Source organism: Primorskyibacter sedentarius (assembly GCF_004342065.1).
GTDB lineage: Bacteria > Pseudomonadota > Alphaproteobacteria > Rhodobacterales > Rhodobacteraceae > Primorskyibacter > Primorskyibacter sedentarius.
The window spans coordinates 1-56910 of the sequence record NZ_SLZU01000017.1; the positions used below are offsets into that span (position 1 = coordinate 1).

A 56910-nucleotide genomic window follows, 5' to 3' on the forward strand; every position below is an offset into this window, starting at 1 on the left:
ACACATGACGCGGTCTCGAAGGTGGTCACCGCGACCCGGATCGCCCGCGCCGCCGACCCCGATCTGCTCATTGACGGAGAGCTGCAATTCGACGCCGCCTTCGTGCCGGACGTGGCCGCCGCCAAGGCCCAGGGGTCGGTGCTGGGCGGCAATGCGAACGTCTTTGTCTTCCCCAATCTCGAAAGCGGCAATATCGCCTACAAGATCGCCCAACGCATCGGCGGCGCCATCGCCATCGGCCCCATCCTGCAAGGCCTGGCCAAACCGGCAAATGACCTGTCCAGAGGATGCTCGGCCGAAGACATCCTGCACATGATCGCCGTCACCGCGGCACAGGCCGACGCCCTCAGCCCCAAGGAAACGGAACCCGCCACATGACACACGTCATCAACCTGTCAAACCCCGCTCCAACTACAACCCAAAGACACCTCAAAAGCGACCCCGCCCGCGTCACAAACGGCAACCCAAAACAACAAATCAGTATCCATTACACAGGCCCAAAGGGGTGCCGCAAACCAACCGTTTGACGTTGCGGAAATACCGCTCTAGAAGACAACCATCTGTTGGGGTGCCCTTCGGGGCTGAGATGTGCCTGCACAAACCCATTGAACCTGAACCGGTTAGGACCGGCGGAGGAAACAGACCAGCGCGCCTGACATATTGGGCTGAGCTGTTTCTCATCCGACCTGACCCCGAATTGGATGAGACGCGTGGCATCAACAGCTTTGACAATTGCCGGTTCCGACAGCGGTGGCGGTGCTGGTATTCAGGCCGATCTGAAGACATTTTCCGCGCTCGGCGTCTATGGCTGCAGCGTGATCACCGCGATTACGGCGCAGAACACCACCACGGTCAGTGCGGTGCATCCCGTCCCGCTTCCGGTGATTTCTGCCCAGATCGCAGCGGTGCTGGAGGATATCGAAGTTCATGCCATCAAGATCGGAATGCTTGGCGATCCCGATCTGATTGCCTGCGTTGCCGATGCGATCCGTGATTTTCAGGGGCCGGTCGTTCTTGATCCGGTGATGGTCGCGAAATCCGGCGTGGCGCTCTTGCCGGACCATTCGATGGCGGCGCTGAAGACGCATCTTTTCCCGCGCGCCACGCTGTTGACCCCGAACCTTAACGAAGCCGCCCGCCTGCTGGGAACCGACCCGGTGGAAGAGGATCGCGAGATGTGCGCGCAGGGCCGTGAATTGCTGGCGTTGGGTCCGGCGGCGGTGTTGATGAAAGGGGGGCACGGGGCTGGCGCGGCCTGCACGGATTGGCTGGTAGAGCCTGATCGCAACCTGCCCTTCAGTGCCGAACGCATCGCCACGGCCAATACACATGGCACCGGGTGCACGCTGTCATCGGCCATCGCCGCCGGTCTGGCATCGGGCCTGTCCATGGTGGAGGCGGTCCGTCGGGCGCATGGCTGGTTGCACAAGGCCATCCGCGCTGCTGACGATCTGAACATCGGCCAAGGCCACGGGCCGGTGCATCACTTCCACGAGGTTTGGACATGAGCAAGCATGTCACCATCCGGGGCAGTGGTGTGGCTGGATTGAGCGTCGCGGCAGAGCTGACAGCGCGTGGCCATCCCGTCAGCGTCGTTGATCCCGCTATGGGGCCGGGAAAGCAGGCATGTTCGTGGTGGGCGGGCGGGATGCTTGCGCCCGATTGCGAGGGCTTTCTGGCAGAAGAGCCGGTCGTGCGGCTGGGCCGGGACGCCGCCGACTGGTGGCAGGACAAGGGGGCGCAAGTGATCCGGCGCGGGACGATCGTCGTTGCCCTGCAACGCGATGCGCGCGAGCTGGATACATTTGCGCGCCGTACGCAGAACCACCGCTGGCTGGACCGCGAAGCGCTTGCAGCGGCGGAACCGCAGCTTGGCGGACGCTTTTCGCGGGCGCTTCTGATGACCGACGAGGCGCATCTTGATCCGCGCAGGACGCTGCTGGCGCTGAAGGCGCGGCTCGGTGATGCCGGCGTCGCCTTTCTGCCCGAGGCAGATGACCGCGGACAGGTCATCGACTGTCGCGGGCTGGCCGCGCGTGACACCCTGCCGGAACTGCGCGGCGTCAAGGGAGAGATGGTCATCCTGCGTGCAAGGGATGTGACGCTGACCCGGCCCGTGCGGCTGCTGCATCCCCGCTTTCCGCTTTACATCGTGCCGCGCGGGGACGGCGTGTTCATGCTGGGCGCGACCCAGATCGAAAGCACCGACCGCAGCCATGCGACAGTGCGTTCAGTCATGGAGCTTTTGAACGCCGCCTATGCGCTTGACCCCGGATTTGGCGAGGCGGAGCTGCTGGAAATCGGCGTCGATGCGCGCCCGGCCTTTCCCGACAACCTGCCGCGCGTCTGCCGCGTGGGTGACAGGGTGCACGTGAACGGGCTCTTCCGGCACGGCTTTCTTCTGGCCCCGGCCATGGCGCGCATGGCGGCAGACGTTCTTGAAACAAACAGCAAACCGGAGCTTTGGCATGAAGATCACGCTTAACGGAGAGCCGCGCGATGTGACGGGGCGCAACCTTGCTGATCTGCTTGAAGAGCTGGGGCAGGGAGAGGCGCGTGTCGCCACCGCAGTGAACGAGCAATTCGTCCCGGCGGGCCGACGCGCGACGACAGTGCTGAGCCCCGGCGACCGGGTCGAAATCGTCGCGCCGCGACAGGGAGGTTGAGATGCCGACATTCTATGGAACCGAAATTGCCTCGCGCATGATGCTGGGCACGGCGCAATACCCCTCGCCCAAAGTGCTGGCCGATGCGTTTCGTCGCTCTGGCGCGGGGGTGGCCACAGTTTCGCTTCGACGCGAGGCAAGCGGGGGCGGCAATGCCGGGCAGCAGTTCTGGTCGCTCATCCAGGATCTGGACGTCGCGATCCTTCCCAACACGGCCGGGTGCCATTCCGTCCGCGAGGCCGTGACCACTGCCCAAATGGCGCGCGAACTGTTCGACACGCGCTGGATCAAGCTGGAAGTGATCGGTCATGCGGACACGTTGCAGCCCGATCCCTTCGGGTTGGTCGAAGCGGCACGCATCCTGACTGACGAGGGCTTTCAGGTCTTTCCCTATTGCACCGAGGATCTGGTGCTGTGCGACAGGTTGCTGGAGGCGGGGTGCGAAGTCCTGATGCCTTGGGGCGCGCCCATCGGCACCGGTCTTGGGCTGAACAACATATACGGTTTGCGCAGCCTGCGCGCGCATTTTCCGGACGTGCCGCTTGTGGTGGATGCGGGGCTTGGCCTGCCCAGTCAGGCGGCCCATGCGATGGAACTGGGCTATGACGCGGTGCTGTTGAACACGGCCGTGGCGAAGGCCGGTGACCCTGCAGCCATGGCCGAGGCTTTTGCCGGGGCGGTGGCCGCCGGGGCGGCTGGACATGCCGCGGACCCGATGCCGCCCCGTGACATGGCCGCGCCCTCTACGCCGGTTCTGGGAAAGGCGTTTCTGGAATGAGCCTGCATCCGTTCTATCCGATCTTCGACGATGTCAGCTGGTTGCGGCGCATGCTTCCCTTGGGCGTCAAACTGGTGCAGCTGCGCATCAAGGACCAGCCGCACGAGGCCCTGTCTGCGCAGATTTCCGAAGCCAGCGATCTGTGCAAGGCCCATGGCGCGGTGCTTGTGGTCAACGATCACTGGCAATTGGCGATCGAACTGGGGTGCGACTGGCTGCATCTGGGTCAGGAAGATCTGGACCGCGCCGATCTTGACGCCATCCGCGCGGCGGGGCTCAGGCTCGGGGTGTCGACCCATGACCGGGCAGAGCTGGACCGGGCGCTTGCCTTGCAGCCTGACTATATCGCGCTTGGGCCGGTCTACCCGACCATCCTGAAGAAAATGAAATGGCACCAACAAGGCGTCGAAAAGCTGACCGAATGGAAGGCGCTGATCGGGGATATCCCGCTGATTGCCATTGGCGGCATGTCCGTGGAACGAGCGCCGGGGGCTTTTGCAGCGGGGGCGGATGTAGTTTCGGCCGTGACCGACATCACTCTGAACGCCGACCCGGAGGCGCGCCTGCGGCAATGGTTGGAGGCGGTCAGATGAGCGACCGTTACGCGCGCCAGATCGCCGTTCCCGAACTGGGTGGATCAGGGCAGGCGCGTTTGCGCGCGGCGCAGGTGCTGGTGATCGGGGCAGGGGGGCTCGCCGCGCCGGTCCTGCAATATCTGGTGGGGGCCGGGGTCGGGTATATCCGGCTGGTGGATGCGGACCACGTGGCGCTGTCCAACCTTCACCGGCAGACGCTGTTTCGCCAGTCCGATATCGGCATGCCCAAAGTGACCGCCGCGCAGGCGCATATGGCGGCGCTGAACCCTGATTGCGTGGTCGAGCCGGTCGAGGACCGTTTCGATCCGGGCAATGCGGCGTCGCTGACCGACGGTATGGATCTGGTGCTTGACTGCGCCGACAGTTTCGCCGCCAGCTACGTGGCCAGCGCGCATTGCATGGGATCCGGCCAGCCGCTGATCTCGGCCTCGGTCGTCGGGACCGAAGGCTATTGCGGCGGTTTCTGCGGCGGGGCGCCCTCGCTTCAGGCGGTGTTTCCCGACCTGCCCGCGCAACTGGGCAGCTGCGATGCGGATGGCGTACTGGGACCGGCAGTGGGCGTGATCGGTGCATTGCAGGCGCAGATGGCGATGGCGGTTCTGGCAGGGCTCGATCCCAGCCCGCTTGGCCGGATCACCACCTATGACGCGCTGCGGTTCCGCTTTGGCGGGTTCCAGTTCAAAGGCGCGCCAGAGCCTGACAACACGCCGCGTTTCATCAGCCCCGCTGACATCACGAACCGGGACCACGTTATCGACCTGCGGGCCGAGGGTGAACCCGGCCCCGCCCTTGCCGCCACCTGCCGCGGGAGCGTTGCCGGGATGGCCGATGCGCCCCTGCCTGCGCCGGAACAACGCGCCGTACTGGCCTGCCGGTCGGGCCTTCGCGCCTGGCACGCCGCCGAAACCCTGTCCCGTCGCTGGGACGGAGAGATATTTCTTGTCGCGCTTGGCGACCTCCCCTCGTTCAAATCGGAGACTTCAAGATGAAGAAACTGCTTCTTGCTGCATTGATGCTGACGGCCTCGCCCGTCCTTGCCGCGGACAAGATGACCGTTCTGCTGGACTGGTTCGTGAACCCCGATCACGGGCCGCTGATCGTCGCCCAGGAAAAGGGGTATTTCGCCGATCAGGGGCTGGAGGTCGACATCGTCGCCCCTGCCGATCCGTCCGACCCGCCCAAACTGGTGGCGGCGGGGCAGGCGGACCTTGCGATCTCTTACCAGCCACAGCTGCATTTGCAGGTGGCCGAGGGCCTGCCGCTGATCCGTGTCGGCACGCTGGTCGCCACGCCGCTCAACTGCCTGCTGGTGCTGGCGGACGGCCCGGTCAAGACAATTGCCGATCTCAAGGGCGGCAAGGTCGGCTATTCCGTGGCAGGCGTGGAAGAGGCCTTGCTGGGCGCGATCCTCGAACGGCATGGGTTGGTCTTTGAAGATGTCGAAATGGTCAACGTGAACTGGTCCCTGTCGCCGTCGCTGATGTCCGGTCAGGTGGATGCCGTGCTGGGCGCCTATCGCAATTTCGAGCTGAACCAGATGAGCATCGAAGGCTACGAAGGCAAATGCTTTTATGTCGAGGAAGAGGGCGTGCCCACCTATGACGAGCTTGTCTATGTGGCCAACACCGAAACGATGGACAAGGACAAGATCCGCCGCTTTCTGCGCGCCACTGAACGGGCCACGCAATATATCGTGAACCACCCACAAGAAAGCTGGGAGGTCTTTTCTGCCACCTCTGCCGAATTGCAGGACCAGCTGAATGAAATGGCCTGGGCCGACACGCTGCCCCGCTTTGCCCTGCGCCCCGAGGCGCTGGACGAGGGGCGTTACGCCCGGTTCGAACAGTTCCTGTCCGACTCCGGTCTGGTCGAAGGTATCCGCCCGGTATCCGAACTGGCCGTGGATCTGGGGGCGCAATGAGCTACGGTAACACATTCCCGCTTTGGCGGGCGGCGGCGGGTGACCATTGGCCCGCCTATACCCGCCATGCCTTCGTGCAGGGGCTGGCTGATGGCAGCCTGCCGCGTGACGCTTTCATGCATTACCTCGTACAGGATTACATCTTCCTGATCCACTTCAGCCGGGCCTGGGCGCTGGCGGTGTCAAAGGCCGACACGCTTGACGAGATGCGCCATTGTGCGGCCACGGTCCATGCCTTGCTGAATCAGGAGATGGGGCTTCACGTCAAGCTCTGTGGCGAAGCGGGCATCGCCGAGGCCGATCTCATCGCCGCAGAAGAGCGCCCCGAGAACCTCGCCTATACACGTTATGTTCTGGATATCGGCCACAGGGGTGATTTCCTGGATCTACTGGCGGCGCTCGCACCATGCGTGCTGGGCTATGGCGAGATCGGCGCAAGGCTTGCCGCCTCTGACCACGCGCAGACCTATGCCGAATGGATCGGCACCTATGGCAGCAGGGACTATCAGGATCTGTGCCACGAGGTGGCAGCGCTGATCGACGCCTCTGTCGCACGTCGCATCGGGCCTGAACCGCAAACCAGCCCCCGCTGGGGGCTAGTCTGCGAAAGGTTCACCATGGCCACGCGGCTGGAGGTCGGGTTCTGGGACATGGGGATGACCCCGTGACGACCGCCCCGTCGCTGTTCCTGCACGGGCGGGCAGAGATGTCCGGCGCGACGCTGTTCCGTGACGTCGCGCTGGATGTTCCGGGGGGCGGCTGGACTTGCCTATTGGGACCCAGCGGCATCGGCAAGTCGACGATCCTGAAGCTCTTTGCGGATCTTGCCGAAGGCGTGGACTTTGACGGGCGGATCGGGGCCACGGACGGGCCGCTTGCGGGGCGTGTCGCGCTGATGGCGCAGGACGATCTTTTGCTGCCGTGGCTGGATGTGCTGGGCAATGTCACGCTCGGCGCCCGACTGCGCGGCGACACGCCCGATCCTGCCCGCGCGCTGGATGTGCTGGACAAGGTTGGCCTTGCCGGGTTCGAAGCGCGCCGCCCGTCAGAGCTGTCGGGGGGGCAGCGCCAGCGCGCCGCTTTGGCACGGACGTTGATGGAGGACCGGCCGGTTGTGCTGCTGGACGAGCCATTCTCGGCGCTTGATGCGCGCACGCGGGCGCGGATGCAGGAACTGACCGCCGAAACCCTCTCTGGCCGGACCGTGTTGCTGGTGACGCATGACCCGGCAGAGGCCGCGCGGCTGGGACAGAAAATCATCGTGATGACGGAAACCGGCCTGCGCGATCTGCCGCCCCCTGCGGGCCCGGTGCCGCGCCCCGTGGGGGATGCGGACACGCTCAGGGTGCAGGCCAATCTGCTCGAAATTTTACGGAAGGATGAAAGATGCGCCCCACTGACCAGCTGAAGCAACTGGCCCTGTCTGACTGGCAGGCTGCCACCGATCATCCGTTTACGCGGGCATTGGCGGACGGATCGCTGCCAGCAGAGAAGATGGCCGGTTACCTGCAACAGGATTACCTGTTCGTGGACGGGTTCGTGCGGTTGCTGGCCTCTGCCATCGCGCATGCGCCGACGCTGGCCGATTCCGTGCCCGCCGCGCAGTTTCTTGCCGTGATAACCGGCCCCGAGAACACCTATTTCCTGCGCAGCATGGAGGCGTTGGAAGTCCCGTTTCACGCCGCCCCCGCCCCCGAGGCTCGCGCCTTTCAGGAACTGATGGCCGAGGCCCGCCAAAGCGGGCGGTACGAATTGATGCTGGCGGTTCTGGTCGTGGCGGAATGGGTCTATCTGGAATGGGCCTCGCCCTTCGAGGACCGGGCGGACGATTTGCCTTTCTGGCTGGGCGAGTGGATCACCCTGCATGCCGGCGAAGGGTTCAGCGGCGTGGTGTCTTACCTGCGCGACCAGCTCGACACCGTATGGAACGGGCTGGACGCCGCGGCCAGATCGCAGGTTGAGGAGCTGTTCGTCCGGGCGGTCCGGCTGGAAAAAGACTTCTTCGACGCCGCCGCTACGGGCTTTGTCGTGCAGCGATGAGCAACGCAAGAACGATCCTTGCCTCTGCTCTTTTTGGCCTTCTGCTGTGGCAGGGGGTGGTCTGGGCAACCGACTTGCCGCGCTTCATCCTGCCCGGTCCGGGACTTGTGGCGCAGACGCTGTGGGAAAGCCGGGCGCTGATTGCCGAGCATTCCCTGATCACCATTGCCGAGGTCCTGATCGGTCTTGCGCTTGGCGCGGTGCTGGGCGGGCTTTCGGCCATCGGGCTGGCCAGTTCCAGCATCGCACGGCAGCTGGTGCGGCCGCTGCTGGTCTTCAGTCAGGCCATCCCGGTCTTCGCGCTTGCCCCGATCCTGACGCTTTGGTTCGGCTACGGTCTGGGGTCCAAGGTCGCCATGGCGCTGATCATCATCTACTTCCCTGTGACTTCCTCTTTCTTCGACGCGCTGATGCGGCCGAACAAGGATTGGGTCGGACTGGCACGCGTGATGGGGGCCAGCCCCGCGCGGATCATGTGGCACATCCGCATTCCAGCCGCTTTGCCGGGTCTGGCGAGCGGATTGCGGCTGGCGGCGGTCTATGCGCCGATCGGGGCCATCATCGGGGAATGGGTGGGGGCCTCCAAGGGGCTGGGCTACTTGATGCTGCTGGCCAATGGCCGTGCCAAGACCGACCTGATGTTTGCCGCGCTGATCGTGCTGGCCATCTTCACCGTTCTCTTGCACGCAGGGGTGGGAAAGGCCGCCAACCGCCTGCTGGAGCGGCGCTGACCCGCGGTCGGGGCCATGCGCGGCCCCCCTGCATTCAAAAGCTCTGCACCTCGCCCTTTGGCCTTGCGCAAACGTGTTGCGCGTTGTTGCGCGCGCAACCTGTGCCCGGCTGATTTCGCATTTCGGCGCTGTTTCCGCCTCTCCGGACTGGCGCGGGCTGCCCTCTGGCGCTGAAACTCGCGCCATGGAGACGCGAATGAGGAGGAGACGCGATGCTCGATACAACTGTGACAACCCGCACGCAGGAGGTGCTGGACACGCTGAACGCGGCCTTTGCCGACGGGGACGTGGACCGGATCAAGGCGCAGTTTGCGACAGACAGCTACTGGCGCGATCTGGTGGCTTTCAGCTGGAACCTGAAAACGGTGGAAGGCCCGGAGGAGATCGGCCAGATGCTGGAAAGCCAGCTCGGCGCGATCAAACCGTCGGATTTCAGGCTGCAGCAGGGCGAGATCCCGACCGAGGAAGACGGCATCACCACTGCCTGGATCACGTTTGAGACCAAAGCCGGGCGTGGCTGGGGCCTGATGCGGCTGAAAGACGACCGGATCTGGACCTTTCTGACCGCCTTGCAGGAGCTCAAAGGCTTTGAAGAGCCGCGTGGCCGGCGGCGTCCGATGGGCGCGAAACATGGCGCGGGCAAGAACCGCAGCACGTGGAAAGAAGAGCGCGAGGAAGAGGCCGCGACGCTGGGCTATGACACCCAGCCCTACACCGTGATCGTCGGCGGCGGGCAGGGGGGCATCGCGCTTGGCGCGCGGCTGCGCCAGCTTGGCGTGCCGACAATCGTTCTGGACAAGCATGACCGTCCGGGCGACCAGTGGCGCAACCGCTACAAATCGCTCTGCCTGCATGATCCGGTCTGGTACGACCATCTGCCCTATATCAAGTTCCCCGACAACTGGCCTGTCTTCACGCCCAAGGACAAGGTGGGCGACTGGCTGGAGATGTACACGAAGGTGATGGAGCTGAACTACTGGACCCGCTCCGAGGTGACCAAGGCCAGCTTTGACGAAGAGACGAACCAATGGACGGTGGAGGTCAACCGCGACGGCGAGAAAGTTGTCTTGAAACCCACCCAGCTGGTTCTGGCGACCGGCATGTCGGGCAAGATGAACATGCCCACATTTCCGGGGATGGAGACGTTCAAGGGCGAGATCCAGCATTCCTCGCAGCATGATGGGCCGGATGCCTGGACCGGCAAGAAGGTCGTTGTGATCGGGTCGAACAACTCTGCCCATGACATCTGCGCGGCCCTTTGGGAGCATGATGCCGATGTGACGATGGTGCAGCGGTCCTCCACCCATATCGTGCGGTCCGAAACGCTGATGGAGATCGGGCTGGGCGCGCTTTATTCCGAAGAGGCGGTGGCCAACGGCGTGACCACGGAAAAGGCCGACATGATCTTTGCCTCGCTGCCCTACCGGATCATGCATGAATTCCAGAAGCCGGTTTATGACCAGATCCGTGAACGCGACGCCGATTTCTATGCCGGGCTGGAAAAGGCTGGGTTCGAGCTTGACTGGGGCGATGATGGCTCTGGCCTGTTCATGAAATACCTGCGCCGCGCGTCGGGCTATTATATCGACGTGGGCGCAAGCCAGCTGATCATCGATGGCGAGGTCAAGCTCGCCAAGGGGCAGGTGGACCATTTCGAAGAAGACGCCATTGTTCTGTCCGATGGCACGCGGCTGGAGGCGGATCTGGTGGTGATGGCCACCGGCTATGGCTCCATGAACGGCTGGGCTGCGGATCTCATCAGCCAGGAGGTTGCGGACAGGATCGGCAAGGTCTGGGGGCTGGGGTCTGACACGACCAAGGATCCGGGCCCATGGGAAGGCGAACAGCGCAATATGTGGAAGCCGACGCAGCAGCAGAACCTTTGGCTGCATGGCGGAAACCTGCACCAGTCCCGGCATTACTCGCTCTACCTTGCCCTCCAGGTCAAGGCGCGGATGGAAGGGCTGGATACGCCGGTCTATGGCCTGCAGGACGTCCACCATCTCAGCTGACCTGAGCTCGCCCCGGGGACAAAACTCCGGGGCAAGCCCCCCCCAAACGAAAACCAAGGATAGAAGCAATGAAAGCTGCACGTTGGCATGGAGCCAAGGACATTCGCGTTGAAGAGATTGAAGAACCCACACCCGGCGCGGGTGAAGTGAAACTGAAGGTCGCGTGGACGGGCATTTGCGGCAGCGACCTGCACGAATACCTTGCCGGTCCGATCTTTGTGCCTGTCGGAGAGGATCACCCGCTCAGCCGGGACCAGGCCCCGATCACCATGGGGCACGAGTATTGTGGCGAAATCACCGAGCTGGGCGAAGGCGTCGAAGGTTTGCAGGTTGGCGACCGGGTCGCGATAGAGCCGATCTATGCCTGTGACACTTGTGATGCCTGCCGCGAAGGCCTGTATAATCTGTGTGAGAAACTGGGCTTCATGGGGCTTTCAGGCGGCCATGCGGGGTTTGCGGCATACTCGGTCGTGCCCGCCCGGATGGCGCATAAGATCCCCGATGGGTTGTCGCTGGAACAGGGCGCGTTGGTCGAACCCTCTGCCGTGGCGCTGCACGCGGTGCGCATCAGCCAGCTTAAGGCCGGGGACAAGGCTGCGGTATTTGGGGCAGGCCCCATAGGGCTGCTGGTGGTCGAAGCCTTGCGTATCGCCGGGGCGTCTGAAATCCATGTGGTCGAGCCGTCGGAAACGCGCCGTGCGCGGGCGCTGGAACTGGGGGCAACCAGTGTCATCGACCCTACTGTCGAAGACCCGGTGGCGGCGATCCAGTCCGCAACGCAGGGCGGCGTGCATGTCGCCTACGAGGTGACGGGAGTGCCGCAGGTCCTTTCCCAGACAATTGACGCGACGCGGCATGAGGGGCAGGCGCTGATCGTCTCCATCTGGGAAAGCGAGGCAGGGTTTCAGCCCAACACAGTCGTTCTCAAGGAGCGTCAGATCAAGGGCACCATCGCGTATCGGAACGTCTATCCGGCGGTGATGGAGTTGATGCGTCAGGGCTGGTTCAGCGCGGACCGCCTTGTCACCAAGCGCATTTCCCTCGACGAGATCGTGACAGAGGGTTTCGAGGCGCTCGTGGCGGAAAAATCGCAGGTCAAGATTTTGGTAAAGGCGCCCGATTGAGCCGCAGATCGGTGCCAAAGTCCAAGACCGGGGGCTGGGCGCGCTCGACTTGCGTGTCCATATTCGTCCAGTCCCCGGTAAGATGATCCGGCGCGGTCCCGCGTGCGATGGCCGGACGGGGCCGTTGGCCAGTGCCAATGACTTGGCCGCAAATGCGCATTACCTGCTGGAAATCGGGCGTGGGCCGGTTCGAATCCAAGACGCGGGCGGCACCAAAGCGCCGCCCGTCGCTATTCCTTCGCACGATCAGTGAGACCGCTTGCGGGCGTTCTGCTCTGCGATCGCCTGTTTCAGCCGCGACAGCTCCCACCCCTCGGCGAGGGCCTGGCGAAGCACATCCTGCTGGCTTGGCGGCGCCATGCCCGATAGCGGCGAGTCGATGTCCAGATTGGCGGGGAACGGATAGCCCTCTGCCGTCGCCGCAACGACGGTGTCGACCTCGCGGGCAGACAGTGTGCCGCTCTCTTGCAGCAATTGCAGCTCTTCATAGACCGCCAGGGTGATGCGGCTGCGGTCGACAATCTCTATCGACCGCCCGTAGGCAGAGCCGATCTGCATGAGGTTGGCGAAACGGTGAATGTCCGCGGTCCGGTTCTCGCCCGCGGCATGAAAGGTTGCGGGGTTGAAAAACAGCATGTCGCCCTTTTCCAGCGGAAGTTGCACATGGGCCTCTTCAAAGAACGCCCGGAACTGCGGCAGCAGCACCGCGATATAGCCCGGCAGGTAGCTTTGCGAATAGGGCAACAGCTTCGTCGGACCGCTTTCAACCGGCATATCACTATGGGCCACAGCGCCCTGCAATGTCAGCGATGCCGAAAGCGCATGTTGCGACGCAGGGTAGCGTTTGAGCGTTTCGACGTCCTGAAACCCCATGTGGTAATCGCGATGCGCCGTCTGCGCCTTGCCACCGGGGCGGACGACATTGGCCTGAAAGGTGATCTGGTAGCCCGAGCCAAGCCAGCTTTCGCTGACGGCGCGGGTCAGTTCATTGGCATTGTAGCGCGCATAGAGTGCGGGTGCTTTCATGCACAGCTTCTCATGCGCATTCCAGATCCGGCTATTGGCACCGGCGGCTGCGAAATGATCCCCCTTGCCGGTACTGCCTGCCTCTTCTTCCCTGATGATGGCGTTCAGTTGCTCTGTAACAGCATCCACCAGCGCCGGATCGTCATAGCCGTTACGGATCGCAATGATGCCGGGGCCGGAAAGAAACGCGCGATTCCATTCCGCCATCACCAGCCGTGCCTGCGCGGGGTCGGCCACCGCACGCCGCATTGCCTCGCCATCATAGACCGGGATCTTGCTGACGATCTCGGTGGCATGGGGATAGTCCGCGGCGTCAGTCTCTTGCGCGACATGGCGCTTGAAGGCTTCAAGGTCGCAATCGCGGTCATCAAGCCAAACCGCGGCATGACCGGCCTGTTGGTCGAGCATTTCAATTCCTCCCGAATTTATTTGTTCTGCAAACGAGATTAGGCTCGACTCGGGGCCCGGTCGCCGGTCAAATCCATCAAAAATACATCAGGTCCATGGCAAATCGTTTCTCGATCAAGGAAATTGCGCATCAGGCTGGTCTCAGCACGGCCACGGTCGACCGGGTCGTCAATGACCGCCAAGGCGTGCGGCGGCAGACCGCGAACCGGGTGCGGGCAGCCATCCGCGAGCTGGAAGCGCAGGAAGCGCAACTGTCGATGTCCGGGCGCAAGCTGATGATCGACGTGGTGGTCGAGGCGCCACAGGCCTTTCTCGATGCGCTCAACGACGCTTTGCGCAGTGAATTGCCGCTTATCCAGACGGCGATCTTCCGGGCGAGAAGCGATCTGCGCGCGCGGTTTCCGATTGAGAAAATCGTTGCTGCGCTGGACCGGGCAGAACGGTTGAAAAGCGACGGGGTCATCCTGATGGCACCCGATGCAGCGCCCGTTCGGCAGGCGGTCGACCGGCTGACTGCCGGAGGCATTCCAGTGGTGACGCTGGCCACCGACATGCCCGGAACCTCCCGGACCGGCTATGCCGGGCTGGACAATCACCTGACCGGCGAAACGGCCGCCTGGTTGATGCAAAGGTGGCTGGCAGGGCAGGCCACTCCGCATGTCGTCATCACCAAGCGGAACGAGGGGTTTCGCGGCGAGGGCGAACGCGAGGCGGGCTTCCGCGCGGCAATGTCACGGCTTTGCGCCGATGCCCGCATGACGCTGCTCGTGCAAGGCAAGGAAGGGTCGGATTTCACGCAGCGCGTTGCCGATACGGTGCGGATGACAGGGGCGGCTGGCCTCTATTCCATCGGCGGCGGCAACCGGGATCTGATCCGAGCGATCTCCCGGACCGGGCTGCCGCGCCCGATTGTCATCGGCCACGACCTTGATCCTGAAAACCGCGCGCTGCTGAAGGCCGGGGCACTTGATGCCGTGTTGTACCACGAATTGACCGACGATATCCGCCATGCGCTACAGGTCTTTCTTGCGGTCCACAGTCAGGGGGCGGTGGAGATGCCGGGCGACGGGACGCCGTTGCGGATCATGCTGCCACCAATGCTGGCGGATGGACAAACCGGGGGGTGATCCCCGCCGGTTGCCGTCAGCCAGATCGGCGCGAAGGGTGCATTTCACCCGCGCGGCACTTGCTCAGCTGGGTGATGCGCGCTGTCAGCCCAGTTCCTTCAGCAACCACTCGGCGCGTTCGATATGGGTGCGCGCGACCTTGAGTTTGCCCTCCAGCCGCGCTTTCTTGTCGGGCGATTGGGTTGCCGCGATCTCTGTCTCCAGTGCGTCCGATTTTGCACTCAGTTTCTGCAAAACCTTCTCCACGTGGCGCGGCTTGATCTTGCTGGCCTTTCCACTTTCAAGGCGCTGATTATAGTCCACTACCTTTGCGGCAAGATTTTTCAGACCCATTTGGTGCTCCAATTCTGATCCCGGGACAAAGCTTGAACCGGTTTCATGTCGATCTCGTGTCGGTCTCTGCCCCTTCGAGAGGGCGTTTGCTGGTCATGGCTTCGTTGAGTTCCTCTTCATCGAGCGACAGGATGCGCTCTACTTCGGCCATCGCGCTGTCGCGTTCGATGTAATAGCTGCGCGCCGCCTCGATCAGATCCCGCATGGCGTCATAGGCGTATCCGGAATCGTTCATGAATGACGTGGCCGCAGCGGGTGACAGTTCGCCTTTGCGGATCAGGGCGCCGACGCGGTTGGTTGTGGACCGCGCATCCTCTTCGATCCGCGCGCGCTCCTGATCGAGCCAGAGTGCGCTGCGATCTTCCGGTTCGGCGAGGCTCAGCTTTTTGATTTCAATCGCGATCCGCGCGATCTGCGTGCGCAGATCGTCATAAAGCTCTGTCGTCACCCCCTGGGGCCGGACCGTGTAGCGCAGCACATTCTTGCGCAGATGCTTGATGGATTTCACCGCCTGAACGATATTGCTGGCCACGTCGCGATGGGCAAAGATGCGTTCTGCGATGTCCGGTGCAACCTGCTTGTCGCCGACCCGAGAGGTGAATTCCACGATGCCTGAATAAAGCGTTTTTACCCTGCGTTCATAAGCCTCTGTCAGGTCAAGTTCGAGCGGCCTACGGCTCTTGCGGACCAATGCCGCGACATCCTCGGCTGCGAAGATCTGGTCGCGATGCAGGTTCAGCCCGTGCAGGATCAGCTCGGTCGCATTGTCGTAAAGGTGGGACACCTCCTTGCGCAAAGCTATTTCCAGCGTCTGTGGGAATTCATCAACCGCCTCGTTCAGATAGCGCGGGCGGCTGACATCCGGCACGGGTTCGGGGATGCGGGTTTCGAGGAAGGGTATCAACCGGCCCAGCGTGGGCAGCATCAGAGCCACGCCAAGCACATTGAAGATCGTGTGGAACACCGCAAGTTTCATCGCATAGTCATCTGGGTCGATCCCGACCATGTCGCTGATCCAGTCCACCGCTTCGCGCAGAGGCACGATAAGCAGAAGTGCAACGATTGCCGTGGCCATGTTGAAAATCAGATGCGCCAGTGCGAGCCGTTTGCCCTGAAAATTTGCACCAAGCGATCCGATGATCGCGGTGATCGTCGTGCCGATATTCGCACCAATCGCGAGGGCGAGCGCGTTTTCATAGCTGATCTGCCCCGCGGCCAGCGCCGTAAGGATCAAGACCATCGTCGCGTGGCTGGATTGCATGACAACGGTGGCGGCGGTGCCAATCAGGGAATAGACGAACAGGCCCAGCAGACCCGATAGCGCGAAACGCGTAAGGTCGATCTGGTCTTTGAAGGCGTCGAACCCTTCTTTCATGTAGTGGATGCCGAGGAACAGAAACCCAAGCCCGGCCAAGGCATAGCCGATGCCGCGCAATGCCTTGGCCTTCTGGAACACCAGAATAACGCTGATCGCGATCATCGGCATCGCGTAGGCCGCGATATTGACCTTGAGACCCAATCCCGCGACCAGCCAGGCGCCTGTCGTCGTCCCGATATTGGCCCCGAAGATGATCCCCACACCGCCGATCAGCGAGATCAGCCCGGCGCTCAGGAATGATATCGTGACAATCGACACAAGCGAGCTGGATTGCAGCAGGGTCGTCGAGAGCACCCCGAATGAAATCGCACGCGGCGTCGAAGCGGTCGCCTTCTCCAGAACGCTTTCCAGCGTGCCGCCCCCCAGGAGCTTGAACCCGTCTTCCAGCATAAGCATGCCGAACAGGAAAATTGCGACCCCTGCCGCGATTTCCTGCACATCCGGGCTGAACCAGAAGGCCAGCAACAAGCCAAAGATTGCAGCCGGAAGATAATAGCGCGTCATGCTGGCAAAGCGGCTGAGGCGGCCGGTGCTGGCTTGGTCCGTTCATGCTTTGGGCGTGGTTTGAGCATCGTTTTCCTTCGCATCTGGTGGGCTTCCTTCGTCCTGTTGCAATTTGGAAACATACCGAAGATCGAATGCATTTCGTTGACATGGGTCATATCGGCCTGCCCATCGGTTGTGATGAAAGGCGTCGCAATCACGCAAGCATTCAGGGGGACCGTGCCGTGTTGCGAACTGAAAACCTCGAAGACGCAGTCCAGCGAAATCGCGATGAATTGTTCCGCTTCGGCACTGCGCTGATCTTTATCGTCGGCATCATGCTTTTTACCATCGTGCGAACCGATGGGGGCACTGATGGCATCCTGATGGTCGCCGCCGCGATGATCGGCGGGTACATGGCGATGAATATCGGCGCCAATGACGTGGCCAACAATGTCGGGCCGGCCGTTGGGTCGCACGCCATCACGTTGACGGGCGCCATTTTCATCGCAGCCTTTTTTGAAGCGGGCGGCGCGCTGATCGCGGGTGGGGATGTGGTTGGCACGATCAAAAGCGGCATCATCAACCCCGACCTTGTCACCGACCGGGATACCTTTGTCTGGCTGATGATCGCCGCCCTGCTGGCCGCGGCTGTCTGGCTGAACGTGGCCACGGTCGTCGGCGCGCCGGTTTCCACCACACATTCGATCGTTGGCGGGGTACTGGGCGCCGGGATCGCGGCGGAAGGCTGGGGGATCGCGGATTGGTCCGTGGTGGGCCAGATCGCGGCAAGCTGGGTGATCTCACCCGTCATGGGCGGGCTGATCGCGGCGGGGTTTTTGTACATTATCAAGCGCAAGATCACCTACAGGCGGGATGTGCTGGCGGCAGCCAATCGCGTGGTGCCGGTACTTGTGGCCGTCATGGCCTGGGCCTTCGCGACCTATCTGATGCTCAAGGGGATCAAGAAGATCGTCGCGGTTTCCTTCCCGGTTGCGCTGTTGATCGGCCTTGTCGTGGCAGCCGTCGTCTTCGTTCTCATGCGTCCTTACATTGCCCGTCTGACGGGGCAGCTTGAAAACCACAAGGCAAGCGTGAACGACCTTTTTACCGTGCCGCTGATTTTTGCTGCGGCGTTGCTGAGCTTTGCTCACGGGGCAAATGACGTCGCCAATGCGGTTGGTCCCCTTGCCGGGATCAACGAAGCCATCACCGAGGGCGGTATTTCCACCAAGGCCGGGATACCCATCTGGGTCATGGCCGTGGGGGCCATGGGGATTTCACTCGGTCTGGCGCTTTACGGGCCAAAGCTGATCCGGACTGTCGGCAGCGAGATCACCGAGCTGGATAAGATGCGCGCGTTCTGCATCGCGATGGCCGCCGCGATCACCGTAATCATCGCATCGCAGTTGGGGCTGCCGGTAAGCTCGACACATATCGCTGTGGGCGGGGTCTTTGGCGTCGGGTTCCTTCGGGAATATATCAAATCGAGCTATGCGCGCATGGTTGATGACATCCGGGACCACCACGCCGACGACGACTCGGAGGCTGTCGAGACCTTCCTTACGCAGTTCGAATCCGCAGATGTGGCGCTGAAGGGGGAAATGTTGCGCAATATGAAAGCCCAGGCCGCTAACGACCGTGTGCTTGGCAAAAAGGAACGGCGCGGACTGGGCCGTGTTCACCGGGTCGAACTGGTCAAACGCAATCTTTTGCTGCGTATCGCGGCTGCGTGGATCATCACCGTGCCCATCGCCGCGATGCTTGCCGCGATATTTTTCTTCATGATCCGGGGTATGTTGTTGCCATAGGGCGACCGGCGCTTCGGCCTACGCGCAGAAGCACCCTGCACGGGCGGCATTGCCGGGGGCGTCAAACCCGGCTTATGCCTTGTGACACCCTGGATTCTAAGGGCCCTGACGCCCCAATTGTCAGCATCAAGGTTTGCAAACTCCGCCATTGCCGCGCCGCCCTGCGCGATGGGCGTTTTTGGGCACATGAACACGCTCGTTGAACTGGTGGCAACGCAGTAAGATTCCGGTATCAGCGCGCGGTCACGTGGGGTAATTGTGCAGCCCCCGGCAATCATTGATTATAATCTGGTCTGTAATGATCGAAGCACCTATTTCAGAACGTGTTCAGTACGAGGTTCAAGAGGTTTGGCCGATCTAGGAAAGTTGACGAGGCGTACGGCTCTGTTTGGTGGCGGCGCTGTGCTGGGCGGCTTCGTGACCCGCGGGATGTCTGCACGCAACCCCACGCTGGACGGTGTTCCGTCTCTTGCCACGCCCGAAGTGCCCGGCATGCTGAACGACGCAAGCGGGCTGAGCGAGACGCCGGTTTTCCGTCACATCACCCTGTCAGATGATCCCGGCGAGGGGCTGGTTGCGGCCCTGAGGGCTGAATTGGCAGACGCCCGGGCGAATGGCAGGCCCGTCAATATCGGTGCCGCGCGTCATTCGATGGGCGGGCAGGCCATTCCGCGCGACGGCCATGCGATTACCTTCGATAACGGTCGTGTCGAATTGGATACCGCCAACCGCATGATGCGTGTCCATGCCGGGGCTAGGTGGAGCGACGTCATTGCGGCCGCCGATCCGGTTGGGCTGGGGCCCCGCGTGATGCAATCCAACAATGATTTCGGCATCGCGGCGACGTTTTGCGTCAATGCACATGGATGGCCTGTGAAAGAAGGGCCGATGGGCAGCACGGTCCGTGGGTTCAAAATGCTGCTGTCAGACGGCGCGCTCGTCTCCTGTTCGCGAAGGGAGAATGCCGATCTCTTTGCCATGACCATGGGCGGCTACGGGCTGACAGGTCTGATCACGCAGATGGATGTCGATCTTGCGCAGAACCAACGGCTGGAACCTACTTTTGACAGAATGCCTGCGGAAAGTTTCGCCGACCGGTTTACCCAGGCATTGACGGATGACGCCGTGACGATGGCCTATGGGCGGCTGAGCGTGGATCGCGCCGACTTCATGTCAGAGGCATTGCTGATCACCTATCGCGCCACGGCGGATCAAAGCGATCTGCCCGCCGCCAGCGGTTCGGGTGCTGCGGCCAGATTTGCCAGCCGGATATATCGCGCCCAGATGGGAAATGAGCGGATGAAACACCTGCGGTGGTGGTTCGAGGCTGATCTTGCGCCGCGGCTCGCCAGCGGGGCGGCGACCCGCAACAGCCTGATCAACGAACCTGTGGCAACGCTGGACGATCGCAACCCTGACCGCACGGATATTCTGCACGAATACTTCGTCTCGCCCGACCGGTTTGCAGACTTTCTCGCTCTGTGCCGTGCTGTCATCCCCGCATCGTACCAAGAGTTTCTCAACGTGACTTTGCGGTTCGTGGATACTGATCCGGACAGTTGGCTTGCCTACGCGCCAGAACCCCGGATCGCGGCAGTGATGTCGTTCAGTCAGGAAATGACCCTTCGCGCCGAAGCGGACATGCAGCGGATGACGCAAGATCTGATCGACGGGGTGACTGCCATCGGTGGCACCTATTATTTACCTTATCGACCGCATGCTACGCCAGATCAGCTTGTCCGCGCCTATCCGCGCGCGCCGGAATTCGCGGCTGCAAAAAGGCGTCTGGACCCGGACTTGCTGCTGCGAAACAATCTTTGGGACAGGTATCTGGGCACGCTATGACATTGATACAGAAATTCGCACTCGGGTATTTCGTTGTTCTTTTGGGGGCCTCGGCGTTGAACTATGTGCCCGGCATTACCGACCAGAACGGGCTTGCTTTCGGGATCTTTGCGCTCGACCTGTTTGACGACGCGCTGCATCTGGTCTCGGCTCTTTGGGCACTGACTGCAGCATTGCTTGGCGCGCGGGCGAGCAAGGTGTTTCTGGTCATCTTCGGGGCGCTTTACCTTGGGGATGGCGTGTTCGGGTTTTTCACGGGCTATGGCTATCTCGACTTTGGGATCTTTACCAATCCCTCTGCGGGGCTGTCGTTCACGCTGTTTCGCGTGCTGGCCAATCTTCCCCATATCGCACTTGGCGGCGTGGCATTGATCGCAGGGCTTCGGCTGGGGCGCGGTCTGTGAGGTCACTTCTCAAGTGGTTGGGGATATCGGCGCTGTTGCTCGTGGGCGGTTTGCTGACCCCCATCGGATATGTCGAACTTGCCTGCCGCCCCAGCGGGCAAGCCGTTGCCTACGAATCCATTCTGCCCCCCGAGCATCATCGCCCCGAGGGTCGGACGCTGCTTACCTATCCCGAATGGCACATCGTTCATGCCTATGACGATTATGCCAGGGTGATCCGCGATGGCGATCCTCATGACTATCGGTATCTGTCCTCGATTGCCGGGTTCTGGACGTCGCTGTGCAGCCTGTCGCAGGCCTCTGGCCCCTATGGCGGCTTTCCTGCAGAGTTCAAATCCACCGTCTACACCATTGGGGCCAGCTTCACATTAGAGCTGTTGGCAAAGGCACTGTACGAGGAAACCTTTGGCCGTGTGGCAACCTGGGTGCGGGGCGATACGCGTGCGCCGCTGGATGATCTGTCTGCGCAGCAGGCCACAGAATACAGCCGGTTCTTGCAGCAGGTTCCCTGGTATCGCTGGGACTTTGGCCGCGATGCCGCAGCGCTTGGCGACGTTGCCACCGGTTCGTTCCGCGACCGCGAGAGGCGGGTGGCGCTTGGCCTGGAATATGGTGCAAAGGCGCGCTATGCGAAACTTATCGCGGCGGCTGTCGCCAATGTTCCGCCTGACGCGCTGCGATTGCGCATGATCCTGCGTGGGCTAAGCGCTGAGGCTCTCGGTGCATACGAGGGTGTCGAGGTCATCGCCCTTCACGACGAAGGGACAGAGATCGAGACGCCTCGGTACCGTGCGCTCACCGGCCTTCTGTCCGAAATGGCTCAGGCCGGTGGCGACTTTGTCGAAATTGCCGGCAATGACGATATCCTGTTCACGGTGACATCGGATCGATCTGAACTTGAGGGCGCGATCTACAGTTTCGCGCGGCAGGGTTATGGCGACACACGCCATTTGATCCTGCTGCCCGTTGCGGAGCTGTCCGAACACCTGCGCAGGCTGGACACACAAGGTCTGCGGCTGGAACACATCCATGACTATTAGAACATGGGGCCTGTCACTTGCCGCAGTCATCGTCGGCTGGTTCGGGCTTCAACTGATTGTCATGCGCTTTACCGATGCCGCCCCCGGCGCGGTGGTCCTTTTCCCCGCAGAAGATTTCGTTTCACGCATGCCAGCGGGCGTGGCGGTTATCGGAAACGGGCCAAACTGGGTGGCGGTCAGATCGGGCGAGCCGAACCTTGGCAGGACCCTTTACGCCTCGGGCGCAGCGCTGGTGCTGCCCGCAGGTCTTCCCGGTTGCCTGTCATTGTTCTGACGGCCTGGCTGTACTGGGTGCCCGCCTGACTCTGCCGTTTAAGCGGGCAGGCGGCTTCGTGTTGCGCCGAATGCGCATATGGCCAATAAAAATACCCTTACAAACCAAGCAAGATTGCTTAACCTCTTGTCAGTAGCATATTCAGTGCCAATGCTGCGAAGGAGAATCGCCATGGAATGCCAAAAAGACGTGTCCGAGCGCATCTTGATGCCGGTCCGGGCGATCAAGAGCCTGGTAAGCGTCGCAGCGCTGGTTACAGCGGGTATTCTTGCGCCGACCGTCTCCCTCGCGCAGGACCGTGTTGTCGGGTTCGAACTGGGCCTGGGCGCGCAGTTCGCGCCGGAATACGAGGGCTCGGATGAATATTCTGTGGGTCCGACCGGAACCGCATCGCTGAACGAGCTTCGCTTTGGTTCCATCAATTTCTCCAGTTCGCCGGATGATCTGGGTTTGTCTCTCGGGCCGTCCTTTCGGTATCTGGCAGAGCGCGACAGCGACGATTTCGACGAGCTTGACGGCATCCCGGACAATGACGCGGCCGTCGAACTTGGCCTGAAAGCCACCTACAAATGGGAAGGGTTTCAGGTCTTCGGCCAGTTGCGCAAGGGCGTGACAGGCCACGAGGGTCTTGTCGGCGAACTGGGCGCGGATGCGAAATACGAGATTTCCGGCGCAACCAGCCTGAGCTTCGGACCTCGGGTCGGCTTTGGCGATGATGAATATATGGACTACGCATTTGGCGTGCCCAACTCTGCCACCGCCCTGTCGGCCTATGATCCGGATGGCGGCATCCGATCCTTCGGTGCCGAAGCCAGAATTCGCCATGATCTGGGCGCCAAGACCGCCATTGAGGGCCGTCTGGCCTGGGAACGGCTTGCCGGGGATGCAGAAGACTCTCCCATCGTAGAGGCCGGATCGCGGGATCAACTGCGCCTTGGCGTCATGCTGATCCGCAAGTTTCAGCTGCGTTTCTAAGAATTCACGACGCTTCACGTCCATCACCGCCCCGTTGGTGAACAATAGGGCAGTGAGTGGTCGAAGCGAAAGGATCAGCGCCGCGTGCCGATCAGGCGGGCGGCGTTTTTTGTTTGGCGCGCCAAGCATGGCCATTTGATCCATCGCAATGCGAGACGTGCAAACCTTTTGTACCTGTAAACCGACCCGGATGATCGAAGCGAGTCGGCGTGTCGTGATCGCCCTTCCTTCCTTCAGCCGGTCAGGAAAGCTGGAGACTTGCGTGTGATGGGTGCAGCATGAGCGTCGATCCTTATGCCGTTTTGGGCGTAGCGAAGACTGCGACACAGGACGAGATCAAGAAGGCTTATCGCAAGCTCGCAAAGCAGCTGCATCCGGACCTTCATCCCGGAGATGCCGCCAAACATGCCGAGTTTCAGGCGGTCTCTGCAGCGAATGATCTTCTTGGCGACCCCGAAAAGCGCAAGCGCTTCGACGCGGGCGAGATCGATGCCAGTGGTCAGGAACGGCCCGAGCGGCAGTACTATCATCACTATGCCGATCAAGACGCCGGGGGACGGTACGCGCCAGAAGGGGACACCGGCGGTTTTCAGGATGCTTCGGACATTTTTTCTGATTTGTTCGGGCGTCGACAGCAGGGCGGGGCGGGGGCGCGCGGCCATGGTTTTCACGCCCGTGGTCAGGACCTGCGCTACAATCTTGATGTGGATTTCATGGATGTGGCGCGAGGGGCCAAACGCGGGGTCACCATGCCGGATGGCAACCGGATCGAGATATCCATCCCGCCGGGGCTGAAGGATGGGCAGACACTTCGCCTGCGCGGCAAGGGCGGGCCGGGCTTTGGCGAAGGACCGGCCGGGGATGCGCTGGTGACGGTGGCAGTTCGCCCGCACCCCGTTTTCAAGCGCGACGGCAATGATATCGAGGTCGACCTGCCGATCACCTTTGACGAGGCCGTACTTGGCGCGAAGGTCGAGGTGCCGACCATTTCTGGCCCCGTGACGATGACGATCCCCAAAGGTGTGTCATCGGGCAGGCGCCTGCGGATCAAGGGCAAGGGCATTGATCCGGGCAAGGGCGCGGCTGGGCACCAGTTCGTCCGGCTCAAGATCGTCCTGCCGGATCACATCGACGCAAAGATGGAGGAACTCGCGGAAAGCTGGCGCGATCACGCCGGTTTCGATCCGCGCAAGGACCTGCGGAGGGAAACATGAGGGTCAAAGAACACGATGTTGTCGAACATGTGGAACGCGTCAGCTTAAGGGAATTGCGGCTTTGGGTCCGGCAGGGATGGGTGCGTCCCTCAAGCAGCACAAAGGGGCCGGTGTTCGACGAACTGGATCTGGCACGTATCGAATTGCTGTGCGACCTGAGGAAAGAACTGTCGCTACCAAGCGATACGGTGCCTGTCGTGCTCAACCTGCTTGACCACCTGCATCAGGCGCGCCGGGATCTTCGCGCCTTGGCCGAGGCCCTTGCCGAACAACCCGAAGAGGTACAGCGGTCGGTTGCCGAAACAGTGCAGAACCGAAAGGCAGAAATGGACGTTCCACAAACAGGGCGGGCAAGGTAGAATGGATGGAAAGAGAAAGCGAGCTTCGGCTGGGAGGATGGAATGCACGCTGAACTTTTGACAAGGCGCCGGGCATTGGCGGCGACATATCGACGTTACCTCGAAGCGGATCGGGCATGGCATCTGGCCCTGCGGGAGGTCAACCTCTGGTTCCCCGTCGCCAGTCGGCCGGTAGGGTCGAAAATCGGAAATCCCGGCTCGCGCATACGCATGCTTTTCGAACGTCGCGAGAGGGCGCTGCTTCAGCTTGAGGCGATGCGGCTCAAGCTGGCAATGGCAAAACGTCGATTGGCCGAGCGAAATGCGACTATGCGTCAGCACGTCTTGCTGATCACCCGCCGCGGGGGCTGAGACTCAGGCGCTGCGACCGCTTTGTCGACGTTTTATTTTCCACCTATTGGAGATAAACCACCGGCTTTCAGCCGGTCCGCTTCAGCGTATCTTGTTCTGATGTTCTCTCCTGAATTTTGAAGCCCGGCTTGTCCGTATGGCTTCAAAATTCAGGAGAGAACATCATGCGCTATTCGTCATCCGCGCACACGCGATTTTACCACAGGTTGCACGTCGTCTGGGTCACGAAATACCGCTACAAGGTTCTTCAGGGCGCGATGCGGGAACGGATCCGCGAGATCATCCGCCAGACCTGCGAGGAACTGGGCGTCCCTATCGTACGCGGGGTGCTCGCGCGGGACCATGTCCACATGTTCCTGTCAATCCCGCCCAAGCTGTCGCTGTCGGACGTGATGCAGCGGATCAAGGGCCGGTCATCGCGTCGCATCCAGATGGAGTTTCCCGACTTGCGCAAGCGTTACTGGGGCAGACGGTTCTGGGCCCGCGGATACTTCTCGACCACCTCGGGAAATGTGACAGACGACATCATTATGCAGTACCTGGAATTACATTCCGCAAAATGATGCCACCGGCGTCAGCCGGTGTGTCGTTCACTCGCGATGAATACCAGCCTCTCGACGACCGCGACGAGGCCCTGAGAAGGAATGTGCGGCGAGTTCCGAGGCATCGTCTGCTGGCCAGTCCCAGTGTTGGGTCGATGGTGCCAGAGGGACCAATCGCGCTGATCGTTGGTCTGACGCGGTTCAGATAAACGCGCGTTGTCACCTCTTGCTTGCGACGCAGGCGGGGACGGCTGCAACTCTGTCAGTTCGCGAAAACCCTTGCAATATCTGTGAAAAACCTGCCGACTGTGACGGTCTGGCGATGTGCCCGGGAGGAGGGCGCATCGAAAGAGCCGGTAAAACCGCTCTGAATGACACATGGGAGGAATAAATATGAAACTTGGTAACACATTTGTCGGAACACTGGTCCTTGCCATCAGCGCGGCGTCGGCTTCATACGCTGACAAGCTGACGCTTTACTGCTCGGCGCAGGAAGACTGGTGTCAGTTGATGGCGCGCAGCTTTGAAGATGCAACCGGCATCGACGTAAACATGACGCGGAAATCATCGGGCGAAACCTTTGCGCAGATCCGCGCCGAAGCGACCAACCCGAAGGGCGATGTCTGGTGGGGCGGCACCGGTGATCCGCATCTGCAGGCGGCCGAAGAAGGCTTGACCATGGAATATAACTCGCCCATGCGCGGCGAATTGCACGACTGGGCAATTTCGCAGGCCGAAAGCGCCGGCAATCGTACGATCGGCATTTACTCCGGCGCGCTTGGCTATGGCTACAACACTCAGCTTCTGGCCGATAACAACCTGCCAGAGCCGAGCTGCTGGAAAGACCTTCTGAAACCTGACTACAAGGGCCATGTGCAGATGGCGAACCCGAATTCATCGGGCACCGCCTATACCACCCTGGCGTCCATGGTTCAGATTTTCGGCGAGGACGAAGGCTTTGATTTCATGAAGGGCCTGCACGCAAACATAAACCAGTATACCAAGTCGGGCTCTGCCCCGATCAAGGCAGCGGGTCGCGGCGAATCCACCATCGGGATCGTCTTCATGCATGACGCCGTCGCGCAGGCAGCGGCCGGGTTCCCGATCAAGGTCGTGGCACCATGCGAAGGCACCGGCTATGAAATCGGCTCGATGTCGATCATCGACGGGGCGCGCAACGAAGAAGAGGCCAAGAAGTTCTATGACTGGGCGCTTTCGGCCGAAGCGCAGAACCTCGCCCTGCAAGTCAATGCGTTCCAGGTGCCGTCGAACACAGGCGCCCAGACGTCTGACAAGGCGCCCGACATGTCGACGATCAAGCTGATCGATTACGACTTCAAGAAGTACGGCTCCTCCGACGAACGCAAGCGGCTGTTGCAGAAGTGGGACGAGGAAGTCTCGACCCTGCCACAGTAACCCGGGATGAGCGTGGAAACCCGGGGCGCGCCGCGCCCCGGACCCGCCCGGGGGCCTCATGGCGGAAGGGTGGGGGCAGATAACCCTGGCGGTGCGAACCCCGTCCTGATCTTCTGGATCGTTACCGGATGGGTCGGATTCTGCCTGTTGCCGTGGTACATGGTCGAGGACGGCCTGTGGTCTTTCCGCTGGCTGGTGGGTGGCTATCCTTTCGATACGGATTACGCCCCCGGTGCCTTTTTGATTGCCCAGGCAGAGAAGCTTTGGCTGGCCCCGCTGCTGATCCCTCTGGCCCTGCCGCTCTTGGTGCTGCGCCGACCCAAGTCGGACCCGCTATACGCAAAAATCCTTATCCTCGCCGGGGCTTTGGGCTTTGGCTGGCTGATCGCGCAGGGCTTTGGCATCGGCATTCGCGGCTTCAGCTACGACTGGCTTCGGGCGCTCTTTGGCGAGATGGACGCGCGACAGTACGGCATGGGCTACGGCGCGATGATCTGTGCGACGGCCTTTTTGTTTCTGCTGACACAGGGCATTGCTGCCCGTGGCGCAATCAACGGCGACGTTTTCGTCGTCAGCACCATCGGTGGCGTGATTGCCATCGTCACCGCGTTTGTTTTCTTCCCGATCGCCAAGATGCTGTTTGCCGCCTTCGTGACGGAGGACGGCACCTATTCCCTGTCCGTTTTCTTCGCGAAGTTCTTTGATGACCGGCTCTGGGGTCTGGGCTGCCTTTGGGGCGCGCGCTGCGGGGCAGCTTGGAATTCGCTTTTCCTTGCCATTGCCGTCGGTGTCATCACAACCGCGCTTGGCCTGTGCTTTGCGCTTGTCGTCACCCGTTCGGGCTTTCGCTTCAAGCGGGGTCTGAGGGCGCTGACCGTGCTGCCCATCATCACGCCACCATTCGTCATCGGCCTTGCACTGATCCTGTTGTTCGGGCTTTCGGGCAGCGTGACGCAATTCGTCGCCGACCTGTTCGGCATCCCGCCGACCCGCTGGCTTTACGGTTTTCCCGGCGTGCTGATCGCGCAGGTGCTGGCCTTCACACCCATCGCTTTCCTCGTATTGATTGGCGTGGTCGAAGGTGTCTCGCCCTCGATGGAGGAAGCCGCCCAGACCCTTCGCGCCAACAAATGGCAGACTTTCCGCACGGTCTCTTTGCCCTTGATGCGGCCCGGGCTGGCCAATGCCTTCCTGCTTGGGTTCATTGAATCCATGGCAGATTTCGGCAACCCACTCGTGCTTGGCGGCAATTTCGACGTGTTGTCGACAGAGATTTTCTTTGCCATCGTGGGCGCGCAATACGATCAGGGCCGTGCCGCCGTTCTGGCTATGGTGCTCTTGTTCTTCACCCTTTCGGCCTTTTACGCGCAGCGCGCTTGGCTGGGAAAGAAAAGCTATACCACCGTCACCGGCAAAGGCGATGCGGGCGTGCACCCGCTGATGCCCGTGGGCCTGTCGGTTCCGGTGCTGACCATCGCGTTGGGTTGGGCGGCGTTCACCATCATCGTCTACGCCATGATCCTTTACGGCAGCGTGGTAGAGCTTTGGGGCGTCAACAATTCGCTCACCTTCAAGCATTACGTCACCGCGTTTTCGGTCCGTTTCGAAGAGGCGGGCATCCGCTGGACCGGGGCCGCATGGGACAGTTTCTGGACCACCATCACAATCGCGGCCATCGCCGCACCGCTGACAGCCGCGCTGGGTCTGGTGACAGCCTACCTGCTGACACGCCAAAGCTTTGCCGGCAAGAACGCGTTCGAATTTGGCACCATGCTCAGCTTCGCTATCCCCGGAACCGTGATCGGGGTCAGCTATATCCTGGCATTCAACGTCCCGCCGATCGAAATCACCGGCACTGGCATCATCCTTGTTATCAGTTTCATCTTCCGAAACATGCCGGTGGGCGTGCGGGCGGGCATCGCCAGCATGTCCCAACTTGACCGCTCGCTTGACGAGTCGTCGCTGACGCTGGGCGCGAATTCCTGGCAGACCTTCCGGCGGGTGATCCTGCCGTTGCTGCGCCCCGCGATCCTTGCGGCCCTGGTCTACAGCTTCGTGCGGGCGATGACGGCGATTTCAGCGGTGATCTTTCTGGTCTCGGCGGAATACGACATGGCGACAAGCTATATAATCGGCCGGGTCGAGAACAACGATTACGGGCTCGCAATCGCCTATTCCACGACGCTGATCTTCGTCATGCTGGCGGCGGTGGGCATTCTGCAACTTCTCGTCGGGCGGGTTCGCATCGGTCGGCGCACGCAACTCGTAACGGAGACCCCGGTATGACAGCCACCATCTCGTCAAAAGCTGCCCCGGTCCGGTTCGAGGCCGTCACGAAACGGTTCGGCAAGGATGTGGTCGCGGTGGACGCCATCAACCTGCATGTCGAGGCGGGTAAGCTGGTGACTTTGCTTGGCCCCTCGGGCTGTGGCAAGACCACGACGCTGCGCATGATCGCCGGGCTGGAGATGGCCAGTTCGGGCCGTATCCTGATCGGCGACCGCGACGTGACCAAGCTGCCCGCAACCGACCGCGATGTCTCGATGGTGTTTCAGTCCTACGCGCTGTTTCCGCATATGAGCGTTTTGGAAAACGTCACGTACGGGCTTACCTTTTCTGGCTTTGGCAAAGCCGAGGCCCGCAGCCGGGCGCTGGCGGGGCTGGATCTGGTGGGGCTCAAGGGGTTCGACGCGCGTCTTCCGTCAGAGCTTTCCGGCGGTCAGCAACAGCGTGTGGCCGTCGCCCGCGCATTGGTGCTGGAGCCGCAGGTGCTGCTGTTCGACGAGCCGCTGTCAAATCTCGACGCCAAATTGCGCAGGCAGGTGCGGGAGGACATTCGCGCCATCCAGCAGGACCTTGGCCTGACGGTCGTCTACGTGACCCACGATCAGGAAGAGGCGCTCGCAGTCTCTGACGAGATTGTGGTGATGCGCAATGCCGCCATCGCCCAGATCGGAACGCCGCGGCAGCTTTACGATACGCCGAACGACCGTTTCGTGGCCGATTTCATTGGCGAGGCGAATTTGATCGCCTGCCAGATCGTCGCGGTAGAGGGGGACATGGCCACCATCGAGATCGAAGGCTACCGCCATTCTCTGCCGTCGCGTGGAATGGCGACTGGCCCGGGCACCATCGCGGTGCGCCCCTCCAGGCTGCTGATCGGGGCGGACCGGGGCATTCCCGCCACGGTCGCCAAGGCCACCTATGTCGGCGTGCGTATGGAATACACGCTCACCGGTGCCTTCGGTCAGGTCTTTGCCGTGCACGATGATGTTGATGCCCCGCTCGAACCTGGCGCGAAGATCACCATGTCGTTCGCCGACAAGGGTCCCGTTCTGCTGCCGGAGTAAGTGCTTGGCGCAGCTTGTCTTTGTCAGCCACCCCGAAGTGAATATCGACCCTTCGGTGCCGGTCCCTGAATGGGGGTTGAGCGACGTTGGTCGGCACCGTGCATCGGTTCTGGCCCGGTCTCCGGTCGTGGCCGGGGCGACCGCGCTGATTTGCAGCGAAGAACGCAAGGCGCAGGACACCGCCGGTATTTTGTCGTCGCATCTGGGTATCGCCTGTTTGACCGATGCCCGGCTTGGCGAAAATGATCGCAGCGCTACCGGCTTCCTATGCCCTGCCGATTTCGAAGAAGCAGCTGACAGGTTCTTTTCCCACCCGGGCGAAAGCTTCCGTGGTTGGGAAAGGGCCGTCGACGCGCAAGCACGGATCGAGGCAGCGGTACGGGATCTCGCCCGCGACCACGCCTTGGGTGATCTGGTGACCGTGTCACACGGGGCGGTGGGGACGTTGCTTTACTGTGCGCTGATGGGCATTGCGATTGACCGTCAGCACGACCAACCGTTCCAGGGGCATTACTGGCGCGCCACCCTTCCGTCACTCAGGCCCCAACATGGTTGGCGCCCTTTCTGAGCGGGCGCTTGGCGTTATGGGGCGCGCCAAGCACCGTCTGCGATTTCCACAAGCTCTGCAAACACCTGCGGGGCCGCGACGACAACCCTGCCACCTGCGCGGATCATCTCGCTCGCGTCCTGATCCTCGGCCCGTCCACCGGCTTCCTCCACCAGCAATTGGCCCGCCAGACAATCCCAGGCATTCATATGCTCTTCGAGATATCCAAGAAGCCGGCCCGCCGCGACATAGGCAATCGACAGCGCGCCACTGGCATTGCGGTGAAACATCGTGCCTCTTTCAACGAGGGCGGTGAGAACTGGCAAGATGTTCGTTCGCGCCACCCGGTTGGAATACCCCACCGCGACCGTGCCACTGTCCAACGAAACATCCGTTCCCATCCGTAGCCGAACTGCATTGAGCGTTGCCCCGTGGCCGCGGATTGCGGCAAAGGTTTCGTCTGCATTCGGGTCATGGATGACACCCAGTTGCGTTCTCCCGCCTGACACGCCCGCCAGAACGACCGTCCATGCAGGAATTCCGTTCACGAAATTCGTGGTGCCATCAATCGGATCGATGACCCAGTCAAAGCCGCTTGACCCCGATGCCGAGCCGAACTCCTCTCCAACGATCCCATCGCCGGGGAACGCGTTTGAGATTTTTTGGCGGATAAAGTCCTCCACCGCCTTGTCGGCCTCACTCACCCAGTCCTGCGCGCCTTTGACCTCCACTGCCAGATTGGCCGGGTCATTGAAAAAGGACAACGCCAACTGCCCGGCCTGTTGACACAACTCAACTGCGAATTCGCCCCGATTGATCATGCTGCCCAAACTCAGTTTCCCCAATCTTCCCGGTCATCCCACATGACGGAGCCTGACCGTATCAGAGATCCATTCGCCGTGCACGGCCGTCGGCTGCGTCCGCAGCCCGGGTAACAGCGCGAGTTTGCCTTCCAGTCACCCCACAGCGAACACTATCAGGACGGCACCAGCACCCGGCCGCCATAGCGGAACGCCCGGACCAACTCCGCGTACTGGCCAGTAAACCTCTGCCGTCTGCCAACCCGCGTCGATGTGTCGGTCACGGTATCAACAGCGTACTTTCACGGGGCGCGACGCTGCAATTGCACCTTTGACGTGAAACTGCAATGGTCGCAACACGCAAGAGTATATGGGAGAAACTCCATGAGACGCATTTTCACAGGAGCGGTGTGCCTGGCCATGACAGTCGCACCGATGCTGCACGCCCAAGAGGCGGCGATCTTCTCTGGCAGCGACCGCGTGCACCCGGTCTACGCCAAGAATGGCATGGTTTCGGCACAGGAAGCGGTGGCGGCGCAGATCGGACTGGATATCCTTGAGGCAGGCGGCAATGCCGTGGACGCAGGTGTTGCCGTGGCCTTTGCCCTCGCCGTAACCTTGCCGCGTGCCGGGAATATCGGGGGCGGCGGGTTCATGATCGTCCATGATGCGGGAAGCGGTGAAACCAAGGCCATCGACTACCGGGAAATGGCGCCATCTTCGGCGGATCGCGACATGTTCCTTGACGACGAAGGCAATGCGGATAGCGAGCTTTCGCGCTTTACAGGTCTGGCCGTGGGTGTGCCCGGAACGGTTGCCGGGATGCAAATGGCGCTGGAAAACTACGGCAGCATGACGCTGGCCGAAGTGATCGAACCGGCAATTGCCCTTGCCCGCGACGGGATCGCGGTGACGCCCGGCCTTGCCGACAGCCTCAAGGGGCTTGAGGCCCGGCTGAAGAAATGGCCGGCCTCCGAAAGCATTTTCTACAAAGAAGGCGGCGGTTTTTACGAACCCGGCGAGACATTGGTGCAGGCCGATCTTGCCAATACCCTGCAGATGATCGCCGATGAAGGCACAGACGGGTTTTACAAGGGCGAGACGGCAGCGAAGATCGCAGAGGCGGTGCAGGCCGCCGGGGGCCGCATAACTGTCGAGGACATGGCCAATTACACGCCGGTTTTGCGCGACCCGGTTCGTGGCACCTATCGCGGCTACGAGATCGTCTCGATGCCGCCCCCCAGTTCGGGCGGGGCGCATATCATCCAGATCCTCAACGTTCTGGAAGATTACCCGATCTCTTTCCTTGGTCACAATTCGGCTGATACTATCCATCTGATGGCCGAAGCGATGAAACGCGCCTATGCTGACCGCTCGGAATATCTTGGCGACAGCGATTTTGTGGACGTGCCGCTGGCCGAGATCACTTCCAAGGACTATGCCGCCGATATCCGCGCGGGTATCAGCTTGAACGTCGCGACACCGTCGATCTCCATCAAACCCGGAAATCTTGCGCCTTACGAATCCGACCAGACCACGCATTTCTCGATCGTGGACAAGGATGGAAACGCGGTGTCCAACACCTACACGATCAACTTTTCCTATGGTTCCGGGATGGTCGCCGATGGCAGCGGCGTTCTGATGAACAACGAGATGGACGATTTCGCTGCCAAGCCCGGCGTTCCCAACGCCTATGGTCTGATTGGCGGGGATGCCAATGCCGTTGCAGGTGGCAAGCGGCCCCTTTCTTCGATGTCGCCGACGATTGTGATGAAGGACGGAGAGGTGTTCATGGTCACCGGCTCGCCCGGAGGGTCGCGCATCATCACCACCACCTTGCAGGTCATCATGAATGTCATCGACCATGGAATGAACATTGCCGAGGCTTCCTTTGCGCCCCGCATCCACCACCAGTGGCTGCCGGATGAAATTCGGATCGAGGAGGGTATCAGCCTCGACGCGATCGGTTTGCTTGAACAGCGCGGGCACAAGGTTCGCGAACAGTCGGTGATGGGGTCGACCCAGTCAATTCTGATCGACAAGGACAGCGGCTACCTCTTTGGCGCCTCGGATCCGCGTCGCGTCGATGCGGCAACCCTCGGGCATTGAGCCACAAACACAATCGTCCCGGTGCCTGCGCCGGGGCGATCTTGCTTCGGCTAACGAATGGCTGCCGCTGCTCAGCACGGGGTCGTTAGGGCCCCGTCGCGTTTGACGGGATTGTGGCGTGAACCGGGACGTGCGGCGGATCTGACGCGTCTTTACCCTCCCGATGTTGTCGGCCCGAAAAGGGCCTGACCTCTGCTTGGGGTCACCTCTTGCTGGGCCCTCGCCGCCGAATCCATCCAGAACAAAATCAGGATTTCGCAAGGCAGAACCCGTGACCGCCTCGCTGCGCCAAGCCCGCGCGGATGTCTCAAACTGTCTCATACTGTCTCGGGTTGAGACAGTTACGCACTATCGCTCCCGGTCTCCCAATGTGGATGTTGCTGACGCTCAGTTCGTCGCACAGGCTCCGATATGAACTTACGTGGCAGCATGCCGCAAACGACGGGAGGAGGAGTTCATGTCACCGACACGCGACGAACAGCATTGGATGTATCGCAACATGGTCACGAGCCGGAGGTTCGAGGAGACCATCGCGAAGATCTATTTCGAAGGTAAAACGCCGGTCTTCAACATGGCCAACGGCCCGATCCCCGGCGAGATGCACCTGTCTGACGGGCAGGAGCCGGTGGCGGTGGGGGTCTGTGCGCACCTTACTCCCGAGGATGTGGTCACGGCCACCCACCGCCCGCACCATCAGGCCATCGCCAAGGGCGTCGATCTGGACAAGATGGCGGCCGAGATTTTCGGCAAGACGACCGGGCTCTCGGGCGGGCGCGGTGGGCATATGCACATCTTTGACCCGGACGTGAACTTTGCCTGCTCGGGTATCATCGCACAGGGCATGGGGCCTGCTGTCGGGGCCGCACTTTCGCGCAAGATGCAGGGCAAACCCGGCGTGGCCGTGGCGTTTCTTGGCGAAGGCGCGGTGAACCAGGGCGCCTGGCACGAGGCGATGAACCTTGCCGCCGTCTGGAAGCTGCCTTTCGTTTGCGTGATCGAGGATAACGCCTGGGGCATCTCTGTTGCGAAAAGCACGGCGACGTCCATCGCCAACAATGCCGACCGTGCCGCCGCCTATGGCATTCCGGGCACGCGGATCGAAGGCAATGACCCCTACGCCATCTACGAGGCGGCAGGCGCGGCCATCGCGCGCGCCCGCGCCGGAGAGGGGCCCTCGCTGATCGAGGTCGAGACCTACCGTCTGGCCGGGCATTTCATGGGCGACGCCGAAGGTTACCGCCCCGAGGGCGAGAAGGACGCGCTGTTCGAAAAGGACCCGATCCCGAAGATGCGCGCAAAGCTGCTGGCCGATGGTGTCGCCAGCGAGGCAGAACTGGACGCGATCGAGGCGGAAAGCGCCGCGCGCGTCGAGGCGGCAATCAAGTTTGCCCGCGAGAGCGCGGATCCGGCGCCCGAAGACGCGCTGACCGCCGTGTTTGCGGCCTGAAGGGGAGGATGACCAATGACCAAATCGAATGAAAGAAAGCTCACCATCGCGCGGTCCATGGCCGAAGCCGTGGCACAGGAAATGCGCGTGGATCCAAGCGTCTTCGTCATGGGCGAAGACATCGGGCCGTTGGGCGGCGTCTACGGCAATACCCGCGGGCTGATCGAAGAGTTCGGAGCAGAGCGTATCCGCGACACACCGATTTCAGAAACAGCCTTTATCGGCGCCGCCGTGGGGGCCGCGCAGGATGGCATGCGCCCGGTGGTCGAATTGATGTTCGTTGATTTCTTCGGCGTCTGCTTTGACGCGATCTATAACCTGATGGCCAAGAACATCTACTTCTCCGGCGGGAATCTGAAAGTGCCAATGGTGCTGATGACCTCGACGGGGGGCGGCTATTCCGATGGCGGCCAGCACTCGCAATGCGTCTATGGCACCTTCGCCCATTTGCCGGGCATGAAGGTCGTGGCGCCGTCCAACGCCTATGATGCCAAGGGCCTGATGACCGCCGCGATGCGCGACGACAGCCCGGTGGTTTACATGTATCACAAGGGGTTGCAGGGCATGGGCTGGCTTGGGACAGAGGCCGGGGCCACCGTCCATGTGCCCGAAGAAAGCTACACGGTCGAGATTGGCAAGGCCAAGGTCGTCCGGCAAGGCAAAGACGTAACAATCGTCAGCCTTGGCATGGGTGTGCACAATGCTTTGAAAGCGGCGAAAACGCTGGAAGGGCAGGGGGTCAGCGCCGAGGTTGTCGATCTTGTGAGCCTTGTACCGCTGGACCGCGAAACCATCCGCGCCAGCGTGGCCAAGACCGGGCGCCTGATCGTCGTTGACGAGGATTACATGAGCTATGGCGTCTCGGGCGAGATCATCGCCTCGGTCACCGAACATGACATCTCGGTCCTCAAAGCGGCACCAAAGCGCGTGGCCTTCCCGGATGTGCCGATCCCATTCGCGCGGGTGATGGAGCAGTATTGCCTGCCCAATCCTGACAAGATCGTTGCCGCCTGGGACGAGATGAAAGCCGCCTGAGCGACTTACTTGAAAGCGAAAACTGATCCAACGGGGTCGCCATCGGCGTCCCCGGACAATGAAGGAATGTGAAAATGGCCACAGATATCGTGATCCCATCGGATCTTTGGGAAGAGGACGAGGAATGCGTCATCACCTCGTGGTTAGTGGATGATGGTGCCAGCGTCGAAGAGGGCGCATTGATCGCCGAGATCATGACCGCCAAAGTGCAATACGAGATCCACGCGCCCGCCTCGGGCACGGTCAGCATCAAGGAAGAGGCCGACGCGGTCGTTGCCAAGGGCGCGGTCATCGGAACGGTCGCATGAACGCCGAGGCAAGGATCATCCCGCTCAAGGGTATGCGCGGCATGATCGCCGATGCGATGGTCAAAAGCCTCGCGACGGCGGCGCAGCTGACCCACCATGCCAGCGCCGATGCCTCTGGTCTGATGGCCGAAAAAGCGCGGCTGGCTGAGGCGGGGACCAAGGCCTCGGTCGAGGATCTGTTGATGCTGGCCGTGATCCGTGCGCTGAAGAAACACCCCGATGCCAATGGGCGTGTCGAAGGGCGCGATGTCAAACTGGCAGACAAGGTTGATCTGTCGGTGGCCATCGCCTTGCCCGGCAACCTTCTGGTTGCGCCTGCGATCTTTGGTGCAAGCGATATGGATGTGTCCGCGCTGCGCAGCGCACGGCAGGATCTGGCGGCGCGCGCCAAGGCCAACAAGCTGAGCGTCACAGAGATGACCGGCGGAACTTTCACCGTGTCGAACCTGGGTCTGACGCGGGTGGAGCACTTCACCCCCATCATCAACGCGCCTCAGATCTGCATCCTGGGCATCGGCCGCATGACCGACCGCGCCGTGCGTGGCACGGATGGCGGGATAGAATTGCGGCCGCATGTCGGGCTGTCGCTGACCTTCGATCATCGCGCTCTCGACGGCGCGCCGGCGGGCGATCTGCTGACCACGATCTGCGAAGAGATCGAAGGTTTCGCGCCGTGATCTGCGTGGAGTTCCAATCCCCCGCCGACGGTGTGGCGCGCGAGGAGGCGCTGTTTGCGGCTGGAAAACCCGCTTTGCTGCTATGGCGGTCGGTCGAGCGGGGCATCGTAGTGCCGCGCAGCCGCGGGCGACGCCCGGGATTTGTGGGGCTCAGCATGGCGGCGGCCCGTGCCGGTTGGCCGCTGATGTTGCGCTCCAGTGGCGGCGGGGCGGTGCCACAGGGGCCGGGGACGATCAACCTTGCGATCATCACGCCGATGCCTGTTGGTGCTCGGGTCGAAGACGGCTACCGCCTGATCTGCGGCGCGATTTCCGAGGCGTTGATGCGGTTCGAGGTTGCGACAGAAACCGGGTCCGTCGACGCGGCCTTTTGTGATGGTGCATGGAACGTCACCGTGGGCCAACGCAAGCTGGCCGGTACCGCGCAGCGCTGGCGGCCCATTGGAAACGGCCAATCCATCGCGCTGATCCATGCAGCCATTGTCGCGGCACATCCGCCTGCCTCGGTCTGGCCGGTTCTTTCACAAGTCGAGGCGCAGGCCGGGGGCATCACCCCGCCGCGAAGGGAGGTGCATGTGGCGCTGGACGAGCTTTTGCCCGCCGCAATGGCCCCCCAGGCGCTGCAAGGCGCATTGATGCGGGCCGCCGAGGACCGCCTTCACCACCTGCCACGCCGTAGCCTCGAAGGCGCCGCTGCGGCCTGACATCACCATCCTGCCCTGAGCAGAGGGCAGGCGCATAATCAAAGGGAGGAAACCCATGACTTACTATTCCGTTCTCGCTGTCACCCCCAACGACGATGGCTGGATCCCCGACTATCTGCCCGTTGCCGGGTCGGTCATCGCCAGACATGGCGGCAAATACCTCGCGCGGACCACAAGTCACGAGCAGCTTGAAGGGCAGGACAGCCCGGCCGGGCTGCGGATCATTCTGGAATGGCCCTCTGAAGAGGCCGCCAAAGCCTTCATGGCCGACCCGGAATATGCGCCGCATCTGCAAGCGCGCACCGCCGGTTCCGACAGCGTGCATTTTCTGATCGCGGGCAAGGACGACCTCGCCTGACGCGAAAAAGGCAGCCCGCGGTTTGAGGAAGCCGCGGCTGCCTGCGCCTGACCAATCCCAAGGGGAGGAGACCCTATGAATATCCGTTTCCACCGACAAAAGAAGTCGAAGCAGGACCATATCGGTGTCAGCCGTCGTATGTTCCTGATGACCACGGCCATGGCGGGCGTGACCACCAGCGCGATGCTGGGCAGTGCCACCCGCAGTCTGGCCGCGCCGCTGGATGCGGGGCAGGATGCCACGCTGCTGCGCATGGTGCAGGACATCTATCCGCATCCCGACCTGCTGGAGGTCAGCCATTACGAAGGCATCGCCGCGACGGTCACAACCAATACCGAAGCCGATGCGGCGACTGCCAAGGATCTGCGGGACGGGCTGGCCCGGATCGACGCACAGGCCGACGCTCTGTTCGGCATGCCTTATACGGAAATCGAAGACCCGGACGCCCGCGAAGGTGTGCTGCGCAAATTCCAGCATGACGGGTTCTTTCAGGGTGTTCGCTGGACCGCCTATTTCGCCATTTACAACAATGTCGACGTCTGGCCGCTGTTTGGCTACCAGGGCTCTTCGGTTGAACATGGCGGTTACATAGATCGCGGGTTCTCTGACATCACCTTTGTTCCTCAGGGCCCGACCCTTGAAGAGCGCATGGCCGCAGTCAAAGGGTGAGGGAGCAGACCAATGACAGTATTTGAAAAAACCGACGACTCCGTTGTCGTCATCATCGGGTCCGGCGCGGGTGGCGGAACGGTCGCCAATGAGCTGGCGAAGAAGGGGATCAAATCCGTGGTTCTGGAAGCGGGCAAGCGGCTCGATTCCTCGGACATGGAAAATGACGAATGGACCATGTTCCAAAAGATCTCATGGCTGGACAAACGCTATTCGGCGGGCGGCTGGCACGGATCCGTCAACCACCCGACCCTGCCCGCGTGGATCGTCAAAGGCTATGGCGGGTCCACCGTGCATTGGGCCGGTGTTGCGCTGCGCTTCAAGGAGTTCGAATTCAAGACCCGCAGCACATATGGTGCCGTCGAGGGCGCAAATGTCGAGGATTGGCCCGTCAGCCTTGAGGAAATGACGCCCTGGTACGAGAAGGCCGAGATGAAGATGGGCGTCACCGGCAAGACCACCGGCATGCCGCATCTTCCGTGGAATAACGGTTTCCGCGTGCTGGCCGAAGGGTGCCGCAGGACGGGGCGCACGGATTACAATTCCGGTCCGATGGCCATCAACTCGGTCGAGAATGACGACAGGCCGGCCTGCCAGCAGATCGGGTTCTGCATGCAGGGCTGCGCGATTGGTGCCAAATGGTCGACCATGGTGACCGAATTGCCGCGCGCCGAGGAGTCCGGGCTGTGCGAGATTCGTACCGACGCCATGGCGCTGAAGATAGAACATGACGCCAGCGGCAAGGTGACAGGCGTGCTTTATGCGGATGCCGAAGGCAACCAGCATCTGCAAAAGGCGCGGGTGGTCTGCGTGGCGGGCAACTCGATCGAAAGCCCGCGTCTGCTGCTGAACTCTGCATCCGAGATGTTCCCGGACGGGCTGGCGAATTCGTCAGGGCAGGTGGGCAAGAACTACATGTGCCACACCTCGACCGGGATCTACGCTGTGATGCCCGAAAAGGTGCATATGTTCCGCGGCACGTCTGTCGCGGGGATCGTGGGCGATGATGTCAAACACGAGCCCGCGCGCGGCTTCAACGGTGGCTACTATCTGGAATTCCTCTCATTGGGGCTGCCTTTCATGGGCGCGTTCCTTGAACCGGGCAATACCGGATGGGGGCGCAGCTTTTCGCGCGCGATGGAGCAATATGACCATATGTCCGGCGTCTGGGCGCTTGGCGAGGATCTGGCGCAGGAACAGAACGGCGTCACATTGCATGGCAGCGAAGTGGATCAACACGGGCTGCCGGTGCCTATCGTCGCCAAGACGCCGCATAATAACGACCATGCAATGACGGCGCATATGGTCGAGTCCACGTCGCAGATCTACGAATCCGTTGGCGCGACGGACATTTACGAACTGCCGCCCTATCCGGCCAGCCACAATATGGGCACCAACCGGATGCATGCGGATGCGGACAAGGGGGTGGTCAATGCCTATGGGCAAAGCCACGACATCGACAACCTCTTTGTCTCTGACGGCAGCCAGTTCACCTCGTCCGGGGCGTGCAACCCGACGCTGACCATCGTCGCGCTGGCCATCCGTCAGGCCGAATATATCGCCCAGGAAATGAACGCCCAGAACATCTGAGGCAGAAGGTTCCTCCCCAATGCGGTCGGGTTTTCGGACCCGGCCGCATTGGGAGGCAACAGATCCGAGCGTGCAGCCCATCTGCGCGGCGGGCCCGCTCGGCCAAAATCCAAGGAGGAGATACCATGACCAATTACCTCAAACCCCTCGCCATTGCTGCGGCGCTGGCAAGCCCGCTGGTGGCAAATGCCGAGCTTCCGGGAATGCGCGGCACCCAGCATATCGGCATCACCGTGCTCGACGTTGACGAGGCCGTAGACTGGCTGGTCGATGTCATCGGCTGCGAGTCGTTCTATTCCTTCGGGCCCTTTGGTCCGTTCGAAGATGACTGGATGACTGACAACCTTAACGTCAATCCGCGCGCCGTGATCGAGATGATCACGATGGTCAAATGCGGCAACGGGCCGGCGCTGGAAGTGTTCAAATACACCTCGCCCGATCAGAACCCCGAACCGCCGAAAAACAGCGATATCGGCGGCTATCACATCGCGCTTTATGTCGATGATATTCGCGAAGCTGTGAAATACCTGCGCGACAATGATGTACGCGTGCTGGAAGACCCCCATCCCCTGACGGGCACAGGCTCTGAAGGGCAGGAGTGGGTCTATTTCCTGGCTCCCTGGGGGATGCAGATGGAGATCGTCAGCTATCCCGATGGCATGTCCTACGAGCAGACCACCGAAAAGCGGTTCTGGGATCCGCGCGGCTAAGACGCGGATCACCCAAAACCCATGCCCCGGCTGGTGACGGCCGGGGATCAAGCGCAAAGGAATGGTCATATGAAACCTGCATCGCGTACCCGACTGCATGCCGCCCAAGGCTGGGTGATGACATTGATGCTGTCACTTGCTGTGATGATTGCGCCGCAAGAGGCGCGTGCGCATTTCAGCTATTCGGATCCGCGCATCATCCATGTGACCGAAGGTGCCGATGGCGGTGTCGAGATCTTCATGCGGATGCCCGCGCCGTTGGCACTGCTTCCCGAAGACTGGAAAGGCAGCGCTGAGACGCGATTGCCCCCCTTTGCCGTTTCAACCGGGAACGGTCCTGTTTTGGATGTCTCTGCGCTGGGTCAGACCAATCCTGAACTTGCGGCCGTGCTTGAACGGTCGCTGAGTGTTGAAACGGATGGCGAGACCTTGCAGCCTGTCTTGCGTGATTTCCGGGTCTGGCACGACAGCGACCGCCCCCGGTTTGGCACCGTTAAAACGGCGATTGCGGCGCTGCAAAGCAGCTTAGCGCCCAAGCCGGTCCCCTATTTCGATGCGACGCTCGACATTCGATTGGCGCTACCCGGCATCGATCTGAACCGGGATATCCACCTGACGTCCCGGCTGGGCGAGAATTTTCAGGTCATCGAGAAATTCGGGACGGTCGTCAAATTCCACCGCAGCGAAGGGACCGAAACCAAAGCAATGATCGGCGTTCTGGACGTTTCGTTCCCGCCTGTCACCACGCGTTTGCAAACCCTTCGCGATGCAGCGCTTAGCGGGGCCGAACATATCTACCGTGGCCTGGATCATTTGGCGCTTATCCTGCTGATCGCTTTGGCCGCAGCTGGCTGGAGGCAGGCGCTCGGCTGGGCGTCGGCCTTCACCATCGGTCACATCATCACTCTTGCCGCAGGGCTTTATGGTTTCGCCCCCTCTGCAAGCTGGTTTGTGCCCGTTGTGGAATTGGGCATCGCGCTTTCCATCGTCATCGCTGGCGTTGTGGTCTTTGCAAAACCCGGCAAGGCCTTCGGATTTGTCGGCTTGTTGATCGTCGGATTGATTCACGGCTATGGCTTTGCCGCTTCTGCCGCGACAGCACAGTTTGCGGGCGGGTTTGATCCGTTGGTTCTGCTGGCATTCGCCATCGGGTTGGAGCTGTGCCAGTTCGCCATCTACGCGCTGATCCTGCCAGTGATCCTGATCGCGGATCGGTTGGTGCCCGCCGCTTTCTTCTCATGGCGGCGTGCAGCCGCATTGTGCATCGCACTATCGGCCGTCTCGACTACTTTTGTTCGCCTCACGGCCACCTCTGCTGCGTTCACAGCGGTGTAGCCTCGGCCCGAAGTTGGGGAAGTATCGGACGGCTTTTCGGGATAGGAGGCCGACGTCAGACTCGAACCCAACGGGGCCAATCCTGTTCGATACGCCTGTTCCACACTCAAGGCCTCAGGCGACGGGCCTTCCCGTAAGTCAGACTTTGAATAGTCGAACGACGATACGGCGTGCCCGGTTATTCGGGGCGCGCAATGCCGAATTGCTTCATTTTCCGGTGGATCGTCGCACGCCCGATGCCCAAGCTGCGCGCGGCCTGGGTGACATTCCACCGCGCGCTGATCAAAGCGTCCGAAATCATGCTGCGCTCGTCATAGCCTGCTTGCCGCACCGGTTCAGATGGCGCCGCACCAAGCTGCACAGGCGACGGGCGCGCGATCCCCTGCAAATCAACACCGGAGATGCGACAACCATCGCCTTCGATCAGAGCTTGCTGCAGCACGTTGCGCAGCTCCCGGACATTTCCCGGCCAAATGTGCGCCCGCAATCTCTGGATCGCCTCCGGTGTGATGTCGACATCTTTGCCAGACAGGGACGTCGCCAGCCGATGCGCAAGCGTGTCGATGCGCTCGCGCGCGCTCAACGGCGGCAATGTGATGACTGTCCGTGCGAGCAGATAATACAGATCATCGCGAAAATGCCCCTGTTCCACGGCACCAAGCAGGGACCGTCGGCTGGTAGCGATGATCCTTGCCATCGCGCCGCTGGTCGGGGCCGGGTCAAATTCGTCCAGAACTGACCTCAGACCGGCCTGTGCAAAGGGCGGCATCTCGTCGATATTCTCAAGAACGATCGTAACCGGCCCAAGCAGATCAGTCGAAAGCGCGCCGGCGACGCGGGCCTGGTCAACCAGCTTCTGGAAAAACGCCCGATCACCCGGGGTATCATCCAGCGACGCACAATCGACAGTCATCATATTCGAAGCGGCAATGCCTTCGCCCTGAACCAAGGCAGCGACGAGGCTGGATTTGCCCGTCCCGGACGCCCCTTCGATCACGAATGGCAGCGCCCGGCGAAAGCAGGCCTGCGCGCGGGCACACATCGTGGCCATCAGGTCGCTTCCCTGCGAAAGCTGGCGAAGAGACGGTGCAAGGCGGCGGCGCTGAGGCCCCGGTGCAGTGGTGTCTGGGCCGGGGTGCAGGCCATGGGCTGGTTTGATGTTTGTGGTGTTTTTACGTGCCGAAATCTCGAGTGTTGATCCGCTATCCGTCCGCACGCTCATCACGCGTTCCGGCACCCGATCAAGCGCTGCGGAATCTGTGCCGAACGTCGCCTCGAAGGATTTTCCCTTCAGCCGGGCCGGGCTATCGGCACCGGCAAGCAAATGCGCGCGCGCGGTAGAGCCCAGAATGATGCCGTCTTCATTGACGGCAACCAATTCGCTGCTTTGCAGAAGGTCGCGTTGGGCGCGCGGCGACACCGAAAGGATCATGGACTCTTTGAATTTCCGTTCAAAGACAACGCGCTGAATCCGGTCGGCGGCGGTTCCCAGCAATTGCCGGGCAAACAGGTAATCTGCCGTGTTCCCACGGTCGAGCATCGAAAAATTGACGGCACCGATAAGTTGGTTCTCTGCGTCGAAGAGCGGAACGGCCGTACAGGAAAAGGGCTGGAGCAAAGAGAAATAGTGGTCCTGCCCCCGCACGGTAAAGGCTTTGCCCTCGGACAAGGCCATGCTGACCCCGTTGGTGCCCGCGATGCGCTCGTCCCAACAGGAGCCATATGCGATCCCGTTCTCTTCAAAAATCAAGCGGCCCCTGTCGGGCCCTTCCAGCCTGACCAGCACGCCTTCGGTGTCCGTCAGAACCATACAGGCACCGGTCTGTGCGGCGATATCGGCCAGCTGACGAAAAATCCCGTTGCGGCCGCCCGTACGCTCGATCATCGCCTCCAGTCGGGGGGCGACCTCGGTGCTTTGCATCCGCATGATGGGGCGCGTCGTATCGCGCACCAGCTTGTAGGTGCGCTCGCACCGCTCCCAAGAGGCGCCAAGAGCTGAATCCTGTCCGGACTGCGATAGTAGTTCCGTCATGTCTCCTCCCATTGGTGAACTTATACGCAAAGGACCGCGGTGAAAACGGTTTGCTTGGGTCAGGTGCCGGATGCTTTGGGCGACGCGTCAGGCTTGGCGCCGCAAATCAGCGGCAGGTGCGGTGCCTGGCATGCCCTTGGCGTGACGAGGGAGCGTTTCTGATCTTCGCTCTGACGCCACCGCGTCTGTTGCCCGACAGCGCAAAGCCAGAGCTGTGGAAAGGTTCCTGATGCTTGGCTACTGCCCGGGCCGCGCCAAAAAACAGAAAAGCACAGCGAGTGTGCAATTTGCGCTATGGCGTTGCGCCTGAAATTGGGGCAGATGCTGCGGCAAACCCCCAAATTGCGGCTCTCCACGGCCGTGTCACGTCGCATTCACCGACAGCGGACATAAACTGTCCAAGACAAGTCTATTGAAAAGCAAGGTTATCCCTTATGCCGAAGCGTATCATTTCTACCGCTCTCGTTGTTGCCGCGATGGCAATGATGGGCACGCCCGATCAGCTTGCGGCGCAGCAAGGGGGGCAGGGCCGCCCGCCCGCCGCGGTCACCGTTGTGACGCTGGAGCCGCAGACAACGACGCTGACTTCGACCTTGCCGGGCCGTGTCGCTGCGTCCGCCATGGCAGAGGTGCGGCCGCAGGTGTCCGGCATCATCACGCAGAAGTTCTTCAAAGAGGGGTCGTCAGTGGCAGAGGGCGACGCGCTCTACCAGATCGATCCGGCCAGCTATGACGCGACGCTGGCGCAGGCCGATGCCTCTGTCGCTCAGGCGCAGGCCCAGTTGAACGCCGCGCTGAAATCGGCCGCGCGGGTGGACGAATTGCAATCGCGCAATGTTGCCAGCGCACAGGCCAAGGACGACGCGGATGCCGCCCGCGCCAGCGCCGAGGCCAACCTTCAGGCGGCTCAGGCGCAGCGCGCCGCGGCTCAGATCGAGAAGGACAGGACAACCATTCACGCGCGCCTTTCGGGTGTGATTGGCCTGTCGCAAACAAGTCAGGGTGCGCTTGTCACGGCGAGCCAGGCCCTGCCGCTGGCCGTCATCCGCAACATTGATCCTGTCTATGTGAACGTCACCCAGTCCGCTGCGGACCTTTTGGACTGGCGTCGCGGACAGGCCACGGCGCAACTGGAAAACTTCGATCCGACCGTCACGCTGACCCTTGCGGACGGCAGCACCTTCGACCAGACCGGTAGCCTGACCGCTGCGGAGCCAAGCGTTGATGAGCAGACCGGGGTGGTCGTGTTGAGAATGGAATTTGCGAACCCAGACAAGCTGTTACTGCCCGGAATGTATGTTCAGGTTGAACTTCCGACGCGCACGCTCAACGATGTTTTTCTGGTCCCGCAAGAGGCCGTCACCCGGGATCAGCGCGGCGAGGCGATCGTGCTTGTTGTCGACAAGGACAACGTGGTGCATTCCAAGGTTGTGAATGTCCTGACCGATCAGGGCGCGGATTGGATCGTCGATGCTGGTTTGCAGGCCGGTGACCGCGTGATCGTTGCCGGGCTGCAAAAAACCGCAGCCGGGGCGACCGTCGCCCCTGAAGAACGCGCACGCGCCGAGGCCCCTGTTGGCGACATGACCAGCGCCGCCGCCGATTGACCTGAGAGAACAGGCCAAACACCCGCCACGCGCTGCGCCTGATTGTCGTCCGCAGAATTCCGACCCCTTGTTTCGAAAGAGCCAATATGGCCCGTTATTTCATCGACCGCCCGATCTTTGCCTGGGTCATCGCACTCTTCATCTCGGGCCTTGGGATCCTTTCGATCCTTTCGCTACCGGTCGCTCAATATCCGCAGATTGCCTCGCCCTCGGTGGCGATCCGCGCCTCTTACCCCGGTGCCTCGGCGGATACCGTCGCCAACACCGTCACCCAAGTGATCGAACAGCAGATGACCGGGCTGGACGGGCTGCGCTATTTCTCGTCCAGTTCAACCTCTGCCGGGGGTGCCAGCATCACCCTGACGTTCGAGACGGGAACCGACCCGGATATCGCCCAGGTTCAGGTGCAGAACAAGCTGTCGCAAGCCACGGGCTTGCTGCCGGAATCCGTGCAACGCCAGGGGGTTACGGTTCAAAAGTCATCCTCGGGCTTCTTGATGGTTGTTGCGCTGATTTCAGACGACGGTAACTACAATGCAACCGATCTGTCGGACTACCTGTCGTCCAATATCGTCAACGATATCAGCCGGGTGGATGGCGTCGGCAGCGTGCAGGTCTTCGGGGCGCAATACGCCATGAGGATCTGGCTGGACCCTGCGAAACTGGCGGCCTTCAACCTGACGCCCTCTGACATCGTGGCGGCAGTATCCGAAGAAAACGCCCAGATTTCGGCCGGGTCATTCGGTGCGCGCCCCACCCTGGAGGGGCAGCAACTGAACGCCACGATCACGGCGCAATCTTTGCTGCGCACGCCCGAGGATTTCCGTCAGATCGTCATCCGCGCTGAAACGGATGGCGGGCTGGTGCTGCTGCATGATGTGGCCCGCGTCGAGATCGGGGCAGAGAATTACTCAACCATTTCAAGGTTCAACCGTTCGAACTCTACCGGTATGGCGATTTCGCTGGCGCCGGGGGCAAACGCGCTGGACACCGCGAGCGCAGTGGAGACGCGGCTTAACGAGCTGGCAGAGTTCTTTCCTGACGGTGTCAGATACGTAATCCCCTATGACACCACGCCCTTCGTCCTGATTTCGATCGAGGAAGTGGTCAAGACCTTGGCCGAAGCGGTCGTTTTGGTCTTTCTGGTAATGCTGTTGTTCCTGCAAAACCTGCGTGCCACGCTGATCCCGACGCTGGTCGTGCCAGTGGTCCTGTTGGGGACGTTCGGGGTGCTGGCGGCCTTTGGCTTTTCGATCAACTCGCTGACGATGCTGGCCATGGTTCTGGCCATCGGCCTGCTGGTGGATGACGCCATCGTGGTGGTTGAAAACGTCGAACGGGTCATGGAACAGGAAGGCGCGACACCGCTGGAGGCCACGCGCAAATCGATGGACGAGATCACCGGCGCGCTGATCGGCATCGCGGTGGTGTTGACCGCCGTCTTCGTCCCGATGGCATTCTTTCCCGGATCGACCGGGGTGATCTACAAGCAATTCTCGATCACCATCATCTCTGCGATGGTGCTGTCAGTGGTGCTTGCCCTGACGCTGACGCCGGCGCTTTGCGCAACTTTGCTGAAACCCAAGAAACACGGCAAACAAACCGGTCCCTTTGCGTGGTTCAACACCGGTTTTGGTGCCACCTTGTCGGGATACGCGCGCAGTATCAGCTGGATCGTGCGCCGCCCGTTTCGCGTGGGGCTGATCTATGTCGCGATCATTGTTGCAACTGTGTTCATGTTCATGCGCACGCCCGGTGGCTTTCTGCCCGACGAAGATCAGGGCATCCTGTTCACTTTGATCCAGACACCCACCGGCGCCACGGCAGAGCGGACGCTGGAAGTGGTCAAACAGGTTGAAGATTATTTCCTCGATCAGGAGAGCGATGTCGTGGAGTCGGCCTTCGGTGTGGTCGGGTTCAGCTTTGGCGGGCAGGGGCAGAACCAGGCACTGGCTTTCGTGCGGCTGAAGGACTGGTCGGAGCGCACGCAACCGGGGCAAAGCGTGCAGGCCCTTGCAGGCCGGGCCTTTGGGGCGCTCAGCCAGATTCAGGATGCAATGGTGTTCCCCATCGTTCCGCCCTCGGTCATTGAGCTTGGTAACGCATCAGGCTTTGATTTCTACCTTCAGGCCCGCGCGGGTCAAAGCCACGAAGAGCTGCTGAATGCCCGCAATCAGGTTCTTGGCATGGCAGCCCAAAGCCCGCTGATCGCGTCGGCCCGGCCCAGCGGGTTGGAGGATGCAGCCCAGTTCAATCTGGATATCGACTGGCGCAAGGCCGGCGCGATGGGCGTATCTGCGACCGACGTGGGCACCTTGCTTACCACCGCCTGGGCTGGTCGTTACGTCAACGATTTCATCGACCGTGGCCGGATCAAGCGCGTCTATGTGCAGGGCGAGGCATCTTCACGCTCAACCCCGTCAGATCTGGATAAGTGGCGTGTCCGCAATGCCAGCGGTGGGCTGGTCCCGTTTTCCAACTTTGCCGAGGCGTCGTGGATTTTCGGGCCGCAGGGCGTGAACCGCTACAACGGCGTGGCGGCAATGCAGATACAAGGCTCTCCCGCTCCGGGCGTCAGCACGGGCGAGGCGATTGCCGAGATCGAGCGTCTGGTGGGGCAGTTGCCACCGGGTTTCGGGGCCGCATGGACCGGGCTGTCGCTTGAAGAACAGGAAAGCGGCAATCAGGCGCTACTGCTCTATGCCCTGTCTCTGGCGGCGGTGTTTCTGGCCCTCGCGGCGCTTTATGAAAGCTGGTCGATCCCCTTTGCCGTGATGCTGGCGATGCCCATCGGCTTGCTGGGCACCTTGCTGGCCGCGTGGTTAGGTGGGTTTGAAAACGGGGTCTTCTTTCAGGTGGGGCTGCTTACCGTGATTGGCCTGACCGGCAAGAACGCGATCCTGATCGTGGAGTTCGCCCGCGAACAGATGGAAGCCGGGAAGCCGTTCCTTGACGCCGCAGTTGAGGCCGCGCGCCAGCGGTTCCGGCCCATCATCATGACGTCCATGGCGTTTTCACTCGGGGTGGTTCCGCTCGTGCTAAGCACCGGCGCGGGATCGGGTGGCCGTCAGGCGATCGGTGCGGCCGTACTGGGCGGAACGCTGACCGCGACAATCATCGGAGTGCTGTTCGTGCCCTTGTTCTTTGTCATCATCGCCCGGCTGGCCGGTGAAGGGCGAAGGTCGAGAGCGAAATGAAAAGATAGGTCGCGGCGGCTTGGCGCCCGCCATCGCCGCGATAAACACTTTAAGAGTTGGTCGTAAACTTCTTATTCCAAATACTTTCGCGGGTTTGGATTCCGCTTGTGAAACTGCGGGTACCTGCGGAAAATGCACTGCCGATGCCGCCGCAGGCAGGCGTCAAAGCTTGGACTTCTGTCAGTTGTTGTCCAGCGCCTTGAGCATGAGTGTCGCGCTTTTTTCGTTGATGGCCATGGCGGTGTTGTAAAGCGTTGCCAGCCGAACCAGGGATTTCACATCGACATCATGCGGCAAGGCCGACAACGGGTCGATAAAGAACACCAAGGCGTCAAGGCGCTTTTCGGCAATCATTGCCCCGATCTGCGCATCGCCGCCCAGAGGGCCGCTCTTGAGGCAGGTGACAGGCAGCCCGGTCTCTTGCGTAATCCGGCCACCGGTGGTTCCGGTGCCATAAAGGTCAAGCTTTGCAAGCGCCGGTGCGTGTGCGGTCACCCACTCGATCATCGCGTCCTTCATCTTGTCATGGGCGACCAGCGCCATAGACGAAATGCCCTTGTCTCTCGCAGTGTCATTCGCCATCGCTGTGATCGCCCCTGGCTGATTTGTCCGCGGCCCAACCCCAGGTCAACGGTGATTTACGTTTCAATGCGCCGCTCAGGTGTTGCCGCATTCGGTATGACGCGTCAATGATCTCGCCGGCCTCCAGTAGCGAAAGAATTTCGAGATGCTCGGTACATTGCTCGATCAGGCGTTCCCGGTTGACCTCGGCCCGGTATTCCATCAGGCGCCGCATCCGGTTCACACGCTGAAGCGCCATCAGGAAAAACGGATTGCCCGATAACTTGATGATCTCCTCGTGAAAGAGCGATCCGTTTTCCAGCAGAGTTTCGCCGGGTGCAGTGTTGATTTCACCGTTCAACATGCCTTCCTGAATGCGCCGCTGTTCTGACAGGACCTTGTGATCAAGCTCGAACGTGGGCTCCAGCATCGCTGTGGGCTCAATCGCCATGCGCAGGCGGTAGATCTGGTCAAAAGCCTCCGGGGTTTTGGCGACGGGCAGAAACCGCCAGCCATAGCCCTCTTTGCGCTCTGCCCAACCTTCCCGTGCGGCCCTGATCAGCAGGTCCCCGACCTTGGCTTTGGTCCATCCGTAGCGCTGGCGCAGGAACTGTTCTGTCACCTCGTCGGGGATCTTGTTTGTAAGCCAGTCGTCGGCAAGCCTTTGGTACCCGTTGTCCTGATCGGCAACCACGGCATCGGGCGGGGGGGTGACCCCTGTTGGCAGATCATTTGCGACAAAGAACCCTCGGTTGGGTTGCCTGACGAGAACCTCTTGCCCTTCCAGACCCTCCAGCGCCTCGCGGACGGGCGTCCGTGACACGCCGTACCTGTCGGCGACTTGCTGTGCGCTGATATGGTGTCCGCCGGGCAGTGCGCCCGAAAGGATTTCATGCAGCAGCCGGTTGGAAATCCGCTGTGACAGCTCGCTGGTTCTTCCCGTCATATCCAATCCCCATTGCTGCCGCGTGCCGCACCGGCAAGATGTGTCGCACAACGCGACCCTTCGCCAGTTCGGTTTTACCGAAGTAAAAAACCAAAAATCTTCGTTCATGTCCAGATGTGGCATCGTTCCGCGCAGCTGAAAATTGGCCGTCCGACGCCAATCTTCCCCTGTTGCGTTCAATTTCCCAAACGGATTTCGGCCAACTAACTCTATTTATGTCAAATACTTGATCCGAACTCGTCGCCGACATGAATGGATCGATACACGACACGGGCGGTTTCTGCATTTCCGGGCGAAAATCGTGTTTGCTTTTATGCGACCAAATGTGCAATCTTTCAGGCGGCGCAAGAATCGCGCTGCAGAACAACTGCAAAAAAGGGAGGATTTTATCATGTTCATGAAGTTTGCGCGCTTGGGTGCAATCGCCGTTGCCGCATCACTGGCCGGTACGACCGGGGCGCTTGCTGAGTTCAAGCCCGAAAACCCGCAATGTATTGCGCCGTCCAATCCTGGTGGGGGATGGGATTTCATCTGCCGGACCACGGCGAAATACCTGTTTGATCTGGGCGTGATCGAGGACTCGATGCAGGTCACGAACATGTCCGGTGGCGGCGGTGGCGTTGCCTTCGCGCATGTGACCAAGGAGCGGAACGAGGACAACAACCTGATCGTCGCCGCCTCGATGAGCACCAGCGCGCGTATTGCCCAAGGCATCTATGAGGGCGCGAAGCAGGACGATGTGCATTTTCTGGCCACGTTCGGCGCGGAATATGGCGCCATCGCGGTTCAGGCCGACAGCAAGTACGAAACGCTGACCCAGATGATGGAAGACATTCTTGCCGATCCGAAATCGGTGGGCATTGCCGGTGGGTCCTCGGTGGGCAGTTTCGACCATATCAAGCCGATGCTTGTTGCACGCGAAGCAGGCATGGAAGACGTCACCAAACTGAAATACGTGTCCTATTCGGGTGGCGGCGAGGCGATGACAGGTCTTCTGTCCGGCTCTGTCGAGGCGCTGTCTGGCGATTTCTCGGAAATGCTGGGCTTCCTCGAATCCGGTGATATCCGGATCATCGGCATCCTCGCGCCGGAGCGGCTGAAGAACTACCCCGATATCCCCACCGCCAAGGAGCAGGGCTATGACGTTGTCGGGGCGAACTGGCGTGGTCTTTACATGCCTGCCGGTGCCACCGACGAGGCAAAGGAGTTCTGGAAGAACGCCATCATGACCATGGCCGAAGATCCGGGGTTCCAGGCGGCGCTTGAAGAGGCGGCGATCGAGCCGTTCAACAACTTCGGTGATGACATGCAGAACTTCGTCGCAGGCAGCATTGCCGATGTCGAAAAGCTGTCCAGAGAGATCGGTATCATCGAATAAGACGATCCCGTGTCGCGGGCTGATCTGCATGCGCGGGTCAGCCCCCCACATATCCAACTATTCCTGGAGACGACTATGAGCGACCGCATCTTCGGCGGGTTCGGGCTGGCGCTTGCCATCTTCTACGTCTGGGCCGCGACCACCATCAAAGACAGTTTCATGGTCGACATCGTCGGCCCTCGGGCTTTCCCCTACATCGTGGGCACCGTTCTTGGCCTGACGTCGATCTACTTCGTGATCCGTCCGGACAAGGAACCCGACTGGCCCATCCTCAAGGATCTGGCAGAGATCCTTTTTGCCGCGGCCGTGATGCTGGCCTATTGCTGGGTGCTGCCCGAAGTGGGCTTCGTGATCGCCACCATTTTTGCCACCGCCTATCTGACGTGGCGCCTGGGCAGTGCGCCGCTGTGGTCTCTGGTCACCGGGCTCGCAACCTCCGTCGGCATCTACGTCGTGTTTCACCTGATCCTTGGCCTTTCGCTGGCCAAGGGCCCCTTCGGCTTCTGAGGCGTCACCATGGAAATCCTGTCCCTTCTTGCTGACGGTTTCGCGGTCGCCCTGACGCCGCAGAACCTCTTTCTTTCCGTGCTGGGCTGCTTTCTTGGCACGCTCATGGGTGCCTTGCCCGGGCTTGGCCCCGCCAACGGGGTTGCGATCCTCATTCCCATCGCCTTTTCGCTCGGGCTTGGCCCGACGCCCTCGCTGATCCTGCTCACAAGCGTCTATTACGGCGCGATGTATGGTGGGCGGATCTCTTCGATCCTGCTGAATATCCCCGGTGACGAACCGGCGATGATGACCTGTCTTGACGGCTATCCGATGGCGCAGCAGGGCAAGGCGGGCGAGGCGCTCTCGCTTTCGGGCGTGGCCTCTTTCGTCGGCGCCTTTGTCGCGACATGCGGGCTGGTGCTGCTGGCGCCGCAGCTGGTCAAGATCGCGCTTCTGTTCGGCCCGGCAGAGTATTTCGTGCTCTTCACCGTCGCCTTCGCGACGCTTGGCGGCATCTCATCCACCAATCAGGCGAAATCGGCCTTTGCCGCCGCACTTGGTCTGGGCATCGCGATGATCGGCAGTGACAGCCAGACCGGCTCGCAGCGATTCACCTTCGGCCATATCCACTTGTATGACGGCATCGATTTCCTGATCGCCATTGTCGGTCTTTTCGCTCTGTCAGAAGTGTTCATTTTCCTTGAACATCACCGTGGCGGGGCGGCCAGTGCCGGTACGGCCAAAGTCGGGCGTATCATGCCGGACTTCTCGATGATCAAACGGTGCATCCCCTCGATGGCGCGCGGCACGGGGCTTGGTTTTTTCGCAGGGGTTCTTCCCGGTGCGGGCGCGTCTCTGGGGTCGTTCCTGGCCTATTCTCTGGAAAAACAGGCCGTTGACCGTGACGGCAAGACCTTTGGCAAGGGCGACCCGCGCGGTGTTGCAGCGCCAGAGGCGGGAAACAACGCAGCCTCCGGCGGGGCGCTGGTGCCAATGCTGGCGCTTGGCGTCCCGGGATCGGGCACGACGGCGGTGCTTCTGGCCGTGTTGTTGCAGCTCAACATCACGCCCGGTCCGCTGCTTTTTACCAAGAACCCGGATGTGGTCTGGGGGCTGATCGCGGCGCTGTTCCTTGCGAACTTCATCCTGCTGGCAATGAACATTCCGTTGGTTGGCATCTTCACCCGCGTGCTGATGGTGCCGACCCGTATCCTGATGCCGGTGGTGGCGATGATTTCGTTCGTTGGCATCTACTCGATCACCGGTTCGACCTTCGACGTGATGTTGATGGTGGGGTTCGGCGTGGCGGGTTGGCTTCTGCGCAAGCTTGAAGTGCCGCTTGTGCCCGTCATCCTTGGCATCCTTCTGGGCAACCAGATGGAGGTGAACCTGCGCCGCGCGATGACGATCTCGGACGGGGACTGGTTGATCCTTGTGGGAAGCCCCCTGACCATCATCCTCTGGATCATCGCGATCACGGGCTTCGTCTTGCCGATGCTGCTCGGGCGCCGCGTGAAGAAACGGATGGAAGCCGCCAGAAACGAAGAAGAATTCGTCGGGGATTGATCCCCGGCAACCTGAGACCTTGGCCCCGTATGGCCGACAACTGGAGACTAGAATGCGTATCATGACCCTGCCGTGCGACGGCATCGGACCCGAAATCATGGCAGCAACGCTGGAGGTGGTGGAGGCCGCGAACAAGCGGTTCGACCTTGGTTTGACCTTCACCGAAGAGGAGTCCGGCTTTCCCAGCCTGAAAAATCACGGCATCACCCTGCGCGAAGAAGTGCTTGACCGCGCTCGCAATGATTTCGACGGGGTTATCCTGGGTACCCAATCGCATATGGATTACCCGCCCGTGGCCGAAGGCGGGCGCAACGTGTCCGCAGGGTTCCGGATCGGGCTTGATCTTTATGCCAATGTCAGGCCCGCCCGAAGCCGCGATTTCATCCCCAACAAGGCGCCGGGCATGGACCTTGTCATCATGCGCGAAGCGACCGAAGGGTTCTATCCCGACCGCAACATGTTCAAGGGGGTGGGAGAGATGATGCCCGATCCCGACATGGCCCTGTCAGTGCGCAAGATCACGCGGCACGGATCGACGCGCATCTGCCGCGAGGCATTCAAACTGGCGATGCAGCGCGACAAGAAAGTGGCGGCGATCCACAAGGCCAACTCCTTTCTGATGACCGATGGGCTGTTCCTGGAATGCTTTCGTGAGGTGGCAAAGGACTTCCCCGAGGTCGAGACCGAAGAGCTCATCGTGGATGCCTTTGCCGCGCTTCTGGTGCGCAAGCCCGAAACCTATGACGTCGTCGTGGCGACCAATTTCTATGGCGATATCCTGTCTGATCTGGCCTCGGAACTGTCGGGCTCGCTTGGCCTTGCCGGGTCGATCAATGCCAATGCGGAAACGGGTCTTTGCTGCGCGCAGGCACAGCACGGCTCTGCCCCGGATATCGCGGGCAAGAACATTGCCAACCCGACCTCGTTGATCCTGTCGGCGGCGATGATGCTGACATGGCTGGGCGAACAGCGCGGCGTGCAAAAGCTGATGGACGCCGGTACCTGCATCACCGAAGCTGTCGACGCGGTGATCGACGATCCGGCCAGACGCACCCGCGATCTGGGCGGTATTGTGAATTGCGACACGTTTGGAACCTATGTCGCACAGCAGGTCGCCGGCGCCTGAATGCCCTATGCGAGGTGCCGACCGTCGGCGCCTCCTTTCGGAAGTGGAGATCCCATGCCCACCGGTCCTCGCATCGCCTTGATCCACGCCACGCGTGTCGCGATTGATCCAATTGAACTCGCGGTCAGGGAGCTGTGGCCGCAGGCAGAGACCGTATCCATCCTGGATGAGGGGCTCTCGGCGGACAGGGCGAGCGGGCGGGCCAGTCTTGAAACGCTCAACGCCCGTATCGTGACATTGGCGCGCTATGCGGAAGGGATGAAACCGGATGGTATCCTCTATACCTGTTCGGCCTTTGGCCGGGGAATTGTAGAGGCCGCCGCGACCTCTGCTCTGCCGGTGCTCAAACCCAACGAGGCCATGTTCGAAGCAGCCTTTGACCACGGAACTGACATTGCGATGATCTATACGTTCCCCCCGGCCGTGACGGGTATGGAAGAGGAGTTTGCCGAAGAGGCTGCGCGACGGGGGTCGCAGGCAAGGCTGCGGTCAATCCATGCCGGGGGCGCGCTGGAGGCGCTGCGGGCAGGGGACGCTGATGCGCACAACCGGCTGATTGCCCAAGCCGCGCAGGCGATTGGCACCGCCGACGCGATACTGCTTGCCCATTTCTCCATGGCGCGTGCCGCGCATTCGGTGCGATCCGTGACCGGCATACCGGTGCTTTCCAGCCCGGAAACAGCTATTCGCAAGTTACAGGCGGCGTTGACCCAACGCCCGGAATGAGGAAAGACCGAGATGCTGATTGGTGTCATAGCCGATGATTTTACCGGGGCAAGCGACATTGCGAACACCCTTGCCAAGGGCATAGCGCCCGAGGGCGGCTTGGCGACAGCGCAGTTTCCCGGCACCCCAAGCCAGCCCGCGCCCGCGCATCTGGAGGCGGGCGTCATTTCTTTGAAAAGCCGGACGGCCCCTACCCAAACGGCCGTTGCAGACAGCCTCGCGGCGCTGAACTGGTTGCTGGATCAAGGGTGTCAGCAGATCATCTTCAAATATTGTTCGACCTTCGATTCCACACCCGAGGGAAATATCGGGCCTGTCGGTGAGGCCTTGGCGCTGGCGCTGAATGCACGTGCCGTTGTGGTTTGTCCCGCCTTTCCCACGGTCGGGCGCACCCTCTATCAGGGGCATCTTTTTGTCTTTGACAAGTTGCTCAGCGAAAGCGGCATGGAACATCATCCGCTGACACCCATGACAGACCCCGACATTCGGCGTGTCCTCGGCCGCCAAACGCAACAGGGCGTTGGCCATGTTGCCCAGACGGTTGTGAGCGCAGGCGTGCAGAGCGTCGCCTCTGCCCTGGCCGCGCAGGCGGAAGGTGGCACCATGTTCGCAGTGGTGGATGCAACCTCCGATCAGGATCTCTTGACGATCGGAGAGGCCATCGCCGATGCGCCGCTGATCACCGGCGGGTCCGGCATCGCCTTGGGCTTGCCGCGCAACTTCATCCGCAAGGGGCTGGCAAAGGGGGCAGAGACGGATCTGATCGCCCAGCCCGGCCCGCAGGCCATT

At 61.4% G+C, this 56910-nt stretch carries 55 protein-coding genes and 1 riboswitch (1 of these 56 only partly in view); of the genes, 48 read left to right on the forward strand and 7 right to left on the reverse strand.

What is annotated here, in order from left to right; all coding sequences use genetic code 11:
• From EDD52_RS18020 to EDD52_RS18085, 14 genes are all read left to right on the forward strand, one after another.
• Nucleotides 1–378 (forward strand): phosphate acyltransferase (locus tag EDD52_RS18020; protein ID WP_279389275.1); only part of this gene is annotated, 378 nt, incomplete at its 5' end.
• Nucleotides 379–554: 176 nt separating this feature from the next.
• A riboswitch (TPP riboswitch) is annotated at nt 555–655 on the forward strand.
• A gap of 55 nt (nt 656–710) precedes the next feature.
• Nucleotides 711–1508: a bifunctional hydroxymethylpyrimidine kinase/phosphomethylpyrimidine kinase gene (gene thiD, locus EDD52_RS18025; RefSeq protein ID WP_132247570.1), complete on the forward strand. Its 798-nt coding sequence runs from the start codon at nt 711–713 to the stop codon at nt 1506–1508.
• The gene (locus EDD52_RS18030) at nt 1505–2485 is read left to right on the forward strand and encodes an FAD-dependent oxidoreductase (protein ID WP_132247572.1); all 981 of its coding nucleotides are present in this window, start codon (nt 1505–1507) and stop codon (nt 2483–2485) included. The genes thiD and EDD52_RS18030 overlap by 4 nt, the downstream gene beginning before the upstream one ends.
• Nucleotides 2469–2666, forward strand: coding sequence for a sulfur carrier protein ThiS (thiS, locus tag EDD52_RS18035; RefSeq protein ID WP_132247574.1), 198 nt, complete (start codon nt 2469–2471; stop codon nt 2664–2666). The genes EDD52_RS18030 and thiS overlap by 17 nt, the downstream gene beginning before the upstream one ends.
• A 1-nt stretch (nt 2667) precedes the next feature.
• Nucleotides 2668–3444: a thiazole synthase gene (locus tag EDD52_RS18040; RefSeq protein ID WP_132247576.1), complete on the forward strand. Its 777-nt coding sequence runs from the start codon at nt 2668–2670 to the stop codon at nt 3442–3444.
• The gene (locus EDD52_RS18045; RefSeq protein ID WP_132247578.1) at nt 3441–4037 is read left to right on the forward strand and encodes a thiamine phosphate synthase; all 597 of its coding nucleotides are present in this window, start codon (nt 3441–3443) and stop codon (nt 4035–4037) included. The genes EDD52_RS18040 and EDD52_RS18045 overlap by 4 nt, the downstream gene beginning before the upstream one ends.
• On the forward strand, nt 4034–5029 hold the full coding sequence (locus tag EDD52_RS18050; RefSeq protein ID WP_243652000.1) for a HesA/MoeB/ThiF family protein: 996 nt from the start codon (nt 4034–4036) through the stop codon (nt 5027–5029). Before EDD52_RS18045 ends, EDD52_RS18050 begins: the two co-directional genes overlap by 4 nt.
• On the forward strand, nt 5026–5961 hold the full coding sequence (locus tag EDD52_RS18055; RefSeq protein WP_132247582.1) for an ABC transporter substrate-binding protein: 936 nt from the start codon (nt 5026–5028) through the stop codon (nt 5959–5961). Before EDD52_RS18050 ends, EDD52_RS18055 begins: the two co-directional genes overlap by 4 nt.
• Nucleotides 5958–6629, forward strand: coding sequence for a thiaminase II (gene tenA, locus EDD52_RS18060; RefSeq protein WP_132247584.1), 672 nt, complete (start codon nt 5958–5960; stop codon nt 6627–6629). The genes EDD52_RS18055 and tenA overlap by 4 nt, the downstream gene beginning before the upstream one ends.
• Nucleotides 6626–7369, forward strand: a complete 744-nt coding sequence (locus tag EDD52_RS18065) for an ABC transporter ATP-binding protein (RefSeq protein ID WP_132247586.1) — start codon at nt 6626–6628, stop codon at nt 7367–7369. The genes tenA and EDD52_RS18065 overlap by 4 nt, the downstream gene beginning before the upstream one ends.
• Complete coding sequence (locus tag EDD52_RS18070; protein WP_132247588.1) at nt 7348–8001, forward strand: TenA family protein; 654 nt, start codon at nt 7348–7350, stop codon at nt 7999–8001. The genes EDD52_RS18065 and EDD52_RS18070 overlap by 22 nt, the downstream gene beginning before the upstream one ends.
• Nucleotides 7998–8732, forward strand: coding sequence for an ABC transporter permease (locus EDD52_RS18075; protein WP_132247590.1), 735 nt, complete (start codon nt 7998–8000; stop codon nt 8730–8732). The genes EDD52_RS18070 and EDD52_RS18075 overlap by 4 nt, the downstream gene beginning before the upstream one ends.
• Before the next feature lie 212 nt (nt 8733–8944).
• Entirely contained in the window at nt 8945–10744 is a 1800-nt protein-coding gene (locus EDD52_RS18080) for an NAD(P)/FAD-dependent oxidoreductase (protein ID WP_132247592.1), read from the forward strand.
• Nucleotides 10745–10812: 68 nt separating this feature from the next.
• Nucleotides 10813–11868 carry a 2,3-butanediol dehydrogenase gene (locus EDD52_RS18085; protein WP_132247594.1) on the forward strand — a complete coding sequence of 352 codons (1056 nt, stop codon included), beginning with the start codon at nt 10813–10815 and terminating at the stop codon, nt 11866–11868.
• A 246-nt stretch (nt 11869–12114) separates the two neighbouring features.
• Here the strand turns inward: EDD52_RS18085 and EDD52_RS18090 are convergent, their stop codons facing one another.
• Nucleotides 12115–13302 carry a phytanoyl-CoA dioxygenase family protein gene (locus tag EDD52_RS18090; RefSeq protein ID WP_132247596.1) on the reverse strand — a complete coding sequence of 396 codons (1188 nt, stop codon included), beginning with the start codon at nt 13300–13302 and terminating at the stop codon, nt 12115–12117.
• A 95-nt stretch (nt 13303–13397) separates the two neighbouring features.
• On the opposite strand from EDD52_RS18090, the gene EDD52_RS18095 reads away from it, so the two are divergent.
• The gene (locus EDD52_RS18095; RefSeq protein ID WP_132247598.1) at nt 13398–14429 is read left to right on the forward strand and encodes a LacI family DNA-binding transcriptional regulator; all 1032 of its coding nucleotides are present in this window, start codon (nt 13398–13400) and stop codon (nt 14427–14429) included.
• Between the two features lie 84 nt (nt 14430–14513).
• Here the strand turns inward: EDD52_RS18095 and EDD52_RS18100 are convergent, their stop codons facing one another.
• Nucleotides 14514–14762, reverse strand: a complete 249-nt coding sequence (locus EDD52_RS18100) for a hypothetical protein (RefSeq protein WP_132247600.1) — start codon at nt 14760–14762, stop codon at nt 14514–14516.
• 43 nt (nt 14763–14805) lie between these two features.
• Entirely contained in the window at nt 14806–16644 is a 1839-nt protein-coding gene (locus EDD52_RS18105; protein ID WP_132247602.1) for a Na/Pi cotransporter family protein, read from the reverse strand.
• Between the two features lie 134 nt (nt 16645–16778).
• Between EDD52_RS18105 and EDD52_RS18110 the strand changes: the two genes are divergently transcribed.
• The 14 genes from EDD52_RS18110 (at nt 16779) to EDD52_RS18175 (ending at nt 30772) form a co-directional block, all read left to right on the forward strand.
• Nucleotides 16779–18434, forward strand: a complete 1656-nt coding sequence (locus EDD52_RS18110) for an inorganic phosphate transporter (RefSeq protein WP_243652001.1) — start codon at nt 16779–16781, stop codon at nt 18432–18434.
• Nucleotides 18435–18800: 366 nt separating this feature from the next.
• Nucleotides 18801–20279, forward strand: a complete 1479-nt coding sequence (locus tag EDD52_RS18115; protein ID WP_243652002.1) for an FAD-binding oxidoreductase — start codon at nt 18801–18803, stop codon at nt 20277–20279.
• Nucleotides 20276–20683: a hypothetical protein gene (locus EDD52_RS18120; RefSeq protein WP_132247604.1), complete on the forward strand. Its 408-nt coding sequence runs from the start codon at nt 20276–20278 to the stop codon at nt 20681–20683. The genes EDD52_RS18115 and EDD52_RS18120 overlap by 4 nt, the downstream gene beginning before the upstream one ends.
• Nucleotides 20680–21723, forward strand: a complete 1044-nt coding sequence (locus EDD52_RS18125) for a hypothetical protein (RefSeq protein ID WP_132247606.1) — start codon at nt 20680–20682, stop codon at nt 21721–21723. Before EDD52_RS18120 ends, EDD52_RS18125 begins: the two co-directional genes overlap by 4 nt.
• Nucleotides 21713–21997 (forward strand): hypothetical protein, encoded by a 285-nt coding sequence (locus EDD52_RS18130; protein ID WP_243652003.1) that lies wholly within the window; start codon nt 21713–21715, stop codon nt 21995–21997. Before EDD52_RS18125 ends, EDD52_RS18130 begins: the two co-directional genes overlap by 11 nt.
• A 171-nt stretch (nt 21998–22168) precedes the next feature.
• A complete protein-coding gene (locus tag EDD52_RS18135; RefSeq protein ID WP_165907578.1) occupies nt 22169–22972 on the forward strand; it encodes a MipA/OmpV family protein in 804 nt (267 codons plus the stop codon).
• A 278-nt stretch (nt 22973–23250) separates the two neighbouring features.
• Entirely contained in the window at nt 23251–24186 is a 936-nt protein-coding gene (locus tag EDD52_RS18140; protein ID WP_132247610.1) for a DnaJ C-terminal domain-containing protein, read from the forward strand.
• Complete coding sequence (locus EDD52_RS18145) at nt 24183–24545, forward strand: chaperone modulator CbpM (RefSeq protein WP_132247612.1); 363 nt, start codon at nt 24183–24185, stop codon at nt 24543–24545. Before EDD52_RS18140 ends, EDD52_RS18145 begins: the two co-directional genes overlap by 4 nt.
• 42 nt (nt 24546–24587) lie before the next feature.
• Complete coding sequence (locus EDD52_RS18150) at nt 24588–24896, forward strand: hypothetical protein (RefSeq protein ID WP_132247614.1); 309 nt, start codon at nt 24588–24590, stop codon at nt 24894–24896.
• Nucleotides 24897–25060: 164 nt separating this feature from the next.
• A complete protein-coding gene (gene tnpA / locus EDD52_RS18155) occupies nt 25061–25459 on the forward strand; it encodes an IS200/IS605 family transposase (protein ID WP_132247616.1) in 399 nt (132 codons plus the stop codon).
• A gap of 372 nt (nt 25460–25831) precedes the next feature.
• Nucleotides 25832–26854 carry an ABC transporter substrate-binding protein gene (locus EDD52_RS18160; protein WP_132247618.1) on the forward strand — a complete coding sequence of 341 codons (1023 nt, stop codon included), beginning with the start codon at nt 25832–25834 and terminating at the stop codon, nt 26852–26854.
• Between the two features lie 6 nt (nt 26855–26860).
• Nucleotides 26861–29140 carry an ABC transporter permease gene (locus tag EDD52_RS18165; protein WP_132247620.1) on the forward strand — a complete coding sequence of 760 codons (2280 nt, stop codon included), beginning with the start codon at nt 26861–26863 and terminating at the stop codon, nt 29138–29140.
• Entirely contained in the window at nt 29137–30204 is a 1068-nt protein-coding gene (locus EDD52_RS18170) for an ABC transporter ATP-binding protein (protein ID WP_132247622.1), read from the forward strand. Before EDD52_RS18165 ends, EDD52_RS18170 begins: the two co-directional genes overlap by 4 nt.
• 4 nt (nt 30205–30208) lie before the next feature.
• Nucleotides 30209–30772: a histidine phosphatase family protein gene (locus EDD52_RS18175; RefSeq protein ID WP_132247624.1), complete on the forward strand. Its 564-nt coding sequence runs from the start codon at nt 30209–30211 to the stop codon at nt 30770–30772.
• Nucleotides 30773–30786: 14 nt separating this feature from the next.
• Here EDD52_RS18175 and EDD52_RS18180 read toward each other — a convergent pair whose 3' ends face one another.
• Nucleotides 30787–31572, reverse strand: coding sequence for an inositol monophosphatase family protein (locus tag EDD52_RS18180; RefSeq protein ID WP_132247626.1), 786 nt, complete (start codon nt 31570–31572; stop codon nt 30787–30789).
• 363 nt (nt 31573–31935) lie between these two features.
• Between EDD52_RS18180 and ggt the strand changes: the two genes are divergently transcribed.
• From ggt to EDD52_RS18235, 11 genes are all read left to right on the forward strand, one after another.
• A complete protein-coding gene (gene ggt / locus EDD52_RS18185) occupies nt 31936–33660 on the forward strand; it encodes a gamma-glutamyltransferase (protein WP_132247628.1) in 1725 nt (574 codons plus the stop codon).
• A 457-nt stretch (nt 33661–34117) separates the two neighbouring features.
• The gene (locus EDD52_RS18190) at nt 34118–35107 is read left to right on the forward strand and encodes a thiamine pyrophosphate-dependent dehydrogenase E1 component subunit alpha (protein ID WP_243652004.1); all 990 of its coding nucleotides are present in this window, start codon (nt 34118–34120) and stop codon (nt 35105–35107) included.
• Between the two features lie 15 nt (nt 35108–35122).
• Complete coding sequence (locus EDD52_RS18195; protein WP_132247630.1) at nt 35123–36142, forward strand: alpha-ketoacid dehydrogenase subunit beta; 1020 nt, start codon at nt 35123–35125, stop codon at nt 36140–36142.
• A gap of 74 nt (nt 36143–36216) precedes the next feature.
• Entirely contained in the window at nt 36217–36450 is a 234-nt protein-coding gene (locus tag EDD52_RS18200; protein WP_132247632.1) for a biotin/lipoyl-containing protein, read from the forward strand.
• Nucleotides 36447–37127, forward strand: a complete 681-nt coding sequence (locus tag EDD52_RS18205; RefSeq protein WP_132247634.1) for a 2-oxo acid dehydrogenase subunit E2 — start codon at nt 36447–36449, stop codon at nt 37125–37127. The genes EDD52_RS18200 and EDD52_RS18205 overlap by 4 nt, the downstream gene beginning before the upstream one ends.
• 5 nt (nt 37128–37132) lie before the next feature.
• Nucleotides 37133–37831, forward strand: a complete 699-nt coding sequence (locus EDD52_RS18210; RefSeq protein WP_165907579.1) for a lipoate--protein ligase family protein — start codon at nt 37133–37135, stop codon at nt 37829–37831.
• 55 nt (nt 37832–37886) lie between these two features.
• Nucleotides 37887–38189, forward strand: coding sequence for a DUF1330 domain-containing protein (locus tag EDD52_RS18215; RefSeq protein ID WP_092061473.1), 303 nt, complete (start codon nt 37887–37889; stop codon nt 38187–38189).
• A 75-nt stretch (nt 38190–38264) separates the two neighbouring features.
• Nucleotides 38265–38858, forward strand: coding sequence for a gluconate 2-dehydrogenase subunit 3 family protein (locus EDD52_RS18220; protein WP_132247638.1), 594 nt, complete (start codon nt 38265–38267; stop codon nt 38856–38858).
• Nucleotides 38859–38870: 12 nt separating this feature from the next.
• Nucleotides 38871–40448 carry a GMC family oxidoreductase gene (locus EDD52_RS18225; RefSeq protein WP_132247640.1) on the forward strand — a complete coding sequence of 526 codons (1578 nt, stop codon included), beginning with the start codon at nt 38871–38873 and terminating at the stop codon, nt 40446–40448.
• A gap of 125 nt (nt 40449–40573) precedes the next feature.
• A complete protein-coding gene (locus EDD52_RS18230; protein ID WP_132247642.1) occupies nt 40574–41158 on the forward strand; it encodes a VOC family protein in 585 nt (194 codons plus the stop codon).
• 69 nt (nt 41159–41227) lie between these two features.
• A complete protein-coding gene (locus EDD52_RS18235) occupies nt 41228–42493 on the forward strand; it encodes a HupE/UreJ family protein (RefSeq protein WP_165907580.1) in 1266 nt (421 codons plus the stop codon).
• Nucleotides 42494–42671: 178 nt separating this feature from the next.
• On the opposite strand, the gene EDD52_RS18240 is transcribed toward EDD52_RS18235, so the two are convergent.
• Nucleotides 42672–44525, reverse strand: a complete 1854-nt coding sequence (locus EDD52_RS18240; RefSeq protein ID WP_165907581.1) for a sigma-54-dependent Fis family transcriptional regulator — start codon at nt 44523–44525, stop codon at nt 42672–42674.
• 434 nt (nt 44526–44959) lie between these two features.
• Between EDD52_RS18240 and EDD52_RS18245 the strand changes: the two genes are divergently transcribed.
• Nucleotides 44960–46132, forward strand: coding sequence for an efflux RND transporter periplasmic adaptor subunit (locus EDD52_RS18245; RefSeq protein ID WP_132247648.1), 1173 nt, complete (start codon nt 44960–44962; stop codon nt 46130–46132).
• Between the two features lie 86 nt (nt 46133–46218).
• Entirely contained in the window at nt 46219–49329 is a 3111-nt protein-coding gene (locus EDD52_RS18250) for an efflux RND transporter permease subunit (RefSeq protein WP_132247650.1), read from the forward strand.
• 180 nt (nt 49330–49509) lie between these two features.
• Here EDD52_RS18250 and EDD52_RS18255 read toward each other — a convergent pair whose 3' ends face one another.
• A complete protein-coding gene (locus EDD52_RS18255) occupies nt 49510–49911 on the reverse strand; it encodes a methylglyoxal synthase (protein WP_132247652.1) in 402 nt (133 codons plus the stop codon).
• Nucleotides 49901–50836: a GntR family transcriptional regulator gene (locus EDD52_RS18260; RefSeq protein ID WP_132247654.1), complete on the reverse strand. Its 936-nt coding sequence runs from the start codon at nt 50834–50836 to the stop codon at nt 49901–49903. The genes EDD52_RS18255 and EDD52_RS18260 overlap by 11 nt, the downstream gene beginning before the upstream one ends.
• Nucleotides 50837–51227: 391 nt before the next feature.
• Between EDD52_RS18260 and EDD52_RS18265 the strand changes: the two genes are divergently transcribed.
• From EDD52_RS18265 to otnK, 6 genes are all read left to right on the forward strand, one after another.
• Nucleotides 51228–52214, forward strand: a complete 987-nt coding sequence (locus tag EDD52_RS18265; RefSeq protein ID WP_243652006.1) for a Bug family tripartite tricarboxylate transporter substrate binding protein — start codon at nt 51228–51230, stop codon at nt 52212–52214.
• A gap of 75 nt (nt 52215–52289) precedes the next feature.
• Nucleotides 52290–52721 (forward strand): tripartite tricarboxylate transporter TctB family protein, encoded by a 432-nt coding sequence (locus EDD52_RS18270; protein ID WP_132247656.1) that lies wholly within the window; start codon nt 52290–52292, stop codon nt 52719–52721.
• A gap of 9 nt (nt 52722–52730) precedes the next feature.
• The gene (locus EDD52_RS18275) at nt 52731–54269 is read left to right on the forward strand and encodes a tripartite tricarboxylate transporter permease (protein ID WP_132247658.1); all 1539 of its coding nucleotides are present in this window, start codon (nt 52731–52733) and stop codon (nt 54267–54269) included.
• A 52-nt stretch (nt 54270–54321) separates the two neighbouring features.
• On the forward strand, nt 54322–55395 hold the full coding sequence (locus tag EDD52_RS18280; protein ID WP_132247660.1) for an isocitrate/isopropylmalate dehydrogenase family protein: 1074 nt from the start codon (nt 54322–54324) through the stop codon (nt 55393–55395).
• Nucleotides 55396–55449: 54 nt separating this feature from the next.
• A complete protein-coding gene (locus EDD52_RS18285) occupies nt 55450–56121 on the forward strand; it encodes an aspartate/glutamate racemase family protein (RefSeq protein WP_132247662.1) in 672 nt (223 codons plus the stop codon).
• Nucleotides 56122–56133: 12 nt separating this feature from the next.
• Nucleotides 56134–56910 carry the 5' portion of a 3-oxo-tetronate kinase gene (otnK, locus tag EDD52_RS18290; RefSeq protein ID WP_132247664.1) on the forward strand. It continues 510 nt past the right edge of the window, so 777 of the gene's 1287 nt are visible here — the first part of the coding sequence; its start codon is at nt 56134–56136; its stop codon lies beyond the right edge, outside the window.

Coding starts and splice junctions, on each gene's coding strand:
- ggt (WP_132247628.1), top strand. CDS start 31,936: ATGAGACGCATTTTCACAGGAGCGGTGTGCCTGGCCATGACAGTCGCA.
- EDD52_RS18240 (WP_165907581.1), bottom strand. CDS start 44,525: ATGACGGAACTACTATCGCAGTCCGGACAGGATTCAGCTCTTGGCGCC.
- EDD52_RS18280 (WP_132247660.1), top strand. CDS start 54,322: ATGCGTATCATGACCCTGCCGTGCGACGGCATCGGACCCGAAATCATG.
- thiS (WP_132247574.1), top strand. CDS start 2,469: ATGAAGATCACGCTTAACGGAGAGCCGCGCGATGTGACGGGGCGCAAC.
- EDD52_RS18080 (WP_132247592.1), top strand. CDS start 8,945: ATGCTCGATACAACTGTGACAACCCGCACGCAGGAGGTGCTGGACACG.
- EDD52_RS18145 (WP_132247612.1), top strand. CDS start 24,183: ATGAGGGTCAAAGAACACGATGTTGTCGAACATGTGGAACGCGTCAGC.
- EDD52_RS18170 (WP_132247622.1), top strand. CDS start 29,137: ATGACAGCCACCATCTCGTCAAAAGCTGCCCCGGTCCGGTTCGAGGCC.
- EDD52_RS18045 (WP_132247578.1), top strand. CDS start 3,441: ATGAGCCTGCATCCGTTCTATCCGATCTTCGACGATGTCAGCTGGTTG.
- EDD52_RS18140 (WP_132247610.1), top strand. CDS start 23,251: ATGAGCGTCGATCCTTATGCCGTTTTGGGCGTAGCGAAGACTGCGACA.
- EDD52_RS18070 (WP_132247588.1), top strand. CDS start 7,348: ATGCGCCCCACTGACCAGCTGAAGCAACTGGCCCTGTCTGACTGGCAG.
- EDD52_RS18105 (WP_132247602.1), bottom strand. CDS start 16,644: ATGACGCGCTATTATCTTCCGGCTGCAATCTTTGGCTTGTTGCTGGCC.
- EDD52_RS18095 (WP_132247598.1), top strand. CDS start 13,398: ATGGCAAATCGTTTCTCGATCAAGGAAATTGCGCATCAGGCTGGTCTC.
- EDD52_RS18200 (WP_132247632.1), top strand. CDS start 36,217: ATGGCCACAGATATCGTGATCCCATCGGATCTTTGGGAAGAGGACGAG.
- EDD52_RS18275 (WP_132247658.1), top strand. CDS start 52,731: ATGGAAATCCTGTCCCTTCTTGCTGACGGTTTCGCGGTCGCCCTGACG.
- EDD52_RS18235 (WP_165907580.1), top strand. CDS start 41,228: ATGAAACCTGCATCGCGTACCCGACTGCATGCCGCCCAAGGCTGGGTG.
- EDD52_RS18165 (WP_132247620.1), top strand. CDS start 26,861: ATGAGCGTGGAAACCCGGGGCGCGCCGCGCCCCGGACCCGCCCGGGGG.
- EDD52_RS18040 (WP_132247576.1), top strand. CDS start 2,668: ATGCCGACATTCTATGGAACCGAAATTGCCTCGCGCATGATGCTGGGC.
- EDD52_RS18255 (WP_132247652.1), bottom strand. CDS start 49,911: ATGGCGAATGACACTGCGAGAGACAAGGGCATTTCGTCTATGGCGCTG.
- EDD52_RS18285 (WP_132247662.1), top strand. CDS start 55,450: ATGCCCACCGGTCCTCGCATCGCCTTGATCCACGCCACGCGTGTCGCG.
- EDD52_RS18250 (WP_132247650.1), top strand. CDS start 46,219: ATGGCCCGTTATTTCATCGACCGCCCGATCTTTGCCTGGGTCATCGCA.
- EDD52_RS18135 (WP_165907578.1), top strand. CDS start 22,169: ATGGAATGCCAAAAAGACGTGTCCGAGCGCATCTTGATGCCGGTCCGG.
- EDD52_RS18150 (WP_132247614.1), top strand. CDS start 24,588: ATGCACGCTGAACTTTTGACAAGGCGCCGGGCATTGGCGGCGACATAT.
- EDD52_RS18110 (WP_243652001.1), top strand. CDS start 16,779: ATGCATTTCGTTGACATGGGTCATATCGGCCTGCCCATCGGTTGTGAT.
- EDD52_RS18120 (WP_132247604.1), top strand. CDS start 20,276: ATGACATTGATACAGAAATTCGCACTCGGGTATTTCGTTGTTCTTTTG.
- EDD52_RS18050 (WP_243652000.1), top strand. CDS start 4,034: ATGAGCGACCGTTACGCGCGCCAGATCGCCGTTCCCGAACTGGGTGGA.
- EDD52_RS18270 (WP_132247656.1), top strand. CDS start 52,290: ATGAGCGACCGCATCTTCGGCGGGTTCGGGCTGGCGCTTGCCATCTTC.
- EDD52_RS18225 (WP_132247640.1), top strand. CDS start 38,871: ATGACAGTATTTGAAAAAACCGACGACTCCGTTGTCGTCATCATCGGG.
- EDD52_RS18075 (WP_132247590.1), top strand. CDS start 7,998: ATGAGCAACGCAAGAACGATCCTTGCCTCTGCTCTTTTTGGCCTTCTG.
- EDD52_RS18160 (WP_132247618.1), top strand. CDS start 25,832: ATGAAACTTGGTAACACATTTGTCGGAACACTGGTCCTTGCCATCAGC.
- tnpA (WP_132247616.1), top strand. CDS start 25,061: ATGCGCTATTCGTCATCCGCGCACACGCGATTTTACCACAGGTTGCAC.
- EDD52_RS18190 (WP_243652004.1), top strand. CDS start 34,118: ATGTCACCGACACGCGACGAACAGCATTGGATGTATCGCAACATGGTC.
- EDD52_RS18205 (WP_132247634.1), top strand. CDS start 36,447: ATGAACGCCGAGGCAAGGATCATCCCGCTCAAGGGTATGCGCGGCATG.
- EDD52_RS18180 (WP_132247626.1), bottom strand. CDS start 31,572: ATGATCAATCGGGGCGAATTCGCAGTTGAGTTGTGTCAACAGGCCGGG.
- EDD52_RS18100 (WP_132247600.1), bottom strand. CDS start 14,762: ATGGGTCTGAAAAATCTTGCCGCAAAGGTAGTGGACTATAATCAGCGC.
- tenA (WP_132247584.1), top strand. CDS start 5,958: ATGAGCTACGGTAACACATTCCCGCTTTGGCGGGCGGCGGCGGGTGAC.
- EDD52_RS18230 (WP_132247642.1), top strand. CDS start 40,574: ATGACCAATTACCTCAAACCCCTCGCCATTGCTGCGGCGCTGGCAAGC.
- EDD52_RS18090 (WP_132247596.1), bottom strand. CDS start 13,302: ATGCTCGACCAACAGGCCGGTCATGCCGCGGTTTGGCTTGATGACCGC.
- EDD52_RS18265 (WP_243652006.1), top strand. CDS start 51,228: ATGTTCATGAAGTTTGCGCGCTTGGGTGCAATCGCCGTTGCCGCATCA.
- EDD52_RS18030 (WP_132247572.1), top strand. CDS start 1,505: ATGAGCAAGCATGTCACCATCCGGGGCAGTGGTGTGGCTGGATTGAGC.
- EDD52_RS18055 (WP_132247582.1), top strand. CDS start 5,026: ATGAAGAAACTGCTTCTTGCTGCATTGATGCTGACGGCCTCGCCCGTC.
- EDD52_RS18260 (WP_132247654.1), bottom strand. CDS start 50,836: ATGACGGGAAGAACCAGCGAGCTGTCACAGCGGATTTCCAACCGGCTG.
- EDD52_RS18085 (WP_132247594.1), top strand. CDS start 10,813: ATGAAAGCTGCACGTTGGCATGGAGCCAAGGACATTCGCGTTGAAGAG.
- EDD52_RS18195 (WP_132247630.1), top strand. CDS start 35,123: ATGACCAAATCGAATGAAAGAAAGCTCACCATCGCGCGGTCCATGGCC.
- EDD52_RS18130 (WP_243652003.1), top strand. CDS start 21,713: ATGACTATTAGAACATGGGGCCTGTCACTTGCCGCAGTCATCGTCGGC.
- EDD52_RS18215 (WP_092061473.1), top strand. CDS start 37,887: ATGACTTACTATTCCGTTCTCGCTGTCACCCCCAACGACGATGGCTGG.
- EDD52_RS18245 (WP_132247648.1), top strand. CDS start 44,960: ATGCCGAAGCGTATCATTTCTACCGCTCTCGTTGTTGCCGCGATGGCA.
- EDD52_RS18220 (WP_132247638.1), top strand. CDS start 38,265: ATGAATATCCGTTTCCACCGACAAAAGAAGTCGAAGCAGGACCATATC.